The 43466-nt window shown below is 39.1% G+C and carries 28 protein-coding genes (1 of these 28 cut by a window edge); 14 read left to right on the top strand and 14 right to left on the bottom strand.

Annotated elements, in window-relative coordinates:
• The first annotated feature begins 217 nt into the window (after positions 1 to 217).
• Positions 218 to 763 (top strand): gamma carbonic anhydrase family protein, encoded by a 546-nt coding sequence (locus CW745_RS13630; protein ID WP_101109243.1) that lies wholly within the window; start codon positions 218 to 220, stop codon positions 761 to 763.
• Positions 764 to 896: 133 nt separating this feature from the next.
• Here CW745_RS13630 and argH read toward each other — a convergent pair whose 3' ends face one another.
• From argH to argC, 5 genes are all read right to left on the bottom strand, one after another.
• Positions 897 to 2777, bottom strand: coding sequence for an argininosuccinate lyase (argH, locus tag CW745_RS13625; RefSeq protein ID WP_101109242.1), 1881 nt, complete (start codon positions 2775 to 2777; stop codon positions 897 to 899).
• A gap of 134 nt (positions 2778 to 2911) precedes the next feature.
• The gene (locus CW745_RS13620) at positions 2912 to 4117 is read right to left on the bottom strand and encodes an argininosuccinate synthase (protein ID WP_101109241.1); all 1206 of its coding nucleotides are present in this window, start codon (positions 4115 to 4117) and stop codon (positions 2912 to 2914) included.
• Between the two features lie 224 nt (positions 4118 to 4341).
• Positions 4342 to 5250, bottom strand: a complete 909-nt coding sequence (locus CW745_RS13615; protein ID WP_101109240.1) for an ornithine carbamoyltransferase — start codon at positions 5248 to 5250, stop codon at positions 4342 to 4344.
• 10 nt (positions 5251 to 5260) lie between these two features.
• Complete coding sequence (argB, locus tag CW745_RS13610) at positions 5261 to 6034, bottom strand: acetylglutamate kinase (RefSeq protein WP_193755609.1); 774 nt, start codon at positions 6032 to 6034, stop codon at positions 5261 to 5263.
• A 17-nt stretch (positions 6035 to 6051) separates the two neighbouring features.
• Positions 6052 to 7059 carry an N-acetyl-gamma-glutamyl-phosphate reductase gene (argC, locus tag CW745_RS13605; RefSeq protein WP_101109238.1) on the bottom strand — a complete coding sequence of 336 codons (1008 nt, stop codon included), beginning with the start codon at positions 7057 to 7059 and terminating at the stop codon, positions 6052 to 6054.
• 474 nt (positions 7060 to 7533) lie between these two features.
• Here argC and CW745_RS13600 point away from each other — a divergent pair, with 474 nt between their 5' ends.
• The 5 genes from CW745_RS13600 to CW745_RS13575 all read left to right on the top strand — a co-directional run bounded on the left by CW745_RS13600 (position 7534) and on the right by CW745_RS13575 (position 19004).
• Positions 7534 to 9393 carry a methyl-accepting chemotaxis protein gene (locus CW745_RS13600; protein ID WP_101109237.1) on the top strand — a complete coding sequence of 620 codons (1860 nt, stop codon included), beginning with the start codon at positions 7534 to 7536 and terminating at the stop codon, positions 9391 to 9393.
• Between the two features lie 796 nt (positions 9394 to 10189).
• Positions 10190 to 12049, top strand: a complete 1860-nt coding sequence (locus tag CW745_RS13590) for a methyl-accepting chemotaxis protein (protein WP_101109235.1) — start codon at positions 10190 to 10192, stop codon at positions 12047 to 12049.
• Positions 12050 to 12156: 107 nt separating this feature from the next.
• Positions 12157 to 13305, top strand: a complete 1149-nt coding sequence (gene argE / locus CW745_RS13585; RefSeq protein ID WP_101109234.1) for an acetylornithine deacetylase — start codon at positions 12157 to 12159, stop codon at positions 13303 to 13305.
• A gap of 126 nt (positions 13306 to 13431) precedes the next feature.
• Positions 13432 to 16065, top strand: coding sequence for a phosphoenolpyruvate carboxylase (gene ppc, locus CW745_RS13580; protein WP_101109233.1), 2634 nt, complete (start codon positions 13432 to 13434; stop codon positions 16063 to 16065).
• Between the two features lie 146 nt (positions 16066 to 16211).
• Positions 16212 to 19004 carry a glycosyl hydrolase family 18 protein gene (locus CW745_RS13575; protein ID WP_101109232.1) on the top strand — a complete coding sequence of 931 codons (2793 nt, stop codon included), beginning with the start codon at positions 16212 to 16214 and terminating at the stop codon, positions 19002 to 19004.
• 21 nt (positions 19005 to 19025) lie between these two features.
• Here CW745_RS13575 and CW745_RS16695 read toward each other — a convergent pair whose 3' ends face one another.
• Positions 19026 to 19196: a hypothetical protein gene (locus CW745_RS16695; protein WP_193755608.1), complete on the bottom strand. Its 171-nt coding sequence runs from the start codon at positions 19194 to 19196 to the stop codon at positions 19026 to 19028.
• 113 nt (positions 19197 to 19309) lie between these two features.
• Here CW745_RS16695 and tusA point away from each other — a divergent pair, with 113 nt between their 5' ends.
• Positions 19310 to 19546, top strand: coding sequence for a sulfurtransferase TusA (gene tusA, locus CW745_RS13570; protein ID WP_101109231.1), 237 nt, complete (start codon positions 19310 to 19312; stop codon positions 19544 to 19546).
• 203 nt (positions 19547 to 19749) lie between these two features.
• Here tusA and galE read toward each other — a convergent pair whose 3' ends face one another.
• Positions 19750 to 20766, bottom strand: a complete 1017-nt coding sequence (gene galE / locus CW745_RS13565) for a UDP-glucose 4-epimerase GalE (RefSeq protein ID WP_101109230.1) — start codon at positions 20764 to 20766, stop codon at positions 19750 to 19752.
• 124 nt (positions 20767 to 20890) lie between these two features.
• Between galE and CW745_RS13560 the strand changes: the two genes are divergently transcribed.
• From CW745_RS13560 to CW745_RS13540, 5 genes are all read left to right on the top strand, one after another.
• Positions 20891 to 21472, top strand: coding sequence for a TetR/AcrR family transcriptional regulator (locus tag CW745_RS13560; protein WP_101109229.1), 582 nt, complete (start codon positions 20891 to 20893; stop codon positions 21470 to 21472).
• Between the two features lie 27 nt (positions 21473 to 21499).
• The gene (locus CW745_RS13555) at positions 21500 to 22621 is read left to right on the top strand and encodes an efflux RND transporter periplasmic adaptor subunit (RefSeq protein WP_101109228.1); all 1122 of its coding nucleotides are present in this window, start codon (positions 21500 to 21502) and stop codon (positions 22619 to 22621) included.
• A gap of 8 nt (positions 22622 to 22629) precedes the next feature.
• On the top strand, positions 22630 to 25716 hold the full coding sequence (locus tag CW745_RS13550; RefSeq protein ID WP_101109227.1) for a multidrug efflux RND transporter permease subunit: 3087 nt from the start codon (positions 22630 to 22632) through the stop codon (positions 25714 to 25716).
• 142 nt (positions 25717 to 25858) lie between these two features.
• Positions 25859 to 27847 (top strand): nitrate- and nitrite sensing domain-containing protein, encoded by a 1989-nt coding sequence (locus CW745_RS13545; RefSeq protein WP_101109226.1) that lies wholly within the window; start codon positions 25859 to 25861, stop codon positions 27845 to 27847.
• A gap of 524 nt (positions 27848 to 28371) precedes the next feature.
• The gene (locus CW745_RS13540) at positions 28372 to 29154 is read left to right on the top strand and encodes a DUF2189 domain-containing protein (protein WP_101109225.1); all 783 of its coding nucleotides are present in this window, start codon (positions 28372 to 28374) and stop codon (positions 29152 to 29154) included.
• 170 nt (positions 29155 to 29324) lie between these two features.
• Here the strand turns inward: CW745_RS13540 and pyrE are convergent, their stop codons facing one another.
• The 7 genes from pyrE to typA all read right to left on the bottom strand — a co-directional run bounded on the left by pyrE (position 29325) and on the right by typA (position 39477).
• On the bottom strand, positions 29325 to 29966 hold the full coding sequence (pyrE, locus tag CW745_RS13535; RefSeq protein ID WP_101109224.1) for an orotate phosphoribosyltransferase: 642 nt from the start codon (positions 29964 to 29966) through the stop codon (positions 29325 to 29327).
• Between the two features lie 2 nt (positions 29967 to 29968).
• Complete coding sequence (gene rph / locus CW745_RS13530; RefSeq protein ID WP_101109223.1) at positions 29969 to 30688, bottom strand: ribonuclease PH; 720 nt, start codon at positions 30686 to 30688, stop codon at positions 29969 to 29971.
• A gap of 141 nt (positions 30689 to 30829) precedes the next feature.
• Positions 30830 to 33043 carry a transporter substrate-binding domain-containing protein gene (locus CW745_RS13525; protein WP_101109222.1) on the bottom strand — a complete coding sequence of 738 codons (2214 nt, stop codon included), beginning with the start codon at positions 33041 to 33043 and terminating at the stop codon, positions 30830 to 30832.
• 156 nt (positions 33044 to 33199) lie between these two features.
• Positions 33200 to 36073, bottom strand: coding sequence for an insulinase family protein (locus tag CW745_RS13520; protein WP_101109221.1), 2874 nt, complete (start codon positions 36071 to 36073; stop codon positions 33200 to 33202).
• 176 nt (positions 36074 to 36249) lie between these two features.
• Positions 36250 to 36687, bottom strand: a complete 438-nt coding sequence (gene dtd / locus CW745_RS13515; protein WP_101109220.1) for a D-aminoacyl-tRNA deacylase — start codon at positions 36685 to 36687, stop codon at positions 36250 to 36252.
• Positions 36684 to 37541, bottom strand: a complete 858-nt coding sequence (locus CW745_RS13510; protein WP_238596821.1) for a virulence factor BrkB family protein — start codon at positions 37539 to 37541, stop codon at positions 36684 to 36686. Before CW745_RS13510 ends, dtd begins: the two co-directional genes overlap by 4 nt.
• A gap of 112 nt (positions 37542 to 37653) precedes the next feature.
• Complete coding sequence (gene typA, locus CW745_RS13505; protein ID WP_101109218.1) at positions 37654 to 39477, bottom strand: translational GTPase TypA; 1824 nt, start codon at positions 39475 to 39477, stop codon at positions 37654 to 37656.
• A gap of 399 nt (positions 39478 to 39876) precedes the next feature.
• Between typA and glnA the strand changes: the two genes are divergently transcribed.
• Together glnA and CW745_RS13495 are read left to right on the top strand one after the other, a co-directional pair.
• On the top strand, positions 39877 to 41295 hold the full coding sequence (gene glnA / locus CW745_RS13500; protein ID WP_101109217.1) for a glutamate--ammonia ligase: 1419 nt from the start codon (positions 39877 to 39879) through the stop codon (positions 41293 to 41295).
• Between the two features lie 236 nt (positions 41296 to 41531).
• On the top strand, positions 41532 to 43466 hold the 5' portion of the coding sequence (locus tag CW745_RS13495) for a glutamine synthetase III (RefSeq protein ID WP_101109216.1). 237 nt of this gene lie beyond the right edge of the window; the window shows 1935 of its 2172 coding nt (coding positions 1-1935); its start codon is at positions 41532 to 41534; its stop codon lies off the right edge, out of view.

Below are 43466 nucleotides of genomic sequence, written 5' to 3'. Positions count from 1 at the left end.
AGCTTGTTGCTTCGGACTTGGTTGGTAACTTGCGTTGCCGTCCGTGTCTGTGGGGTCGCATTATAGGGATTGAGATCACATTAGCAAGCGTTTATTTGTATAAAATCGTATTTAATTTTTATACCCCCTTTAACCACAAGTTATCCACAGATTTCACTTTGTTACTCACACTTTTGTGTCGTATAGTTACTTTTTTATCTCTTAATTAAGGTTTGTTATGTTTCCTGTTTTACGCTCTTATAAAGGCATCTCCCCTAAAATTGCTAATGATGTTTATATTGACCCTTTTGCAACCGTCATTGGTGATGTTGAACTTGCAGATGATGTTAGTATTTGGCCAATGTGCGTTTTACGTGGTGATGTTAATAATATAAAAGTAGGTGCACGCACTAATATTCAAGATGGTTCGGTGCTCCATGTTGCCCGTAAAGGTGAAGCGAGTGTTGATGGTTACTCTTTACATATAGGCGAAGATGTTACTGTAGGTCATAAAGCGATGTTACATGCCTGCGAAATAGGCTCTCGTGTTTTAATCGGGATGGGTGCCATTGTTTTAGACAATGTAACTATTGAAGATGACATCATTTTAGCAGCCGGTGCATTAGTTCCACCTAATAAAGTATTGGCTTCTGGTTTCTTATATGTTGGATCGCCAGCTAAAGCGGCCCGCCCATTAACTGAGCAAGAGCTTGCATTTTTGAAACGTTCAGCCACCCATTACGTTAATTTAAAAAATGAATATTTAACCGAGAATGCAGAATAATTTATGTCGCCGTATAGTTAAGTTAGTAAATTTGTATCATATAAATACTCAACTAGCTTGTTAAACAAAAAAGGCGTACTTCTATCATTATAGAAATACGCCTTTTTTCATATGCTAACTGTAGTCACTGCGATTAGCTTTTTCTCATCTCTTTATGCAATAACATGCTTGTTTTGTAATTTAACTCAAGTGCCTTTTCATCACTTGCATGTTCACTTACAAATATCGCACAATCTTTTAATACCTTTTCTGGCATTGTAGATTTACTTTCTGGGCTAAATCCAAGTTTCATGAAGAAATCAGGCATGCGCGTTAATACAAACAGACGTTTGATAGCTTGTTTCTCTGAACGTTTAAGCAGTAGCTCAACCAAGGCACTACCTTGGCCTCGCCCTTCAAAACCTGGTTCAACACCTAAAGAACGAATTTCTGCCAAGCCAGTATCATAAATATGAACTGAAGCACAACCTGTTACTTGTCCATCTATTTCCGTCACTGCAAATTCATCGATGGAGTTTTCTAAATCACTTTTATCTCTTGGTAGATTTTCACCTTTGTCAGCCCAATGATTTACCATTGATGCTATGCGATCAATATCTGTCAAACGAGCAGCACGGATAACAATGCCAGAAGTGTCACGTTCAGCAAGGCGTTGCTCTGCTTCTTTTAATGCATGCTCTACTTGATCTGGTGATACTCCACCCAATGCAGTACGCGCAGCCAATGTTGCTTCTAATGTGAGTGTTGGATAAACATCTTCTTCGATGACTTCTGAGAACTCTTTAAATTCAGCAACACTTAAATCTTCTAGTGGCACGCCTTTTTCAATAGCAGCAACAACCGCAACACCTACGATATGGTGTGCTTCACGGAATGGAATACCTTTCGCAACTAAGTAATCTGCCAGTTCAGTCGCATTTGAGTAGCCACCTTGTGCGGCTTCTTTGGTGCGCTCTTCATTTACTTTAAGATCAGTTAATGCCATTGATGCCATCTCAAGACAATCGCCCCAAGTATCTAATGCATCAAACAGGCCTTCTTTGTCCTCTTGCATATCTTTGTTGTATGCAAGTGGTAATGCTTTAAGTGTCATTAACATGCCAGCTAATGAACCAAAAACACGTCCAGACTTACCACGGATAAGCTCCATTGCATCTGGATTTTTCTTTTGTGGCATCAGTGATGAACCAGAAGTGACTTGATCTGACATTTCGATAAAGCCAGATTCACCACTGTTGTAGAAGATAAGATCTTCTGCCATACGAGATAAATGTACCATCGATAATGTTGCACAGCTCATTAGCTCAACAACGTGGTCACGATCTGAAACTGAATCTAAGCTGTTTCGTGTTGCGCGTTTAAAGCCTAACGAATGCGCTAATGCAGTTCTATCCATCGGGTACCCAGTACCTGCCAATGCGCCACTACCTAAAGGACATGTATCTAAACGCTCTAAACAACCTTCTAAACGGCTATGATCACGCTCTAACATTTCTAAGTATGCCAAACACCAGTGTGAAAATGTTACTGGTTGAGCACGCTGTAAATGCGTGTAGCCCGGAAGTACAACAGCTTGATGAGTACGTGCTAGTTCAATTAATTTAGCTTCGAGGCTATCTAAATGAACAATCAACTCTTGTGCTGTTTTCTTGCACCACAATTTTAAATCAGTTGCGACTTGGTCATTACGGCTACGTCCCGTATGTAATTTTTTACCTAAATCACCAACACGCTGAATAAGTTGAATTTCAACCCATGAGTGAATATCTTCTGCATCTGATTGTAATACTTGCTTTGGATTCGCTTGCACTGATACCAATAAGTCGTTTAATGCATCTTCTAAACGAAGTTGCTCTTCAACGGTTAAAATATTAACGCTCAGTAATGCTTTCGACCAAGCAATTGAACCAATAATATCTTGCTCAGCTAGGCGGTAGTCAAACCGTAATGAGTCATTGAATAATTTAAATTTTACGTCTGCCGCTTGGCTAAAACGTCCGCCCCATAATGCCATTCTATAACTCCATTTCTTTCTATGATTAGATCAAGTCTATTTTTATAGATTCTTGTTACTTCCTAAGAACCTATAAAAATAGAAATTCCCGCAACGTAAAACGAAGCAGGAACTTACAATCTATTTCACTGACTTTACTTATTATTCAAGTTACGGATACGGCTTGATAGTGAGTAAAGACGGATGAAACCTTCTGCATGTTTTTGGTCATAAACATTGTCATCACCAAAAGTTGCAAACTCTTCAGAGTAAAGGCTGTTTGGCGATTTTTTCTTAACCGCTGTTGCTTGACCTTTGTAAAGACGAACAACGACTTCACCATTTGCGTCTGCAGCTAGTGATTCTGAAGCTGCAAGTAGAGAACCACACAGTGGTGTAAACCAACGACCATCGTAAACTAAGTGAGCAAATTCTTGACCCACTTGATCACGCCAACGGCGAGAAGGTTTATCGTGTACAAGCTCATCGATACCACGAAGCGCAGTCACCATCACTGTACCTCCTGGTGTTTCGTAACAACCACGAGACTTCATACCAACAGTACGGTTTTCAGTGATATCTACACGACCGACACCATGTGCAGCAGCTTTTTCATTTAACAGCATTAATGCGTCGTAAGGAGATAATTCAACACCATCAACGGCAGTAACACGTGCGTTTTCAACCTTTAATGTTACGTACTCAGGCTCATTTGGCGCATCTAACGGATCAACCGTCATCGTCCAAACACCTTTAGATGGTTCATTGTATGGGTCTTCTAGCTCACCACCTTCGTGAGAAATGTGCCATGCGTTAGCATCACGGCTGTAGATTTTAGTTGCAGAAGCTGTTGTTTCGATATTACGCTCAGCAAGGTAATCCAATAGGTCTTCACGAGAAACCATGTCCCACTCACGCCATGGAGCAATTACTTTAATCTCAGGCGCAAGGGCAGCAAAACAGCTTTCAAAACGGATTTGGTCATTACCTTTACCAGTACAACCATGACAAACAGCATCAGCACCCACTTTAAGTGCAACTTCAACCTGCGCTTTAGCAATGATCGGGCGCGCCATTGATGTACCTAAAAGGTAAGTACCTTCATATACAGCACCAGAAGCGATGGTTGGGTAGATGTAATCTGCAACAAACTCTTCTTTAAGGTCTACGATGTGACATTCAGAAGCACCTGATGCGATCGCTTTTTCATGCAGGCCCACTAACTCTTCTTCGCCTTGGCCAACATCAGCACAAAAAGCAACGATTTCACAATCATCATAGGTCTCTTTTAACCATGGAATGATAGCCGACGTATCTAAACCACCAGAATAGGCGAGTACTACTTTTTTTACTTTACTCATTGATTATTTTCCTTTCATCAATACTTAGGACTCGTTACACAATAACTTGCGCTAAATTGTTTTCAAAAAACTGAAGGACTCGTTATAAAATAACTTGCTCTAAATTGTTTCTAAAAAACCCTAAATGACAGGTTGTTTTGAAAAAAGAGTAATTAATTTTAAAGCTGATCCTAAATAACTGGTTATTTTGAAAACAAAAGCGCAAGTAATTTTGCAGCCGTTCCTTATTTGTTAATTAACGTCAACATAATTGCGTTTTGTATATGCATTCTATTTTCTGCTTGATCAAAAATCAATGAAGCAGGCCCATCCATCACTTCTGAAGTAATATCTAATCCACGATGTGCTGGCTGGCAATGTAAAACATGTTTTATACCCGTTGTATCGAGTAGTTCTTGATTAATTTGGTAAGGCATAAACTTAGCTTTAATTTGCTCAAGTGGAGTGTCATCACCCATTGATAACCAAGTATCACCATAAACGACATCAAAGCCTTTAATATCTTCAACTTTATCAGTCACAGTGATAGTTGCACCTGTTTTTGCTGCAATATCTTGTGCCTGTTTTAGAATTTGCGCATCAGGGCTGTGACCGATTGGACAAACCGCAGTAACTGTTGCACCTAAAATAGCACCAGCAATAAACAGCGAGTGAGTCACGTTATTACCATCACCGATATAAGCCAGTTTAACTTTTGACACATCATCATAGTTTTGTGCCACCGTTAGGAAATCTGCCATACCTTGGCAAGGATGGTAAAGATCACACAGCGAGTTAATCACAGGCACTGTCGAGTACTCTTGCATCTCAACCAATGTTTTATGGTCGTAAACACGTGCAACAATACAATCAGCCCAGCGAGAGATGTTAGCAGCAAAGTCTTTAACATCTTCACGGCTACCCATCGCACCATTGGCTTGGTCTAAATAAACCGCGTGACCACCTAATTTATTCACACCGATATCAAAAGTAACTCGAGTACGTAGCGACTGCTTTTCAAATAACGTGACGACACTTTTACCTGCTAGCGCTTGTGCGAATTTAGCAGGATTTGCTTTTAATTCTTTACCCAATGCAATCAAGTCTAATGCTTGTTGTTGAGTCATTTCAAAACCAGTTAACAGATCGTTCATGATTCTTTCTCTATTTAATTACTTTGGTTCCCACCGCTTGACCCGCAAGCAGTGATACTAAATTTTCAGGGTTTTTCCAGCTTGCAAGCATCACATGACCTAACTGATCAGCCGCTTGTAAAGCTGCTTTTACTTTTACTGCCATGCCATCTTGTATAACATTTCCAGCAATCAGTGTATCAGCTAATTGAGTGTTTAACTCAGGAATAACTTGTTTCTGTGCGTCCCATACACCATCAACATCAGAGAGAAAAACTAGCTCCGCATTTAATAGCTCACAGATAGCAATGGCAGCCTGATCTGCATTAACGTTATATAAACGCCCATCTTCACCAATGGCGATCGATGAAATAACAGGTAAAAAGCCACCAGCCAATAGATGATTTATTAATTCAGGCTTATTAGGTGCGCACACACCCACAGCACCTAAATCTGGGTCCATCTGTTTTACTGTACAACTGAAACCATCAGCTAATGATAAACCAACAGCTGAAAGCCCTGCTTGCAAAGCTTTAGCCATCAATAATTTATTTGACGTTCCGGCTAATGCACCCGCAACATAACCAATTTGATCAAAGGGTGTTATACGTAGACCATTCTTTTTTTCACTTTTGATATTCATCTTAGCGAGAACATCTTCAACAATCACACCACCGCCATGAACTAATAATAGAGGACGTTGCTCTGTTTCTAAGTAGGTTGTTAATGCTGAGAACAGATTAGTGAGCGCTTGTTCATTCTCAAGTACCGCACCACCAAGTTTAATTAATAACGGTTGTTTCATTGCTATAGACTCTTTCATTAGAATGATGTTGTGATATCAAAACCAAAACGTAAGTTAATACATTGGATTGCTTGTGATGAAGCACCTTTAAGAAGGTTATCAATGGCACTAAATACAACGAGATCATCTCCATCAACTGCCCAACCTAAATCACAATAAGGTGTACCCACTACATTTTTCAATGCAGGATAAGACCCTTCCATTAAACGTACAATCGGTTTATCTGCATAAGCATTTTGGTAAGCTTGATTCACCTGCTCTGCAGTGACGCCCTCTTTTAGCACCACATTAATGCTCGCTAAGATACCACGTTTGAAGCTACCTAAATGTGGTGTGAATACCACAGGCAAACCTAAATGCTGATCAATTTCAGGCTTATGACGATGTGTAAACACACCGTAAGGTTGTAGGCTCACCTCACAGAAACTACTTGCAACGCTCGCTTTACGACCTGCGCCACTAACGCCACTAGTTGCATTGATAGTTGGCTTAGTACCGGCTTTAATCAAACCTGCTTCTGCCAATGGCTTAAGCGCAGTTAACGAAGCGGTTGTATAACAGCCAGGAACAGCAATAAGATCTGTTTGCTTAACCGCGTCATCATTCCATTCAGCAAGACCGTAAACGGCTTGCTCTAGTAACTCAGGGTATTGATGAGTGAAACCATAGAATTTATCGTAGAAGCCTGCAGATTGAACACGGAATGCGCCAGACAGATCAAATACCACTGTATTTTCAGCAAGAAATAATGGTGCTAAATCATGGCTGACTTCATGCGCGGTCGCTAAAATAACAATATCGATGCCTTCACAAACAGTTTTGATACCGGCAGTACCTAATGGTTGCAAAGGAAGATCAACAACGCCAACAAGGTTGCCATATAAATCAGATAATTTTTTACCTTTATCTAAACTACCTTCAGAAACATATAACCCTGCCAATTCAATCTCTGGGTGGCGTGTTAAAAATTGTGCTAACTCTGCACCAGTGTATCCACTTGCGCCAACAACGATCGCTTTAAGCATAATAAATCCTGTTTTGAAAATAGTGATAAATTGAGAGGCGCTATTATAGGAAAAATGTCTCTATAAAGGAATGCCTCACAGTAAAGAAGCATTGTAAATACAAATGATTATTTATGCAATAAATGTGAATAAATATTTACGCTATTTTGGGCGACTAAAAAGTACACTTTCAATGTTTTTTTATATTGTGGATCAGTGCATTACAATTAAAGTAACAAAGAATATAGAAAGGATTCATATTTCAGAACAAGCTAGAGAGAATGATAAAACTCTTTGAAAAGAATATAAGGAGATCAAAACAATCATCACAAAACCACCCCGTTTTAAATAGAAATCAGGTTGATTTCAGATTTAGTGCTAATAATTAGCGTTATTTCAAATAAATAATAGCTACTTCATCATTGCACAACGTGCAAGATATGAAATTGCAATTACACTTAGTCAGTACATCAACTGTAAATTAAAGGCTCTATCATGTTAATTCGAAATAAGTTAATCATTAATACAGGGATATCCATTATCAGCATGCTGATAATGTTGATTCTAGTTATTTACACTTCCAGTTCTTTACAAAAAGATATCGTTATTGCACAAACAATAGGTAAAGTAGAAGCGGATATTTTACAACTTAGACGAAACGAGAAAGACTTTTTAGCCCGAAAAAACCTAAAATACCTTGATCAATTCAAAGCACGTATTAGCCAATTACAGAGTGAGCTAGATGATTTACGACACGATTTAAATAATATCGATATTGATAGTAGTGCGGCCTCCTCACTACAAAGTATTCTTAATCAATACCAGGCACATTTCGAAAAGCTAGTAAACGCACAAACTACAATAGGATTAACTCCAAAAACGGGTTTATATGGGGCACTACGTAAAGCAGTACATGAAGTTGAAAGTATTTTAGGCGAAGATGACTTTCAAGCCACCAGCATGATGTTACAGCTAAGACGAAATGAAAAAGATTTTATGCTTCGCATAGATGATAAATACGTCACCCAGTTTCTGAAAAACCATGATAAATTTGACATAATCATTGACAATAGTTACCTCCAAGGCGGCCAAAAAGTCGCTATCGATAAAGCCATGGATAACTATAAAAAAGCATTTTTGAACCTAGTTAACGAACAAAAAAATATGGGTTATAACTCAAATAGTGGCATACAAAAAGAGATGCGCGCAACCATCCACCAAGTGGATAAGACATTAACAAGTTTAATGACTGAAACGAACAAGTCAGTGGCCGAATACATTACTTCAATGACCCAGCTTACCTACACTATCTTTGCTGTTTCAATACTACTTGCAAGCTTAATCGCGTGGTTTATCGGCAAGAGTATTACACGGGGAATTACGCATATTAAAAACTCTATGACAGAAGTTGCCGATACCAACAACCTTACTATTACTGTGCAATCAACCAATAAAGATGAATTAGCAGACATGGCGGATGCTTTTAATCATATGCTCAGTAATTTCCAACATCTTATCTTATCGGTCAAACAATCCGTAGGCACTGTAGAACAAGCAACAAGTTCATTAAGTAAGAATATTCATCAAGCAAATGCCGGTGTTGAGTCGCAAATGCAAGAAACCGACATGGTCGCAACGGCCGTTACAGAGATGGTTGCCACCATTGAAGAGATTGCAAATAACACCACAGATGCTGCCGATAAAGCAGAACAAACTAATAACAATGCGAATAAAGGCAAAAAAGGTGTAGATGCGACTATTACGCAAATTGCAGTTCTTTCCGATAAATTAACTGAGTCTGAATCCGTGGTTAATCAGTTAGCAGAAGATAGTATTACTATTGGTAGTGTATTAGATGTTATTCGAGGTATCGCAGAACAAACGAATTTATTAGCACTTAATGCAGCCATTGAAGCGGCCCGAGCAGGTGAACAAGGCCGTGGCTTTGCTGTCGTAGCCGACGAAGTACGAACACTAGCCAGTCGCACCCAAGAGTCAACCAAAGAGATTGAGAGCATCATTAGTACACTACAAAATCGTACCTCCAATATAGTGACGTTAATGTCCGAGTGTCGTGACGAAGGTCAGCAAAGCAGCGAGCAAGCAAGTGTTGCTGGTGACTTGCTAGAGCAAATAAATAGTGATGTTATTAGCATAATGGATATGAACACGGCGATTGCAACCGCCATTCAAGAACAAAGTGCAGTCGCTACAGAGGTTAATAGACACGTAGTATCAATACGCGATGTCGCGGAATCAACTGGAGAGTCATCTGTACAGAATAGTGAAATGAGTGAAGAGCTTGCACAACAAGCGAGTGTATTGACTGAGGAGATAAGTCGCTTTCAAGTCTAATTCACTCTAAATTTCATCACCTTGCCTGATTATCGTCAAGGTGATGAAATCACCATCAAGTAAATACCAACTAACCATTAACCTTAAATTTTTATTTCTAGTACCTAAAAAATAGGGCTTTTCTGCTCCGCTCACTGGCGATTTTGGCATCCATTATTACAATTTAGTTAACATAAATATTGAAACTAATGACTAGGCAATACATTCATGCTCAAAAACATAAACTTATGGTATACACCAACAGATCAATACTGAGTATGTTTACTATGTTGTCCTTTTTAAAATTAAGCTCGGATACATTACAACAGTAGTTTGCCTTGTCACAGAGCATTGGAAAAATTGAAACATCAAGAGTTATTGAGTTGAATAGGGTAAAGACTTAGCAATGGTTGCCGATAAGGTTTGTGCCTTAACAACTTTACATAAGACTCAACCAAATAGATAAAAATATAATTAGTTCATTACAAACGCATACCGGCAACATCAGCAGCTTGATAAGCGAATGTTGCGAGGAAGGTTAATAAAGCTATAAATGAATCGCAGAGGCAGGTCGAGTGTTAGCATAAATGAATAATGCTGTTATCGCTATCATGATCATAGATGCCAATATTGCAATAGTGTTCCAAGCGCAAAACGCAATTGCAACAGAAGTAAATAAACACGTATTAAAACGATTCATATGGGTATTATCACAAAAAAAAGTTAATTCGGGTTATTTTCTGGATGGTTACGAAATAGCAACATAAGCTATAAACAGCCATTAGATATTCATGTAAAAAAAATTGGGCAAACTACCATGCTAATAAAACATAAATTAATCGCTAATACTGTTATCTCCATCGCCAGCATGCTCGCGATGTTGTTGCTATTAAATTTTTCTTCTTCAGCGTTACAAAAAGATATCACTCTTGCTCAGGATATCGGCGAAATAGAGTCAGGTATTTTACAATTACGGCACTACGAGAAGAACTTTATTGCTCAAAAGTTATTGACTGATGTTGATGACTTTACGGCGCAGGATGCCAAGGTCGTTGATCAATTAGAAAAAGTAAAACGCACACTAGTCGAAATGGGTATATCGACCTCCGAGATAGCAACTCTCAGTTCTGCCTTAACTGAATACAGACAGCAATTTAATGTTCTTGTTGAGTCACAACAAAGAATAGGTCTCACAACGAAAGATGGTCTTTATGGCGCACTCACTAAAGCAGTGAAGCAAGTAGAACGTTCAATTGGAAAATCTGATTTTGAAATGCTTAGTTTAACCTTGCAATTACGCCGTTACGAAAAAGATTTTTTAATGGACTTTGACCGTAAACACATTAGAAAATATGAGCGTATTTACAAACAATTACTTAATGGTGTTGAAGATAGTAGCCTTTCTATCGGTAAAAAAACCGCAGTTAACTACTCTTTACCTAAATATAAAAAAGCTTTTCTTGACCTTGCTGCAGAGCAAAAAGTGTTTGGTTACGATGCCCAAAGTGGCCTTCGTAAAGCTCTCTTTGATAGTTCAGCGATGGTTATTCAGCAACAAAATGCATTGGTTGTAAAAACCAATGTAGCTATTGATAGTTATATCAAATCGATCAGTAGCGTAACCTATGTTCTTTTTGCTATTGCATTAATCCTATCTATTGTTATCGGCTCTATCGTAAGCCGTAGCATTATGAGTGGCATTACCTTTATTAAGCGCTCTATTGTTCAAATTGCCGAAACTAACGATCTCACCATCGTCGTTTCAACAAAGAACAATGATGAACTGGCTGAGATGGCACATGCATTTAACGGCATGATTAAAAATTTCCACGCATTGATTATCTCGACACAAGAGTCGGCAAACAATGTAACCCAAGCGGCAACCACACTCACAGCTAATATACATCAAGCTCACGAGGGAGTTCAGGCACAAATGCAAGAAACTGACATGGTTGCTACAGCTGTTACTGAGATGGTTGCCACTATTGAGGAGATTGCAAGTAATACTACTGATGCGGCCGATAAAGCAGAACAAACGAATCAAAATGCGGCCATTGGTAAACAAGGTGTTGATGCCACTATAGAGCAGATAAACATACTTTCTGGTAAATTAGTTGAATCTGAAGATGTGGTGATTAACCTTTCTAAAGATAGCGAAACCATTGGTAGTGTATTAGATGTTATTAGAGGTATTGCAGAACAAACTAATTTACTGGCGCTAAATGCAGCTATTGAAGCGGCAAGAGCCGGCGAACAAGGGCGCGGTTTTGCCGTCGTGGCTGATGAGGTTCGTACGCTCGCTAGCCGTACTCAAGAGTCAACAAAAGAGATAGAAAACATTATCAGTTCACTGCAAAGCCGCACTCAAAATATCGTCTCATTAATGACAGATTGTCGAGAGGAAGGCAAAGAGAGTGCAGAGCAAGCAAACCAAGCAGGACAGATGTTAGCCCAAATAAATGAAGACATCGTCGGTATCATGGATATGAACACTGCCATTGCAACAGCAATTCAAGAACAAAGTGTGGTAGCAGCAGAGGTAAACCGTCATGTTGTTTCTATTCGTGATGTCGCAGAAAATTCAGGTGAAACATCGACGCAGAATGATGAAATGAGTAATGAGCTTGAAACACAAGCTAACAAGCTTATCTCAGAAGTCAGTAAATTTACTGTATAACTTTACCGTAACATAATGAGTTTTAGTTAAACTAAAAGCCTTAAGTTTTTACTTAAGGCTTTTTTTTGTTTAAATTAAAGCTTCGCTTATTCATTAAAGGGATACCTATGGCACTGCCAACGTTTATTGACTTGTATAAAGGACTTATCGCAATCCCCTCAATTAGTTCGACTGATAGCTCATGGGATCAAAGTAACCTAGCGGTGATCAACCAACTGGCTTCATGGCTAGAAGAGCTCGGCTTTAGCAATGAAATAACCGAAGTCAAAGGCTCTCCAGGAAAATTCAACTTAATCGCAACCTATGGCAGTGGTGATGGAGGGTTATTACTCGCAGGGCACACTGATACCGTTCCTTATGACGAGGGAGCATGGGCAAGTGATCCATTCAAAGTAATTGAAAAAGACAACCGCCTATATGGCCTAGGTACGATTGATATGAAAGGATTTTTTGCTTTTGTTATCGAAGTATTAAAAAGTACCGACCTTTCTAAACTACATAAACCATTGCGTATTTTAGCTACCGCAGATGAAGAAACGACTATGTCAGGGGCGCAAGCTATTGCACAACAAAAGTCGATCAAACCTGATTATGCTGTTATTGGTGAGCCAACAGGAATGGTTCCGGTTGTAATGCATAAAGGGCATATGTCGGAAGGAATACGCATTACAGGTCACAGTGGGCATAGTTCAGATCCTGATAAAGGATTAAATGCAATTGAGATCATGCACCTTGTCATTGGTGAATTAAAAAAAGTACAACAACAATTCAAAGATAAATACCACAATGAACACTTTGCAGTCCCCTACCCCACATTAAACTTTGGTGCTATCAATGGTGGCGATAGCCCAAATCGTATTTGTGGCTGTTGCGACTTACACATTGATATGCGTCCTATTCCTGGTATAAGTACAAACGAGCTATTTATCACAGTAAAAGAATCGTTAAGCGAGATCGAAAAGCGCTATCCAAACAGTGTTGATATACATCATTTACATGAGCCGATTCCTTCCTATCAATGCCCTGCTCATTCCGATTTAATTACCCAAGCTGAAATTTATACGGGTAATAAGGCACAAAGCGCAAACTACTGTACAGAGGCTCCATTTATCGAACAACTAGGTTGTGACACCATTGTTTTAGGTCCAGGACACATTGCACAGGCACACCAACCTAATGAGTATTTAGACCTATCATTTGTGAAACCTACACAGGCGGTTATTAAGAAATTAGTACAACGCTACTGTGTAATTTAGTTACAGGAACTGCGTTAAAAGCAAGCGTTTAATCACAGTGCAAGATTGACTGTTGCCACTTTTGTGGTAATTTAGTTGTGTTATTACAGTTTTATATTGTAATTTAATTACAGGAAGAGAGGATTTATGACAGAGGAATATGCAAACTTACGTGGTAATGTGAGTTTATTAGGACAGTTATTAGGTAAAAGTATTGGTGATCACTTAGGCGCTGAATTTCTAGATAAAATAGAATCGATCCGTCAACTTTCGAAATCTTCTCGCGCAGGTAGCGAAGATGATGGAGAAACATTGATCAATGTATTAGCCAACCTTTCTGATGATGAATTATTACCCGTTGCACGTGCCTTCACGCATTTTTTAAATCTAGCGAATATTGCTGAGCAGTTTCACGGTATTTCACGTCACTGTGACAGTGGCGTTTGTAGCCCCGATCCGATGGATCAATTAATCGCTAAATTAAAAAATTCAGAGACCTCTGAAGAAAGCATGCAAAAAGTGATCGATGAATTATCGATGGATATGGTATTAACAGCCCACCCTACCGAGATCACTCGACGCACACTAATTCATAAGCATACTGCGATTAACGAATGCTTAAGCCTATTAGAGCTTTCTGACATTTCAGATAAAGAGCGGGATCAGTTACTCAATCGTCTTGAACAACTAATTACCCAAGCATGGCATACCAACGACATTCGTAAAAATCGCCCAACTCCTGTTGATGAAGCAAAATGGGGTTTTGCGGTTATTGAAAATAGCCTATGGGAAGCAGTGCCACTTTATGTACGTCAATTAGATGAAAAACTTCAAAGTGGATTAGGGCTCACATTGCCACTTGATGCTTCTCCAATTAAGTTTACCTCTTGGATGGGTGGCGACCGAGACGGCAACCCATTCGTAACAGCAACAGTGACGCAGGAAGTTTTACTGACTAGTCGCTGGGTAGCCGTTAGCTTGTATCTTCAAGATATTAAACAGCTTACTGAAGAATTATCAATGGGGAGCTGTAGCGAGTCATTACGCGAAATAGTTGGTGATGTTGATGAGCCTTACCGTGTAATTTTACGTAAACTGCGTGGCGAATTAAAAGAAACACTAACAGCATTAAGCGCCGTACTACAAAATCAAAAAAGTGATGCACGTGACTTAATCACAACCACTGAACAATTAAAAGCACCATTACAACTTTGTTATCAATCACTAAAAGATTGTGGCATGCACTCGATTGCGGATGGTTTAATTTTAGATATTCTTCGTCGTGTTGCTTGTTTTGGTATTAACTTAGTTAAGTTAGACATCCGTCAAGATGGCGAACGCCATGGTGATACTTTATCAGAACTAACACGCTATTTAGGCCTTGGCGACTACAATGCTTGGAGTGAGCCCGATAAACAAGCATTTTTATTACAAGAGCTAAATAGCAAGCGCCCACTTATTCCAGCATCCTGGGCACCATCTGCTGAAGTGCAAGAAGTATTAGATACTTGTAGAGTCGTTGCTAAAACAGATCCACAAGCTTTAGGTATTTATATTATCTCAATGGCACGTGAAGCTTCTGACGTATTAGCAGTGCAATTACTGTTAAAAGAGGTAGGTTGCCCATTCCGTATCCCTGTTGCACCACTTTTCGAAACATTAGATGATTTGAATAACGCCAAAGAAGTGATGGAACGCTTATTCGCTGTTGATTGGTACCGTGGTTACATCAATGGTGAACAGCATGTCATGATTGGTTACTCTGACTCCGCTAAAGATGCCGGTGTGATGGCTGCTAACTGGGCACAGTATCAAGCACAGGAAGCACTGGTAAAAATCAGTGATGAGAATGATATCCAATTAGTTCTGTTCCATGGACGTGGTGGTACAATTGGTCGAGGTGGTGCACCTGCACATCAAGCGCTATTATCACAACCTCCGGGCTCGTTAAAAGGTGGTTTACGTGTGACAGAGCAGGGCGAAATGATCCGCTTTAAATTTGGTTTACCAAAAGTTGCCGTGCAAAGCCTAAACCTCTACACAGCTGCAATTTTAGAAGCCAACCTATTACCACCACCAGCGCCTAAACAAGAATGGCGTGATTTAATGGATCAATTTGCAGAGCAATCTTGTGAAGAGTACCGTTACTTTATTCGTGAAGAAGCAGATTTTGTTCCGTACTTCCGCAGTGTTACTCCGGAGTTAGAATTAGGTAAGCTCGCGTTAGGCAGCCGACCTGCAAAGCGTAAACCCAATGGTGGCGTAGAAAGCTTACGTGCAATCCCTTGGATCTTCGCATGGAGTCAAAACCGTTTGATGTTACCAGCTTGGTTAGGCGCAGGTACCGCATTGAAAACATTACTCGAAGAGGGTAAAAAAGAGCTATTACAAGAGATGTACTGTGATTGGCCTTTCTTCCAAACTCGATTAGAAATGTTTGAAATGGTGTTCTTGAAAGCGGATGAAGATCTCACCAAGCTTTATGAAGAACGTTTAGTGCCGAAGGAGCTATGGCCATTAGGACAGCGATTACGTGATAACTTAGTCATGACGCGTGAAACAGTGTTGGAAACAATACCAGATCATAAGTTGATGCAAGAACAGCCTTGGATTAAAGAATCAATTTCACTACGTAACCCGTATGTGGATCCATTAAACATATTACAGGCAGAGCTACTTTCTCGCTCACGTAAAAATGGTGAAGAGATTTGTCCAGTGATCGATCAAGCATTGATGGTTACGATTGCCGGTATTGCAGCAGGTTTACGTAATACAGGTTAAGTACTTCTTTTTAGCTCAGTAGACTAACTGCTGAGCTAAAAACTACCCAGCTCACTAAACACGGCATCAATCATAGGCAAACATTTACAGCTAATTTGTAGTTCCCCTATAATAAAGCTTATCTGTCGCTTCATTTTGGATCCAACGTGTTATCTCGCCTATTTCTACTATTTAGTGTTATCCTGTCACAATCGGTCTTTGCCGATCAACACACCCATCAACAAGATAACGTTTTTGTTTATTACAAGCAGTGGGCAATTTATGGCCCTAATTACCACATTCGAGATATTCCCTTTCAACAAGCAACACATATCGTTTACCAAAGTGCCGCTATTGATGCGGAATATAATGTTGTTGTCAGTGATGAATACGCCGATATAAACCATAGTTACCCAGATAATGACCCTAAGAAAATCCCCTTTCAAGGTAGCCTAGGCGAACTTTATAAAGCAAAGCAGGAACACCCAAACCTGCAAACTATTATCTCAATCGGTGGATGGGGACGTGCCGAATACTTTTCTGACATTGCAGCGTCACCTAAACTACGAAACCACTTTGCACTTTCAGCACTGCAGTTTATTCGTGAATATCGCATGGATGGTATTGAAATAGACTGGCCAGCACCAATTAAAGGCGCAAGTCGATCTGAAGATCCTGAAAATTTAAATTTACTATTAGAAGAGTTAAGAGAAGTACTTGATATCGGTAGTATGCAGGATAAACAGCACTACACCTTAATGATCACCCCCTCAGCAAAGCCTAAATTTCAAGGAAGCTGGGACATGGATAAAGCACAGCATTATTTAGACTATTTCAGTGTGCCCACCAACTACATTCATGGATATTGGGAAAAAAACAGTAACCATTTAGCCCCCTTATCACTGTCTTCTGAACATGAAAAACAGTTACTTGAAAAGAAAATGGAAGTCGGTAGCTTTGATAGTATTTTAGCGCAATATGAGCAACACAACGTAGCACCCGATAAACTGATCCTTAATATATCTTCCTTTGCCACAGGCTGGAATGGTGTAAAAAATCAAAATAATGGTTTGTTTCAAAAAGCCAAAAAGGTGTCATGGGGAACTTGGGATTCAGCAAATAGTGGTCGAACAGGGCTATACACACAAGACTACTTAATAGGATTTATGGCAACAAAAGGCTATCAGAAGTATTGGGATAATGATGCGAAGATGCATTGGCTATATAATCCTGAAAAGTTTGATGGACACTTCATCACTTTTGAAGACAAAGATTCAATCGCGCATAAAATTGATTATATTAAAAGTAACCATTACAGCGGTATTGGATTACGTCAAATACATAACGATTTAAAAGGGCCTGACTCTTTATTAAGTAAAATATACGCACAGTTTTATCCACTACAAGCCTTCTACTATCAATTACACTCATTTTATACGACACACAAAGCAAAAGTACTTATTACCCTCTTCTTCCTTATAATGGGTATTGCACTAACAATCTATTGGCGTTTTAAACAACGCAGTGAAGAACAAGAAGATGCAGATGATAAAGCACAATATATTAAAGTGCGTTCACAGCTTCAACATATTGAAACACCACTTCAAGGTATCCAATCACTTTCTAGTCAAATTGATAAAAAAACATTACCGCTAACACCTGAAACAGAGCAAAAGCTAGAAAATGTAAAATGCCAAAGTGATCAGCTCAACCAGCTAGTGCACCAATTGCTTCATGAAACAACCTTAGCGGATAGCTCAAGCTTGCCAAAGCCAGAAGCATTGGCTCCACTCACTATTTTTCAAAATGCGATTAAAATTGTGTTTCCGGAATTAAAAGAAAAAAGTATCACGATTAGTTTAGATATATCACAACCTCTAAAAAATGTGCATGTTGATCAAAGTTATTTACAACAACTGTTCATTTTACTTCTTTCCTACCTTGCACAGCGTAACCCTAAAAATACTATCCTACAGATAAAAACAATACAGCAAGGTGCCCTCAGTGGTTTTGAGATCAAAGAGCATAAACATAACAACAGTGAAACGGTACATCAAAAGCAGACTTTACAAGCGATAAAACGATGCGCCAGTATGCTTGGCTCAAGCATCTCCTTCCAAAGTACCAACCACCATGGCATCTTTTTTATTGGCTTACCGAGTACCAATGAAAAAATACAAGACCATAACGCGTTATTACTTAATGTAGAAGAAAATGGTGATCCTACGATAAAAATTGAGCCATCAGAGCAGAAGGAAGAGGTACAAGAAAAACAGCCTATTACTAGTAATCATGAGCATAACCGCTTAATGAGTTTACAAAGTTTTAGTTTACAAGCAGAAAAGTTAACCGATATAAAAGAGCTTATTGCTGCCGCATTTGAACTATTTGTTAACGATGATAAATCACTTAATGTCACCGTTTATGAAGGACAAAATGTTCTTCACCAACATACATCAACAGAAAGCGATGATATGTCCGAGGTATTAGAGCTATCACCCTCTTCGCTAGCACAGTACCGTTTTGAGCTTCGTACCAAAGAGCCATTACAAGATGAGGATGTCGCTTACTTTCAAAGCTTAGTTGCACAGATCCAAATGATGCGTAAACAGATCAGTGAACTTGCAAAAGAACCACAACTACTAGCAGAGCTTTATGAAATCGCTTCGCAGAAAGACCACATAAAATATATTCAAGCAGATAAAGGTTACAGCGGTATAGTCTGCGATAACAGAGATACTATTTACCTTTCATTGCGCCTTAAAAATATAAAACTCTACTTCAAAGATGAAAGCCTGCTACAAATTCATCGTTCTTACTTAGTTAACCCACGTAAAGTTTTACGTATTGTACAGCTCAGTAAAATAAAATATGAGATAGAATTAGATGGTGAACGCTTACCAATTGCACGTGCTTATATCCCTTTATTAAAAGAAAACTTCCCGCACTGGTTTGAATGAGCCTTAGTATTTAACCAAGTATTACTTAGGGGGAGTGCGATCATTAATCTCAATCCAGAGTGCCACCGATGCCATTAACATCGCCATCGGCCAAGCACTTGGCTGAATATATACAAAGGGAAAAATAGGGATCAAAGTAGTACTGATTAAAATAGCTAAATAAATATAAATACGATGATTAACTTGAAACATAAGCCCACCTTAGAATATGATTTAGATCACAAAGTTAAGCTTAGTAATATTTTATTAACCTTTTTAGAGTTTTTTAGACTTAAAAAACCAGCCTTTATTACAGAGTAATTTTAATGTCCAATGACAATTTCAAAACACTTGATACACTTGGCCTTCGTTGTCCAGAGCCTGTGATGATGATTCGAAAAACAGTGAGAAAGATGCAACCTGGTGAGCAATTAGAGGTGATTGCCGATGATCCTGCAACAACACGTGATATACCTAGCTTCTGTCGCTTTATGGATCATCAGCTATTAGAGAGTCACATTGAGCAACTTCCCTACCGATATGTTATTAAAAAAGGCACATAAAGACTAATACCAAATCCACTAAATAACTGATCAATCTTACTGGTTAAAAGAAGCTATTTCAGCGTTAAAAATTTCGCAAAGGGAACAACCATTTGCATCAATTTTCGCCTTGAACTAACTCCTTTTTCCTGCGTAATACTTAATCACTATATTAGCGAAATTGGTATAAAAAGCTAAATGCTTTTTAGTCTTTAGCTTTGTGGTTATTCCGCATAACCATTTGGATTCTCAGATTGCCAGCGCCACGTATCTTGCATCATTTCATCCAAGCCTCGCTCTGCTTGCCAGCTTAGTTCTGCTAATGCTTTCTCAGGAGCAGCATAACAAGCTGCAATATCACCTTCACGTCTTGGTGAAATGTTATAAGCAATCTTCTTACCGCTAGCGACTTCAAAAGCACTTACCATCTCCAATACAGAGTAACCATTGCCCGTACCAAGATTATAAATATTCACGCCCGTTGTTGTGTTTATTTTATCTAGCGCTCTTAAGTGCCCAAGTGCAAGATCGACTACATGGATATAGTCACGAACACCAGTACCATCTGTAGTCTCATAATCATCACCAAATACCGCTAATGCCTTAAGCTTACCAACAGCTACTTGTGATATATAAGGTAATAAATTATTAGGAATACCATTTGGATCTTCCCCAATAAGGCCAGATATATGCGCTCCAACAGGGTTAAAGTAGCGTAAAATTACAAATGACCAGCGTGGATCTGATTTAGCAACATCTTGAAGCACCATCTCGACCATCAACTTAGAAGTGCCATAAGGGTTGGTTGTACCACCGACAGGAAAGTTTTCACGAATAGGTAAACTTGCCGGATCACCATAAACCGTTGCCGATGAACTAAATACTAAATTAAAGACGCCTGCATCAGCCATCGCATCTAATAACGTTAAAGTGCCCTGTACATTATTTTGGTAATACAATATCGGCTTAACAACAGATTCACCTACCGCCTTTAATCCAGCAAAATGAACGACAGATTGAATTTCATGCTTACTGAAAACATCATCTAAAAAAGCTTTATCTAAAATATCACCTTCATAAAAAACACACGATTGACCTGTTATCTTTTCTACACGCGCAATAGATGTTTTTGATGAATTACATAAGTTATCAACAATCACGACTTGTTGCCCTGAAGTTAATAACTCTAATACTGTATGTGAACCGATATAACCGGCACCGCCTGTCACTAAAATTGTCATAACTTATCCAATAAATGAAAAATATATGAATTTTAACATAGCCAAATTGAGATTATAGCTATAATTTCGATTGCATTAATCTTTTAAATAACGATAATGAACGTTCATTCACTATTCTGAGGAAATGATGCCAAAGCACATCAAGATTTTAGAAGCTGCAGAAGAAATACTTGCAGAACGTGGTTTTTACGGTCTATCTATGAAAGTGTTAGCTGATACAGCAGGCATTGCGGCAGGCACTATTTACCGTTACTTTGATAGTAAAGAAGAGTTAATGCTTGAATTACATAAGTTTATTAATCTAGAGGCGTCAAAAACCATTTTTAATGGTTGGTCAAATTCGCTTGATGAAAAACAAAAGTATGACTTACTTTGGGAGAATGCATTTAATGCTGTCTTAACCAATCCACAACGATTAACCGTGATAGAAATGCTCTTTTGCATCCCCCACATTAACAGAACAACAACGACACTTTTCGAAGATGAGGCTTTTTACCGCTTAATCGAATTTTATCAAAAAGGGATAGATGACAAACGTTTTCATAATTGGCCACTCCCTGCACTGGTTGCCCTTAGTTTTGATAGCTCAATCAGCTTAGCAAAAAAAGTACTACGAGAGCGTTTACAGATAGATCAAAAAATATTGGTGCAGGTACGTGATGCATCATGGAATATTATTCAAAAGCAACATAACAATGTTATTTAACAACACATTAATTATTAAGGTAAGACAATGAAAAAATGGATCGCTTCTGCAATCGTATTAGCCGTACTAGTTTTTGGTAGTGTTATTGGATTTAATATGTTCAAAGCACAAAAAATCAAAGAATATCTGGCCAATCGACCAATACCTGAATTTCCAGTAACCGGTAAAGATATATCTTTGCATGATTGGACGCCTCACCTTCGTGCAATCGGTTTTATTGAACCTAATCAAGGCGTAACAATTACGAATGAAGTATCTGGTAAAGTAGTTAAAATTAATTTTGTTTCAGGTCAGCAACTTAAATCGGGTGATGCACTTATTTATCTAGACTCTGAAGTTGAAGAAGCAAACTTAAAAGCCTCTCAAGGACGCTTACCATCGGTTGAACGTAACTACAAACGTATGGTTTCATTGTTTAAGAAAGGCTCAGTCTCACAGGGACAAGTAGATAGTGCAGAAGCAGATTTACTTGCTCTACAAGGGCAAATCGAAAGCTACCAAGCAACGATTAGTCGCCGTATTATCCGCGCTCCTTTTGATGGTATCGCCGGATTACGTAATGTATTCATGGGTGAATACCTCAAAGATGGCACCGACATTGTTCGCTTAGAAGACATCAGCCGTATGCAACTGCGTTTTACTATTCCACAAAACGATCTCAATAAGATTTATATTGGGCAAAAAATGAAAATCTTTGTAGATGCACAAGCAGATAATACCTTTGAAGGTACCATTTCAGCTATCGAACCCGCGGTCAATTACCAAAGTGGTGTCATTCAAGTTCAAGCAGATATTCCAAATCAAGATCATAAACTACGTTCGGGGATGTTTGCTAAGGCTAATATTGTTTTACCAACGATTGAAAAACAGATTACGGTACCAGAAACAGCGATCAACTATACGCTATATGGTGAAACAGTTTACGTTATTAGCGATCAAACTTCAGAATCAGGCGACACCTTTAAACAAGTCGACCAAAAGATTGTAAAGCTTGGCGAAAGCATTGATGGTGAAGTACACATTTTATCAGGACTTAACGATGGCGATACCATTGTGACTAGTGGCCAAGTACGCTTAAGCAATGGCGCGCGTGTGACAATTGTAGAGTCTGATATTCTTAATAAACCAGCTGAAATTCCAGCACTGTAGGGCTGATCATGAAATTTACAGATACATTTATAAAACGCCCAGTACTAGCAATATCACTGAGCTTATTAATCGTACTGTTAGGGTTACAAGCACTTGGCAAGATGCAAGTACGTGAATACCCTAATATGACTAACACCGTAATCACAGTTAGTACCAGCTATTACGGTGCTAACGCAGATCTAATTCAAGGCTTTATCACGCAACCGATTGAGCAAGCAATTGCGCAGGCCGACAATATCGACTTTATGACTTCACAGAGTTATATGGGTGTATCTAGCATCACAGTTTATATGAAGCTAAACACAGACCCCAATGGGGCGGTTGCCGATATATTAGCGAAGGTAAATAGTGTTCGCTCTCAGCTACCAAGTGAAGCAGAAGACCCTACAATAGACTTGAGTACGGGCTCATCAACATCTGTTATTTACATTTCATTCTCAAGTGAAGAGCTTAATTCAAGTCAGATCACTGACTACCTTGAGCGAGTTATCAAGCCACAATTATTTAGTATTAACGGGGTAGCAAAAGTTAACCTGTACGGCGGTACCGCTTTTGCAATGCGAATCTGGCTTGATCCTGAACGCATGGCTGGCTTTAACTTAACCACAACGGACGTTGTACAAATACTTCAGGCAAACAATATTCAGTCTGCAACGGGTCAAGCAAATGGCTATTACACACTCTTTAACGGTAATACAGAAACACAAGTTTCGACCGCTGACGAGTTAGAGAACCTTATTGTTGCAACTCGTGAAGATGGTAAAACAATTCGTCTACAGGATATCGCCAAGGTTTCCTTGGAAAAAAGTCATGATATTTACCGTGCGATGGCAAATGGTAATGATGCTGTTGTGGTTGCGATTGATGCAGCTCCCACAGCAAACCCTCTTGATATTACTGCCGGCGTACGTGAAATGTTACCGGATCTACAAAAGAACAATCCAAGCTCTATTAAGATGGATGTACTTTATGATTCAACGATTGCCATTGAAGAGTCTATCGCTGAGGTAATTAAAACAATTGGTGAAGCAGGTCTCATTGTATTAGTTGTTATGATCCTTTTCTTAGGTTCATGGCGAGCAGTTGTTATTCCGATCATCACGATACCACTGTCACTAATTGGTGTTTTAGTGGTAATGCAGATGTTTGGTTTTACCATCAATTTAATGACTCTCTTAGCAATGGTATTAGCAATCGGGCTGGTTGTTGATGATGCAATTGTTGTTGTAGAGAATGTGGATCGACATATTAAAGCCGGTGAACCTCCCTTCAGAGCTGCAATTATTGGAACACGCGAGATTGCCGTACCTGTTATCTCAATGACCATCACCTTAGCAGCTGTTTATGCGCCAATTGCATTAATGGGCGGTATTACAGGTTCATTATTTACTGAATTCGCATTAACACTCGCGGGAGCAGTATTTGTATCGGGGCTAGTCGCTTTAACACTTTCACCAATGATGTGTAGTGTGATGCTGAAAAGTAACCATCAACCGAATCGCTTTGAAAAAGGTGTCGATACAATACTGACAGGCTTAACAAACACTTATTCGCGCCTACTTGATACGCTAATGGTACGTCGCCCTGCAGTAATTTTATTTGCTATCTTGGTATTTGTTTCATTGCCTTTCTTGTTTAAGTTCATTCCTTCAGAGCTGGCACCATCGGAAGATAAAGGGGCATTAATGATGATGTCTAAGGCACCTTCTAATGCCAACTTAGATTACATCGAAAACAGCATGAAGGAAGTCACTGCAAGAATTTCAGAACAACCTTCAGTGCAAAGTAGCTTAGCAATGTCTGGTGTTCCTAATGCGAACCAAGCATTTGGTATCGCGATCATGAAACCATGGAGTCAGCGTGATATTGATCCTAAACAGCTGTCAACCAACCTAAAAAATGACTTTGATGCCATTGCGCCTGTTGCAACAACAGCCTTCCAAATGCCTGAATTACCAGGCTCATCAGGTGGTTTACCAGTACAGTTTGTTATCACCACTTCAAACCCGTTTGAAAGCTTAGTTGAAATCGCAGCTGATGTATTAGCAGCAACACAGGCAAACCCTAACTTTGTTTATTCTGAGTTAGACCTCGCCTTTGACTCTGCAACGATGAATATCAGTATAGATCGCGATAAAGCTGGTGCTTATGGCGTTACGATGCAAGATATCGGTATCACACTAGGTACTTTATTAAGTGACGGCTATCTAAACCGTATCGACCTTGATGGCCGAAGCTATGAAGTTATCGCACAAGTTGAGCGTAAATACCGTTTATCACCTGATAAGCTAGGCGCCTTTTTTGTCAAAGCAAAAAATGGTGACATGTTGCCACTAAGCGAACTCATTGATATTAATGTCGTGGCTGAGCCTCGTTCGCTCCCTCACTTTAATCAACTAAATAGCGCAACAATTGGCGCTGTATTAGCCCCAGGCTTTGCAATGGGTGATGCGATTAGCTTCTTTGAAGAGTTATCCACGACTAAATTACCTCAAGGTTATCGTCACGATTACTTAGGTGAGGCACGTCAATTTGTGACTGAAGGCAGCGCACTTTATATGACCTTCTTACTCGCAGTACTGATTATTTTCTTAGTACTAGCAAGTCAGTTTGAAAGTATCCGCGATCCGTTAGTTATTCTAATGACGGTGCCATTAGCGATCAGTGGAGCCTTGGTTGCTCTCGCATGGGGGGCCGCAACAATGAATATCTATACTCAGGTGGGGTTGATCACACTCGTTGGACTAATCACCAAGCATGGTATTTTGATTGCAGAAGTTGCAAAAGAGGAACAACTACATAACGGTGTTGATCGTATAGAGGCAGTAAAACGCGCAGCAACCGTTCGTTTACGTCCAATTTTAATGACAACGGCGGCGATGGTTGCGGGTCTTATTCCTCTTTTATTTGCAACAGGGGCAGGCGCTGAAAGTCGATTTGGGATCGGTGTTGTGATCGTAGCAGGCTTATCAATCGGTACCCTATTTACCCTATTTATTTTGCCGGTTATTTACTCATTTATTGCAAGTTCACATCAAAAGCGTAAAGAATTTGATGAGACATTGTTATTAAAAGTGAATGACAACGAGGTATAAATAATCATAATCAATGATGCAGGCTAATTACATTAGTCTGCATCATACTTTCTTTAAAACACTTGCCTTTATAATTATCTTTTCTTGAAAAATAGTTGACCTACCCTACAGTTATTAGACATTCATTGATTGAGGAAATCAGATGCTGTCTTTTATTAACAATATATCTATCCATCGAAAAATAATGGGCTTAACAATACTTCCTCTACTCTGTTTTGTTGCTTTGGCAGCTTACAATTTCAATCAAACTTATCAAAATAAAAAAATGCTGGAAGAGATGCTTATTCTCACAGAGTCAGCTTCGGCCAGTGCACTTCTGGTTCATGAATTACAAAAAGAGCGTGGTGCTTCAGCCGGTTTCTTAGGCTCGAAAGGTAAAAAGTTTCAAGATATTCTTAAGCAACAACGCACAGAAAGCGACCAAAAACAAAATACACTGCGACAGTTTAGACAGAGCGCTCAACTTCCACCCCAACTTGAAAATCTCTTTTCACAAATAGACATCGAATTAAATAAAATCCCTGAAATGCGTAATCGTGTTGATAACTTCACTGTAACAGTCAAAGAGGAAGTCGCTTTTTATACCCATTTAAATGCACTTTTATTATCTATAATGGACAATGCTGCCAACAATAATAAAAATGCATCATTGGCTATTTCAGCGACTGCAATTGGTAGCTTCCTTCAATATAAAGAACGGGCGGGTATTGAACGGGCTATCATGAGCAATGTATTCGCCAATGATAAGTTTACGCCTGCGTTACTCGAAAAATTCATACGACTATTAGCAGAGCAACAAGCTTACTATGATAAGTTTAAAGCTCATGCGAATGGAATACAGGTCAAAACATACGATAGTAGTGTTACAGGCAAGGCTATAGACGAGGTAAACGATTATAGAAAAATAGCACTTACTAAAATGCAAGAAGGTAACTTTAACGTTGATCCTACCGTCTGGTTCGCCACTATCACGCAAAAAATAAACCTTTTAAAATCAGTTGAAGTGCAACTTTTAAAAGAATTATACAACGACAACGAACAACTCATTTCAGACAATCAAAATAATCTAATTAGTTTGGCTACAACCATTTTAATCACACTTTTTGTTGTGTTACTGCTCACCTTTTATATCGGCTCACAGCTTGATAAAGGCATTGAAGAGATAACCACTAAGCTAAACATCATATCCAATAGTAATGATTTAACAGTTCGCATTGAAGTCGATAGCGGGGATGAACTTGGAACGATAAGTAGCACAATTAATCAGTTACTTTGTCATTTACAAACTTTAGTACGAACAATACAAAATACCACGGAGCAACTGAAAAACAATCTAGATGAAAATATTGAACATAATTTACTCATCTCAAGTACGATTAATAATGGCTCAGATCAAGTTACTCAGGTCGTTACCGCAACAACAGAAATGAATAGCACTGCAGCAGAAATTGCACGTAATGCCATTCAAGCTGCTCAAGAAACAGCCAGTGCAAGCAGCGAGAGTAAACATGGTAATGATGAAGTCGAAGAAACAATTATGCATATCAACCACCTATCACACGAACTCAATAGCGCATCCGCTGTTATTGAGAAGTTAAATAACGCGGCGATGAACATTGGAAAATTTCTTAATGTGATTAAAGAAATATCTGAAAAAACCAATTTATTAGCACTCAACGCAGCCATTGAAGCGGCACGCGCAGGTGACTCAGGCCGAGGGTTTGCTGTTGTAGCAGATGAAGTTCGTAGCTTAGCGCTTCAGACAAAAGATTCTACTACTGAGATAGAAACCATGATCTGTGAGCTACAAGCAAGCTCTACAGCAGCACAACAAGCAATGAGTAATGGTATTAAAGTCGTTGAACAAAGTGTGGAAGACGCAAGGCATACTGGCGAAAACATTTCTCACATAAACGCATTTATTCAACAGATTAATCTAATTAATGAACAAGTGGCTACCGCATCAGAAGAGCAAACCAGCGTTACAGAAGAAATAACACGGAATATGGTAAACATTCAAGATGGTTATAATGATATGCAGCAGGGTTACCATACGGTTGAAAAATGTAATCAAGCGGTAGAGTTGTTAACCAAAGAGTTAAATGCAACCATCAGCCAGTTTAAAATATAAAAAGCTCAAAGAGAAATATATAACCAGCCAAGACCGTGTGCTTATGCCATATCAATAGGCGAAAACGTTAAAATTGTTCAGTAAATCTTGCCCAGCATGCTTTGCGCTTACGCTATTTTTTAGTTAAACAGTATGCAACACTTAAACGGCAAAAATCAAAAGCCCCTAGGGTATGTTAAAGCGGACCTATAGTAGTTAGTAGTCATGTTTTGATGCTTCCCTGAGACTAGGTGAAATTAGCTACCTGTTTGAAAAGCAATAATTTTATCGGGCTGAATCAATTTCCTTTTTTGAGACAGTCGTTTATTTGAGTTTGCACTTTCAATCAGGCTATTTTTAACAGGTAAAATTAAGAAAACGAGCATCAATTGATTGCACTTATATAATCATTACATATCGTATCTTCTCTGCTTCAATCCATTAATTAATTTTTCAACTCACTGACTGTCGATTAAAAAATGAACTTTTTGAAAAGTTCTTACGTATTGCATTTTATCGTCCATTGCTATTTTCAGGAGAGTAACATGCCAACTACACAAACGTTTTCGCACCCAAGCTCAGAATACGCAAGAACAATAGCGTGCCACAAGTTGAAAGTGGCGGCTCCATTTCACTGGTTATCGTTAGCCATAAAAGATTTTTTAAGTAGCCCATTCATTAGCATTGGGTACGGGATACTATTTAGCATTATTCCCTATGCAGCATTGCAGTTACTTTCAGCAGAAGCTAGCCCAATGTTTATTATTCCAATGGTTGTTGCCTTTACATTAATTGGCCCTGTGTTTGCTTCTGCACTCTATGACGTTGCTTGGGAGATTGAAAAAGGGCATAAACCATCCTTCAACCACAGTGTAAAAGCCCTGTTGCGAAATCAAATTAGTCTTTGGGCGTTTGCTGTTATTCTATTATTGATTATGATTGCTTGGGTACGATTGGCGAGCCTGGTATTTGTACTTTTTCCTACCGCTGCTAATGCGTCATTAATGGACATGGCTGTGTTCTTAGGGGTTGGCTCTTTAATTGGTGGTGTTTTGTCGATGACTGTACTTGTTATTTCTGCATTTACACCACAAATTATTATGGAACGCCGAGTTGATATTATGACAGCGATATTTACCTCAGCAAATGCTGTAAAAAATAATCTTCTCGTAATGTGTATTTGGGGGGCTATTATTATCGCTAGTGTTGCAATTGGCTTTTTAACTTCAGGTATCGCTTTTGTTGCAATTATGCCAATGCTGAGTTTTGCTAGCTGGCATGCATATATCGCAACGGTTAAGACTAAAAAGCAACGTACTTTTGAGTAACTATTCGAGGGATGTTGATGTGTGAATTTATTTGCTACACAACACCCTCTGCATTTGCCGTAAAGGCATTGTGTTGTACAATCTAGCTCAAGCCTAAACTAACAATTACAAGATATGTAGCTGTCAGGTCAAGTCTGAGCTAGTTCATCGAATGACGTAATGAGATATATTTAAATTCCGTATTGTTCTCGATAAGCTTGGACAGAGTCAAGATGTTGCTGCATATCAGGCAGTGTTTTAAGGTAAGTAACTACATCAGCAAGCTGCACAATAGAGATAACTTGCGCATCATAATCACGTTCAACTTCTTGAATAGCAGATAATTCCGCTTTACCTTTTTCTTGGCGATCTAATGCAATTAATACCCCTGCAAGTTCAGCATTATGAGCATTAATAATATCCATCGATTCACGAATTGCAGTACCAGCAGTAATAACGTCATCCACTAGCATCACTTTACCAGTTAGTTCTGAGCCAACTAAGCTTCCACCTTCTCCATGGCTTTTTGCTTCTTTGCGATTAAAGCAATAAGGTAAATCTAAATCATAGTCATTTGATAGTGCAACTGCTGTCGTAGTAGCTATTGGAATGCCTTTATAAGCAGGTCCAAATAGTAGATCATACTCAATATTTGAATCTTGCAACGCGGCAGCATAATAACGTCCTAAACGAGCCAGATCACGACCTGTATTAAATAACCCCGCATTAAAAAAGTAAGGACTCACACGGCCTGACTTTAAAGTAAACTCGCCAAATTTTAAAACCTGCTTTTCGATGGCAAACTCAATAAACTCTTTTTGATACGCTTTCATTACTACTCTCCGCTTAATGCTTTTTTCTGTTCTATTACTAATTTATCAATACCGCCTTTTGCAAGGCTTAACATTGCCAATAGCGCTTCATGGCTAAAGGCACCTTCTTCCGCTGTTCCTTGTATCTCAATCATGCCACCTGTTTCTGTCATCACGACATTCATGTCCGTTTCAGCATTTGAATCTTCAGCATAATCTAAATCACATACAGGTGTACCTTGATAGATACCCACTGAAACGGCTGCAATCATTTGCTTGAGAGGGTTCTTTTTTATTTTACCCTGAGCAACCATCCAATTTAATGCATCAGCAAGCGCAATGCATGCACCGGTGATGGAAGCCGTACGTGTACCACCATCTGCTTGAATGACATCACAATCAACAGTGATCATATTCTCACCTAATAATTTTAGGTCAACCGCAGCTCGCAGTGAACGCGCAATTAAACGCTGAATCTCTAAAGTACGACCGCCCTGTTTACCTTTTGCAGCTTCACGCATATTTCTACTATGTGTCGCTCGCGGTAACATAGCATACTCTGCAGTGACCCAACCTTTCCCTTTACCCTTTAAAAAGCGCGGTACTGAATCGGAAACAGAGGCGTTGCAAAGCACTTTCGTATTCCCTACCTCGATCAATACAGAGCCTTCTGCATAGGCTGTAAAGTTTCGAGTTATTTTAACTTCGCGGTTTTCTTCAGGAGTACGGTTACTTGGGCGCATAATTAAACCTTATAAAAAATGAAGGCTGATTATAGCAACAATCATCATAATTATTAAAAACTAATCACCCTGATTAGCACGATAAAATACATAATAACAAAGGCAATAAATAACGCATTTTATAACGGCAGGACACGAGGTTTAATCACCTCGTTTTTTTTGATATTGCATCAGTTGGTTATAACCTTTTTCTTGGGCTTTATAAAGAGCGTTATCAGCACGACGAATTAACTCCTCAACACCGTATTTAACATTATAATTAAGTGTCGAACTGCCTGCGCTTACCGTTAAGAGATTGCCACTAACCGCACCAGCATGAGGAAGCGCCCATTGTTTGAGCAAGTAAAATAACTCAGCCACTATCGTTTCCACCCCTTCCTCATCAGTATCTGGCAATATAAGCGCGAACTCTTCACCGCCATAGCGCGCAACAACATCTGCAGGGCGTTTAATTGCAACCAAAAGGCGCTGTGACAACTCAATCAAACAACTATCACCAGCTAGGCGACCATAACGTTCATTAAATTCCTTAAACTGGTCAATATCAAAAATAACCACAGAAAGCGGTTGCTTAGAACGATTCGCACGAGCCCACTCTTTTTCTAGCTGTTCAAGAAAATAATGTCGATTAGGCAATCCAGTTAAAAAATCACGCATCGCTAACTGCTCTAATTTATCCTGCATATCCTGTAATTTTACATTACTGTTTTTGAGTACTTGATTACGAAATAGTAATAAAGAGAAGATGAACACAATACTAATCAATAGATACCATAACCAAGTTACGCTTTGTTTAGTTTCATACACAACGGGCAACCAACGATTTACAATATCTTCATGCTGTTTTGCGGTGATAGTAGCAAGTACTTTATTAAAGATACCAACTAATGCGGGATCATTGTTTGCAGTGGCTAATGACAAACTGTGTAAATAATCGAGTTTATCGACAATTTTTATCTCGGGATAATCCTTTTGGAGTAATTTAGCCATTACTGGTAAAGAGTCAATAAATGCATATATTTCACCACTTTTTACCGCTTTTAAGCCTGCCTCAGCAGAGGTAAATTCCCTAATCTCTCCCTGTGGGTAATTTTTCTCAAAATCTTGTTTAAAGGCATAATCCTTTACAATACCGATCGGTCTATGTAACACCTGTTCTAAAGTATGTACGATACGTTCTTTTTTAGTGACTAACACCAATGGAAAACGTAAATAAGGATAAGTAAAAGCAAACTGCTTATCTAATGCTTCAGTACGATTGATGATAGGAATAAAGTCACACAAACCTTGTTTCATATAGCGTAATGTTTGCGACCAGCTCTCTGTTTTAATAAGCTCAATCGGTGTTGATAAGCGTTGTTTAAAGAGATGCAAAAAATCGCCCCCCATACCGGTATAAGCGCTATTTCTGACTCCTTCAATAGGTAACCAATCTGGGTCTACACACATGTTTAACTGCTTTTTAGACTTTAAATAGATTAGCTCCCCTTCAGTAAAAACAGGCATTATTTGTTGGAAGCTTGTATCAACAAATGTATTCTTTTTCTTCTCCAATAATGCCCATTGCTCTTGCAAGGCGACCAACTCTTCATTAGGGATCGCTTGTAAACCTTTATTTAAAATATCACGTAAGACCGGGTTACTTTTATTAACTCCCATATACTGAGGCAGGTGACTAAAAATGGGGTTTTCAAAAAGTGGCGCATTCGTAACACCAGTGATGAAATAGCGTTGCACATAGAAATTAATTACGGAGTAAGAATCTAATACAGCATCCACATTACCGATAATAAGTTGCTCAACAGACTCTTCGGTACTATTGGTCAGTAATAAATTAATATCAGGATAGTGAGTGCGCATTAACTCTTCATAAAAGAAACCACGCACAACGGCAACATTTTTATTTTTTAGATAATGAAAGTCTAAGTAATGCGAGGTCTCATCTAAAGTTAGTAAACCATCAATCGCTTTGAGCGGGTTATATTGTGTAAACAGGGCATATTTTTCACGCTCAGGGGTACGCTTCATATTGGTGATCACATCAATTTCACCATTTTTCAGCATTAGTAAATAATCATTCCAATGGTAGCCAACTACGAACTCTATCTCTAAGCCAGTATTTTTAGCAACCAACCTAATAAGGTCATTGGAATAGCCCTTTACTTCATTATTCTCAATAAAGTTAAACGGACGCCACGCTTTTTCAGCATGTACTTTAATGACTGGATTCTCTTTAATAAAATCCATCTCAGTTTCAGTTAGCTTGACACTAGTGGCATGAAGCATAGAGCTACATAGCGATAAAAAAAGAAAAAGAGAGATTCTAAACTGATATATATAGTTAGGCGGGTTCATGCAATCAAAGCTCTTTTTGATTAAAAAACGAGTAATAGTATAAACACTTTATCAAATTTACGATCAAAAAAAGCAATTAGCTGTATTTTTTGTGAACAGCAAAAGAAAAATAATCAAAAAAGGGGCTAAACTTCCCTCTAGCCCCTTAAATTTCAGCTACTTGCTTAGCTGATCAACATTATTTATCAGAACCTGTTTGGGTAATCTCAACGGAGCATTAGCCATGAATTTTTTACCCTGCGTCTGTACAATAATTAATTGCCTGTTTTCTTCAGAAAGGAACAGTTCATCATAAAAAGCTTGTATCTCCTGCAACGACACAGAGTTTAAAGCGGCAATGTAAGCTTCCTTATTGTTTATCTGATCTTTACCGGTTAGCCATTCATTTTTGAGGTAGCTAAATTCAGCACCTAATGAGCTTGGCTTGGCTGTATAATTAGCTATATGAGCCGCTTTTATCTGCGCTAATTCAGCTTCTGTGATTTTGGACAATTTGCTTTTAAAATCACTTAAAAAAGCAATAAAGCGTTGATGTAATTGATTATTGCTTGCAGCAGAGCTCTGAGTAAACAAGCCAAAAGCAACGTAATCATTAACATCAAAAGAAGTAGTAAATGGCGAGTAAGACAGCTGTTCTTGAGTGCGAATTTGATCATAAAAAGCAGGTTGAATTAATTTATTCAGCAACTCTGCTGTCGCACGCGCTTTATCGCCTTTAAATTTGCTTAAGTGAACCATGACTAATGCGTCATCTTGCATCACAGAACGACGAATATAGTTTAAAGCGCCTTGCTTAGGCTCAGCCTGTAAACGCTTAATACTATAAAAAGGCTTCTTCTGTACAGAAATTTGTTTAACTAACTCTTTATCAAGCGCTAAAACCTGTTGCTCTGTAAAATTACCTAGCGCTAATAAGCGCACAGTTGATTGCTGAAATATTTCATCCCTAAATTGACTGATTGCTTCTACTGTTAAGTCATCAATCTGTGCAAGCAAGGTTTCATCCGACCAGGCAGGCTGACGTATCACTTGCCTAAAACCATCAAAAGCCAAATCCATCGCTTTCATTTTTTCTTTATTATTTAAGCGACGTTGTAAATCTTGTTTAGCAAGACGTAGTGACTGCTCACTAAATGAGGTGTTTTTTATGTGCTCAAGCACCGTTAATAACAACTTATCTTGTTTATCACTATAACCTGATGTACTGATTAACAAACCATTCGATTGCGTGAATGAAAAATTAAGCCCCGCTTCTTGTGTGACAAAATTAAGCTCTGAAAACTGCTTTTTAAGTATCGATAATAGTAACGCCATAGTGACGCGATTCTGTGCACTTTGATCTGCGATATCACTATTCAGTTGTAAACGAAGACTCGCTTTAGGCTCTTCGATCTCAGCGCTTTGTGCAAACCATACAGAGTGACCAAGTTGATTAATAAGTTGCTTGGCTTCACCAGCTTGTTGTCTTTCTACTAACGCTAACTTTTCCGGTAACCAGCTATTACTTGCGGGTAACACGAGCGGAATAGATTTTGCGTTATCTAGCCATTGCTGTTGTTGCTTGAGATCGGTTTTATTAACCGAATACTCACCTTGATAATGAGGAATTGCTGTTCCCCCTTTTGCATTGGGAGAAAGTAAAAATATACGTGTATTTTCAGGCGTTAAATAACTTAATAACTGTTCGATAAATTGAGCGTTAAAAGCATCTAAACGATATGGAAAATAAAGAATATCTTTTATTGGATAGAGTTGCATATTAGCCGACAAGCCCATTACATAGTTAAACCCTGATTGCTTACTGAGAAATTCAAACCTTCTATCTAAGTTACTCTTTTGTTCTTGAAATTGAGTTTCATTGATTCCCTGTTCTTTAATTAACTCAATGAATGCAAACAGTGTCGACATAATTTGTGACTGTGATTCAAGCCCTTTATTGGTGAGTTTAAATTGTAGAGAAAAACGCGAATACAGATCACTATGTGGGGCATAAAAACCAGCCATAACGGAGTCAACAAGCCCCGCTTTGATTAATGTATCCGATAGCCCACCTTTATGATCTGAACCTAATAAACGACTGATAAACGCTCCAGGCTGATACATGTATTCTGCTTTTACACTCGGCACTAAAAAATTCACCTGCAGCATTTTAATGTCAGCAGTTGGTTTCATCTCAACTTGAATCGCCAGTTCTTTGTCAGTTAACATCGGTGTGAGAACGATCGGTTTCTTGACCTTTTTATTCGGAATCTGCGTCAAATATTTACTTGCAACCAACTGCAAAGCTTCAATTGAACGCGGACTAGTTATAGCCACTTTCATAGTATTAGCTGAATAATGCTTCGCAAAAAAATCAACTAATTCATCCTGAAGTTTGCTACCAGGCTTGTCTACTAGCGTAGTCAAATCACCAGTGCTAAAACGTGCCATCGGATATTCAGGGTTAAGTGTGTAACGCTGCAATGCATAAAGCTTACGCATATCATTGTCATAATAGGTCTTATGCTCGGCATTAACTGTATGGCGCTCTTTGTCTGCATACTTTTCGTCGAGCAGTGGTGCTCGCATTACATCACCTAAGCGATCCAAAGCTTCATCAAAAGCACTATCATTGACCTCAAAGCCATAAACGGTACTTTCCTGTGCGGTATAAGCATTAGTGTAACCACCATTCTGAGTCATAAACTTACTGTACTCATTAATGGTAGGGTAACGTTCAGAGCCCAAAAACAACATATGCTCTAAATAATGCGCAAGGCCTAACTGATTGTCGGGATTATGCATACTACCGACCGGAACAGAAAGGGAAACAGCACTATTTTCTATATCTGGATCAGAGATAAGGAGTACATCCAATTGATTACTTAAGGTGATTAATTGGTAATCTCTCGTATCATTTGGACTCTGTGTAATAGACTGATTAGAAACTGTAAATGCATTCATAGTGTTTTCAGTGGCCTGTAATGGTGCAACAAGAAAAAGGGTAACGGTTAACATTCCCGTAAAGCGGTTCATCAATTTATTTAGCATTTAAATATCTCTTATAAAGAACAACACAGTGTACTGCTTGATGGACACCGTATTACGGAAAAAGTTTAAAAACACCACGCTTTAAGGCAGGAATGTTTTAAGGCTAAAAGGGCTTGAGGGCTAAAAGGCTTGAAGGCAAAATCTGCTTTTAGCTTTCTAGTTCTCTATCTTCCTACCTATACCTGTAGCCAAAATGTTGTTGGGCCGTCGTTGGTTGAGCTAACTTGCATATCAGCAGCAAAAATACCGTTTTCAACCAGCATGCCTTTATCACGACAATATTGATTAAAAGATTCATAAAGTCGCTCTGCTTCGCTAGGTAATGCGCCATTAGAAAAACCGGGGCGATTACCTTTTTTAGTGTCTGCCGCTAAAGTGAACTGTGAAATAACTAACAAATCCCCCCCAGCCTGCTGCACATTAAGGTTCATTTTATCGTTTTCATCGGCAAAAATACGATATGCCATCACCTTCTCTGCAAGGCGTTGACAGTGCTTTTCGTCGTCTCCTTTTTCAACGGCAAGCAGTATCAATAGTCCTGCTTTTATCTCGCCAACGACTTTTCCCGAAACTTGCACATTAGCATTTGTGACACGCTGAATTAACGCGATCATTCGCTTTGCTCCTGTTTTTTGTGAGCAGATAAATACTCTTCTAATGTCGATGTGACCTCTGCACCTAATAATACAATTAGCCAGTTAAAGTAGATCCACACAAATAAGATTGGAATCACCGCTAATGCGCCATAGATAAGCTGCTGTGATGGAAAATTGGTGATATATAAAGTGAACAGATCGGTCCCTATATTAAGTAACAGTGATGCCACTAAGCCACCAACACAAGAGTAACGAAAGCTCACTCTCTGATTTGGAACTAAGGTATACACGCCCGCAAAGGTTAGCCAAGAAATAACAAAGGGCATTAAACTCAATAATTGCTGCCCTATTGAAAGAAACCCCTGATCTTGCACAATAGAAAAAATATAGGAGCTTAATGCAATACTGCTACCAATAATAATCGGACCAAGACTTAATATGGTCCAATAAATAGTAAAGGCCTGAACAATTGAACGTTTATTGTTGCACCGCCAAATACGATTGATCGTTTGATCAATTGTTGAAATGAGTAAAAGCGCAATCACAATTAAAGAAGCGATGCCCATCATGCTCATTTTTTTAGTATTCTCAATAAAGCCACCAACATGATCTTTAATGGCATCACCCGAGGTTGGCACAAAATTATTGTAGATAAGATCTTCCATTATCTGATTTAATTCCGAGAACATCGGAAATGCAGATAACATATAAAAGATCACCGCTAAAAATGGCACAATCGATAACAAAGTGACATAAGCTAAATGCCCAGCCGGCACCTTAATATTATCTTCTTGGCAGCGTCGCCAAACAAAAACAAGATAGCCAGAACTTAACTTGGCTTTTTCAATTAGCGCTGTTTTGTCGCATTGCACAATAACCATCCTTGATAAAATATATATAACATTAACTATACGCGTAAATGGCAGATAAAAAAAAGGCCTTACCGAAGTAAGACCTTGTTATTTATCTGAACATTAGAGCAGATTAAGATTTAGCAGGACGTGCTGCGCGTTTACGCTCACTTTCCGTTAGTAACTTCTTACGAATACGGATGCTTTCTGGTGTTACTTCTACTAATTCATCAACATCGATGAACTCAAGCGCTTGCTCAAGTGTCATTTTGATTTCAGGTGAAAGTACTTGTGCTTCATCTGTTCCTGATGCACGTACGTTAGTAAGTTGTTTACCTTTAACACAGTTAACCGTTAAGTCGTTTGAACGGATATGAATACCGATAACTTGGCCTTCATATACTTCTGTACCGTGACCTAAGAATAGGCGACCACGATCTTGTAAGAAGAACAGAGAGTAAGTAACCGCTTTACCCGTTAAGTTTGAAATCAATACACCATTTTGACGCTGACCAATAGTGCCACCTTTATGAGGGCCGTAATGATCGAAGCTATGGTAAAGAAGACCAGAGCCTGAAGTTAGTGTCATGAATTCTGTTTGGAAACCGATTAGACCACGACTTGGGATCATAAAGTCTAAACGAACACGGCCTTTACCATCTGGGCTCATGTTTGTCATTTCAGCTTTACGGATACCAAGCTGCTCCATCACAGCACCTTGATGCTCTTCTTCACAGTCAATAGTCAATGTTTCCATTGGCTCATGTAATACGCCATCGATAGTACGTTCGATTACTTCAGGACGAGATACCGCTAGTTCGAAACCTTCACGACGCATGTTTTCGATTAAAATAGCTAAGTGAAGCTCACCACGGCCAGATACTTTAAATTTATCTGGATCAGAAGTTTCTTCAACTTTAAGTGCAACGTTATGTACAAGTTCTTTTTGTAAACGGTCAAGGATGTTACGTGAAGTAACGTATTTACCCTCTTTACCACAGAATGGTGAAGTGTTTACTTGGAAAGTCATTGTTACCGTTGGTTCATCAACTGTTAGTGGAGGCATTGCTTCTACATTAGTCTGTGCACAAATAGTGTCAGAAATTTTAAGCTCACCTAAACCACTGATTGCAATGATATCGCCTGCTTGTGCAACTTCAACATCATGGCGCTCAAGACCTAAGTAACCTAATACTTGGCCGACTTTACCTTTACGTTCTTTACCGTCAGCACCAACAATAGTGACTTGTTGATTAACTTTAACGCTACCACGAGTTACACGACCAACACCGATAACACCTACGTATGAGTTGTAATCGAGTTGAGAAATTTGCATTTGGAAATCACCGTCACGGTCACAGTCAGGTGCATCAACACCATCAACGATCGCTTGGAATAAAGGTTCCATGCTTTCAGTCGCTTCATCTGATTCAGTATTAGCCCAACCGTTTAATGCAGAAGCATAAACTACTTTAAAGTCTAACTGTTCATCAGTTGCGCCGAGGTTATCAAACAGATCAAATACTTGATCCATAACCCATTCAGGACGTGCTCCCGGCTTATCGATTTTGTTGATAACAACAATTGGCTTAAGGCCATGTGCGAACGCCTTTTGTGTTACGAAACGCGTTTGTGGCATCGGGCCATCTACAGCATCAACGATCAAACAAACACTGTCTACCATAGACATGATACGCTCAACTTCACCACCGAAGTCAGCATGTCCTGGAGTATCTACGATATTGATATGGTAGTCATTCCACTCAATCGCTGTGTTTTTAGCAAGAATGGTAATACCACGCTCTTTCTCTAAATCGTTAGAGTCCATTACACGCTCTTCATTACCACCGCGTGCATCTAAAGTCCCAGATTGCTCTAGTAGTTTGTCAACTAGGGTTGTTTTACCGTGGTCAACGTGAGCAATGATAGCTATATTTCTTAATTTATCTAACGACATGATGCGCCTCAAAAAGTAACAATTGAAAAAATACCAATTAGATAAACTTAACAAAATTTGTACAGTTCATCTAATTGGTATAAAGAGATAACCAAACCAATTCTAGTCAGCTATCCAAAGTGCGCACATTGTAACCATAATTTCAAAAATAGAAAGTTTTAACTACGTCACAATTAGCTTATATGCTCCTTTAAGATGAAAAAATGGCTTCAATGCGGAGCGCTCAACAATGGAGCACCAAAAAGATCCACCTTTGCACCTTTGTGGTGCAGTCATTGACGAATATTTAAGTCGTTTTTAAAACAAAGGGCTATATAATAGGTACCGATCAAGTTGGCACAGTTTTCGCTCACTTGCATGGGAATAAATTCATTATTGATGTTAATAGAGGTTTCAAACATGTCTGTACAAACTGCACAAGACGTTCTTGCTCTTATTAAAGAACAGGATGTTAAATTCGTTGATTTACGTTTCACTGATACACACGGTAAAGAGCAGCACGTTTCTGTACCACATCACCAACTAGATGAAGACTTCTTTGAAGAAGGTAAAATGTTCGATGGTTCTTCTATCGCTGGTTGGAAAGGTATTCAAGATTCAGACATGGTATTAATGCCTGTTCCTGCAACAGCAGTACTTGACCCGTTCACAGATGACGCAACACTTAACTTACGTTGTGACGTTTTAGAGCCTAAAACAATGTTAGGTTACGATCGTGATCCACGTTCTGTTGCTAAGCGTGCAGAAGCATACATGCGTTCTACAGGTATTGCAGACACCGTATTATTTGGCCCAGAGCCAGAGTTCTTCCTATTTGATGACGTTAAATACGGCAATGGCATCGGTGGCGCATTCTACTCAGTAGACGCGAAAGAAGCAGCTTGGAACTCAGGCACTTCATACGAAGATGGTAACACCGGTCACCGTCCAGGTATCAAAGGCGGTTACTTTCCAGTAGCACCTGTTGATTCTTCACAAAATATCCGTTCTGCTATGTGTTTAATCATGGAAGAGATGGGTCTTGTTGTTGAAGCACATCACCATGAGGTAGCAACAGCAGGTCAAAATGAGATCGCTTGTCGTTTCAACACAATGGTTGAAAAAGCAGATGAGATCCAAATCTACAAATACGTTGTTCATAACGTTGCACACGCATACGGTCAAACAGCAACGTTCATGCCTAAACCACTTGTTGGCGATAACGGTTCTGGTAACCACTGTCACCAATCTTTAGGTAAAGATGGCGTTAACTTGTTCTCTGGTGATCTATACGGTGGCATGTCACAAATGGCACTTTACTACATCGGCGGTATCATCAAGCATGCTAAAGCGATCAATGCATTTACCAATGCATCAACTAACTCGTACAAGCGTCTTATCCCAGGTTTTGAAGCACCAGTAATGCTTGCATACTCTGCAGGTAACCGCAGTGCTTCTATTCGTATTCCAATCGTACCAACAGCACGCGCAGCGCGTATCGAAGTACGTTTCCCAGACCCAACAATGAACCCTTACTTAGGTTTTGCAGCAATGCTTATGGCGGGTCTTGACGGAATCAAGAACAAGATTGATCCAGGTGAAGCTTTAGATAAAGATCTATACGACCTACCTAAAGAAGAAGCGGATGCGATTCCACAAGTTGCTGTTTCTTTTGAAGAAGCACTTGCAGCACTTGATGCTGATCGTGACTTCCTTACTGAAGGTGGCGTATTCTCAAATGAATCAATTGATGCATTCATTGCACTTAAAACTGCAGAATGTGAAGCTGTTTCTCAAGCAACTCACCCTAAAGAGTTCGACTTATACTACAGCGTATAATATAAGTATTTAACAATACTCAATTTAAAAAGGTCGCTATTAAGCGGCCTTTTTTTGTACCAAAAATTAAAATATCGACTATAAAAACTAGTTTTCATGCCTAAATAATTTTTTATTTGACCATTTCAAAAACATGGTCTACTTCTTGCTTTTGTTATATAGAATTTTATCATTAGCCCTCAGAAAAACCTAAGTGGCTAGCAACAATATAATATACAACAAGCCAGGAGCCTTACATGAGTGGAAATCAAGTCCGCCTTCAAGCAATTGAACAAATTACAAACCGTGCACCAAAAGAGGTCACTCAGACTGAACCATTAAGTAAAATTTGGGCAACTGATGTTTTTAATTTACAAAAAATGGAAGAAGCACTTTCTAAGAAAGCTTTCAAAGCCATTAAAAAGACAGTTCAAACTGGTCAAGCATTAGACGCAGCAACTGCAGATATCGTTGCAGCAGCAATGAAAGATTGGGCTTTATCTAAAGGCGCTAAATTCTTCTCTCACGTTTTCTACCCGATGACTAATATCACCGCTGAAAAACATGACGCATTCATCCTAACTAACTCTGAAGGCAGTGCAATTAATGAGTTTACTGGTAGCCTATTAATTAAAGGTGAACCAGATGGTTCTTCTTTCCCTAATGGTAGCCTACGTATGACTAACGCAGCGCGTGGTTATACTGCATGGGATCCAACAAGCCCAGTATACATTCAGCATACCGCTAACGGCGCTACATTAATGATTCCAAGTGTATTCATGTCTTGGACTGGTGAAGCACTAGATAAAAAGATTCCACTTCTTCGCTCAAATGCAGCAATGAATGAAGCCGCTAAGAAAGTACTAACACTAATGGGTGAGACAGAAGTTGCTGATCTTAATTCTAGCTGTGGCCCAGAGCAAGAGTACTTCTTAGTAGACGAAAACTTTGCGAACGCACGCCCTGACTTATTACTAGCTGGACGTACTTTATTTGGTGCTGCACCAGCTAAAGGTCAACAGTTCGATGATCATTACTTCGGCGCAATCCCAGCACGTGTACAAGTGTTCATGCAAGATTTTGAAGATCAGTTATACAAGTTAGGTATTCCTGCTAAAACACATCATAACGAAGTAGCACCAGGACAGTTTGAAATTGCACCCTATTACGGCGCAGCAAACGTTGGTGCAGATCAACAACAACTTCTTATGACATTAATGAAGCAAACAGCTAAAGAGCACGGTTTCTTATGTTTATTACATGAAAAACCTTTTGCCGGCGTTAATGGTTCAGGTAAACACGTAAACTGGTCTGTTGGTAACAGCACGCAAGGTAACTTATTAGATCCAGGTAAAACACCACATGATAACTTAGAGTTCTTACTATTCTGTGGTGCTGTGATCCGTGGTGTACATAAATACGGTCCTTTATTACGTGCAGTAATTGCTACAGCTTCAAATGACCACCGTCTAGGTGCTAACGAGGCTCCACCTGCAATTATGTCAGTATACTTAGGTGATCAATTAGAAAAAGTATTTGAAGACATTAAAGAAGGTAAGCTTACAGGCTCTACTGAAGGTGGCGCAATGGACTGTGGTTTATCACAGATTCTTAACTTTGACCGTGATCCAGGTGACCGTAACCGTACTTCTCCTTTTGCTTTCACTGGTAACCGTTTTGAGTTCCGTGCAGTAGGTTCATCACAATCTGTATCTGGTCCATTAGTAGCAATGAACACAATGCTTGCTGACTCATTAAACTGGATTGCAGAGAAATTAGAAGTTGCTTTAGAAACTAAAGATCAAACTTCAGCTGTTATCTCTGTTCTTAAAGAGTTAATGGAGCTTCACAGCAATGCTGTATTTGGTGGCGACGGTTACTCTGAAGAGTGGCATAAAGCGGCAGTTGAAGAGCGTGGTTTGAAAAACATTCCAACAACAGCTGATGCACTACCACACCTAATGTCATCTGAAATCGTTGCACTATTCGAAAATACAGGCGTATTATCACCTGTAGAATTAGAAAGTCGCTACGAAGTTTACGCAGAGCAATACAACTTAGCGATTGAAGTAGAAGCAAAATTAGTTAGCGATATCGCTAAAACTAAAATTTACCCTGCTGCAATGACCTACCTTTCTGACCTAACACACGCATCTGTATCAGCTGCGGATTTAGGCCTTAAGTTGGATGCG

Origin of the sequence: Psychromonas sp. psych-6C06 (assembly GCF_002835465.1) — a bacterium.
Taxonomy (GTDB): Bacteria; Pseudomonadota; Gammaproteobacteria; order Enterobacterales; family Psychromonadaceae; genus Psychromonas.
This window is presented reverse-complemented; position numbering and strand designations above follow the sequence as displayed.

Bases quoted from the DNA above. Each gene is read 5' to 3' on its own strand.
- tusA (WP_101109231.1), top strand. From the start codon at position 19,310: ATGTCCAATGACAATTTCAAAACACTTGATACACTTGGCCTTCGTTGT.
- CW745_RS13560 (WP_101109229.1), top strand. From the start codon at position 20,891: ATGATGCCAAAGCACATCAAGATTTTAGAAGCTGCAGAAGAAATACTT.
- pyrE (WP_101109224.1), bottom strand. From the start codon at position 29,966: ATGAAAGCGTATCAAAAAGAGTTTATTGAGTTTGCCATCGAAAAGCAG.
- CW745_RS16695 (WP_193755608.1), bottom strand. From the start codon at position 19,196: ATGTTTCAAGTTAATCATCGTATTTATATTTATTTAGCTATTTTAATC.
- argC (WP_101109238.1), bottom strand. From the start codon at position 7,059: ATGCTTAAAGCGATCGTTGTTGGCGCAAGTGGATACACTGGTGCAGAG.
- ppc (WP_101109233.1), top strand. From the start codon at position 13,432: ATGACAGAGGAATATGCAAACTTACGTGGTAATGTGAGTTTATTAGGA.
- CW745_RS13620 (WP_101109241.1), bottom strand. From the start codon at position 4,117: ATGAGTAAAGTAAAAAAAGTAGTACTCGCCTATTCTGGTGGTTTAGAT.
- rph (WP_101109223.1), bottom strand. From the start codon at position 30,688: ATGCGCCCAAGTAACCGTACTCCTGAAGAAAACCGCGAAGTTAAAATA.
- argB (WP_193755609.1), bottom strand. From the start codon at position 6,034: ATGAAACAACCGTTATTAATTAAACTTGGTGGTGCGGTACTTGAGAAT.
- CW745_RS13615 (WP_101109240.1), bottom strand. From the start codon at position 5,250: ATGAACGATCTGTTAACTGGTTTTGAAATGACTCAACAACAAGCATTA.
- CW745_RS13630 (WP_101109243.1), top strand. From the start codon at position 218: ATGTTTCCTGTTTTACGCTCTTATAAAGGCATCTCCCCTAAAATTGCT.
- CW745_RS13540 (WP_101109225.1), top strand. From the start codon at position 28,372: ATGCCAACTACACAAACGTTTTCGCACCCAAGCTCAGAATACGCAAGA.
- dtd (WP_101109220.1), bottom strand. From the start codon at position 36,687: ATGATCGCGTTAATTCAGCGTGTCACAAATGCTAATGTGCAAGTTTCG.
- glnA (WP_101109217.1), top strand. From the start codon at position 39,877: ATGTCTGTACAAACTGCACAAGACGTTCTTGCTCTTATTAAAGAACAG.
- galE (WP_101109230.1), bottom strand. From the start codon at position 20,766: ATGACAATTTTAGTGACAGGCGGTGCCGGTTATATCGGTTCACATACA.
- CW745_RS13590 (WP_101109235.1), top strand. From the start codon at position 10,190: ATGCTAATAAAACATAAATTAATCGCTAATACTGTTATCTCCATCGCC.
- CW745_RS13525 (WP_101109222.1), bottom strand. From the start codon at position 33,043: ATGAACCCGCCTAACTATATATATCAGTTTAGAATCTCTCTTTTTCTT.
- CW745_RS13545 (WP_101109226.1), top strand. From the start codon at position 25,859: ATGCTGTCTTTTATTAACAATATATCTATCCATCGAAAAATAATGGGC.
- argE (WP_101109234.1), top strand. From the start codon at position 12,157: ATGGCACTGCCAACGTTTATTGACTTGTATAAAGGACTTATCGCAATC.
- argH (WP_101109242.1), bottom strand. From the start codon at position 2,777: ATGGCATTATGGGGCGGACGTTTTAGCCAAGCGGCAGACGTAAAATTT.
- CW745_RS13555 (WP_101109228.1), top strand. From the start codon at position 21,500: ATGAAAAAATGGATCGCTTCTGCAATCGTATTAGCCGTACTAGTTTTT.
- CW745_RS13520 (WP_101109221.1), bottom strand. From the start codon at position 36,073: ATGCTAAATAAATTGATGAACCGCTTTACGGGAATGTTAACCGTTACC.
- CW745_RS13600 (WP_101109237.1), top strand. From the start codon at position 7,534: ATGTTAATTCGAAATAAGTTAATCATTAATACAGGGATATCCATTATC.
- CW745_RS13550 (WP_101109227.1), top strand. From the start codon at position 22,630: ATGAAATTTACAGATACATTTATAAAACGCCCAGTACTAGCAATATCA.
- typA (WP_101109218.1), bottom strand. From the start codon at position 39,477: ATGTCGTTAGATAAATTAAGAAATATAGCTATCATTGCTCACGTTGAC.